Genomic DNA, 57,671 nt, shown 5'->3' with positions numbered 1-57,671 from the left:
TTTTCACAATATACTCAAGCAACGACAAAAATGTATTCTCCTTACAGGTAATAGCAATGAATAATGAGAAGGGCTATACCTTACTAGAAGCGATGTTTCAATTAATTGTGTTTACGCTTATTTCTCATCTTTTTGTCCTAATTATGCTGTGGTATGCTGAAATGACCTCAACTATGCAATCGGATGAACAGGCGAAATGGGAGCTGTTTGTGTATGATTTCAATAAAGGTCTAAAGGATATTTTAGCGTTCTCCGTACGAGAGGATCAAAAAAGAATATCTTTTCAGACTAGGGAAACAGTCCACTATATTGATTGCTATCGTACTATTATTCGTGAACAAGTAAATGGAGGACATGTTCCCATGCTAAATGGCATCCATAAATGTCACTTTACCTATAGCGAAAATAGGCTGACTGTGTCGGTGGAAATGCCTAGTGGTATGAAAAAGGAGCGAACCTTCTATGTGCCAATTATTGAAAAATGACAGAGGGGCTATATTTTTAATCGCAATTGCATTATTATTTCTTGTAACTACTTTTCTTCTTGCGTATTGTATGTCATATGAAATGCAATTTCGAACTTATGACGGGCTCGAAAAATTGAATGTTAAAGCTACGATAAATTTATTGGGACAAATTTTGTCAGACAGTGTAGAATCGTAGTTATAAGAAGGTGATTCGAATTGCGAAAAATATATTTGGTTGGTTTTATGGGCAGTGGAAAAAGTGCTTTAGGAAGACGTTTAAGCTTTTTATTAAAGATGCCATATTATGATATGGATCATGAAATAGTGAGACAGCAAGGAATGTCCATCCCGCAGATATTTGAAAAGTACGGAGAGGCCCATTTCCGAAAAATAGAAACAGAATTTTTGAAAAGTTTCCGTGACGAGGCTTGTATTATTTCTACGGGCGGTGGAGTTGCGATCAATGCTGAAAATCGAAAAATTATGAGGCGTAGTGGCTTAGTATTTTTTTTAGATGCTTCGTTTGAGGATATTTATAAACGAGTTCAGCATGATCCCAATAGACCAATCGTACAAAGTTCGACTAAAGAGGAGCTAGAAAATCTGTATCATTACAGGAGAAAGTTTTATCGTGATGCAGGGCATATTCAGGTCTTGACAGAGGGCAGAACCATTCGTCAAATTTTAGAGTATTTAGTGTTTCAAGTAAAAAGGCTTAAAAACGAACGATAAATAATTAACAGCCGTTTAATGTTCGTCTTTTATTATCTTTTAAAAAATGATTGCCTTTTCAATGCATTTAATGTTAGGATATAGACAAATAAGTAACTAAATGTTCATTGAATACTAAATAGTACCAAGATGTATCTTGGGCGGATGATTGTACGGGGAGAGAGCGTGGTTAGACGCCACCGAAGGAGCAAGTAGCAATGGCTATGAATCTCTCAGGTAAAAGGACTCGTATAAGACGCAACTCTGGAGAGAGCTGTAGTATAACAATAGCAGCCACCAAAGGGGAAAGCCGACTAATTGGCAGTATCAACCATGCGAGTTAGTCTGGTGTAACTTTCAGGTGCAAGGACAGAGAATCCCGAAAAGGGGTTCGTCTGTCTTTTTTTATGTCTATAGGTACTCTGTAAAAGCTTTACATTGCCGAGCCATGACTGTACCAATACAAAAAGCAGACGAACTACTACCAGTAAAAATGTAACTAACAATAAGGGGGCAAAAAAGAATGACGAATGAATTAAAACGTACACCTCTATTTGAAGAATACGCGAAATACGGTGCTAAGACGGTTGACTTCGGTGGATGGGAATTACCAGTTCAATTCTCTTCTATTAAAGATGAACATGATGCAGTACGTAATCGTGCGGGATTATTTGATGTATCCCATATGGGTGAAATTTTAGTAACAGGTCCCGATGCATTAAATTTTTTACAAAATCTTTTATCCAATGATGTTTCAAAAATAGCTACTGGCCAAGCACAATACACAGCTATGTGCTATGAGAACGGCGGTGTAGTCGATGATTTACTAACGTATAAGTTAGCTGATGACCACTATTTATTGTGTGTGAATGCAGCTAATATCGAAAAAGATTACGATTGGATGCTGGAAAACCAACATCAATATGATGTGACAATTGACAATCAATCAGATGCCTATGCACAAATTGCCCTACAAGGACCTTTAGCAGAGGAAGTTCTTCAATCCTTAACTTCAACTGATGTTAGTGCTATTAAATTTTTCCGATTCCAAGAGAATGTAGAAGTCACAGGACATAAAGTACTAGTTTCACGTAGTGGATACACAGGAGAAGATGGCTTCGAATTATATGGAGCACCCGAAGACATTAAAGCATTATGGGGTAAAATTTTAGATGCTGGTCAAGACAAAGGTGTTGTCCCTGCAGGTCTAGGCTGTCGAGATACACTACGTTTTGAAGCGGGTCTGCCACTTTACGGTCAAGAATTATCAGCAACCATCTCTCCTCTTGAAGCAGGTATCGGCTTTGCTGTGAAATTAAATAAAGAAGATTTTATTGGTCATGATGCATTAGTAGCTCAGAAGGAAAATGGTCTTCCACGCAAACTAGTCGGCATTGAAATGATTGATAAAGGGATTCCACGCCATGGCTATAAGGTGTTTAAGGATGGTAAGGAAATTGGTGAAGTTACAACAGGAACACAGCTTCCTTCCTCAAAACGTAATGTTGGTCACGCGTTAATTGACAGTCAATTCGCAACAATCGGAAATGAAATGGAAATTGAAATCCGTGGAAAGCAACTAAAAGTAGTTACAGTTGAAACACCGTTTTATAAGCGTTCAAAATAATAGTTGAAAAGAGGGACCTACATTTATGAAACATCGTTATTTACCAATGACGGAGCAAGACCAAAAAGAAATGTTAGACGTAATCGGTGTATCCTCAGTTGATGAATTATTCGAGGATATTCCAGAGAAAGTACGTTTTAAAGGCCTTTATGACATCAAAGCAGCGAAATCGGAATCTGCTTTATTGAAAGAGTTAACAGCACTTGCTGCTAAAAATAAAGACACAAATGCGAATGTATCATTTTTAGGTGCTGGCGTTTATAACCACTATAAGCCAGTAATCGTGGATCATGTTATTTCTCGTTCAGAGTTCTATACAGCTTATACACCCTATCAACCTGAAATCTCACAAGGTGAGCTTCAAGCTATTTTTGAATTCCAAACAATGATTGCAGAGCTTACTGGTATGGATCTTGCCAACTCTTCTATGTATGATGGCGGTACAGCATTGGCTGAGGCAGGGATGTTGGCAGCAGGTCATACACGTCGTAAGAAAATTTTAGTATCTGAAACGGTACACCCAGAATATCGTGATGTTGTGGCTACATATGCCTACGGTCAATCTATTGAAATCGTAACAATTCCACATAAAGATGGTGTGACAGATATTGCAGCTTTAAAAGAGCTGATTGATGACAACACAGCAGCAGTTATTGCTCAATATCCAAACTTTTTTGGCCAAGTTGAGGATATTCAAGTAATCGGGGATATCGCGCATGAAGCAAAAAGCTTATTCGTTGTGTCGTCTAACCCACTTGCCCTAGGTATTTTAACTCCTCCAGGCAAACTAGGTGCTGATATATGTGTAGGTGATGCACAAGTTTTCGGTATCTCTGAAGCATTTGGTGGTCCACACTGTGGTTTCTTTGCAGTCACAACTAAATTAATGCGTAAGGTACCAGGACGTCTTGTTGGTGAAACAGTCGATGGTGAAGGTCGTCGTGGTTATGTATTAACCCTTCAAGCGCGTGAACAACATATCCGTCGCGATAAAGCAACCTCTAATATCTGTTCGAACCAAGCGCTTCTTGCACTTGCAGCTTCTGTAGCGATGACAGCTCTAGGGAAACAAGGTATTCGAGAGATGGCTACACAAAATATTGCGAAAACACGTTATGCAAAAAATGCCTTTGAAGCAGCAGGCTTTACAGTTGCATTCCAAGGTGCACATTTTAATGAAATCGTAGTGAAAACAAATAAATGTGTGAAGGAAATCAATAAAGGCTTGATTGAAAAAGGTATTATCGGTGGATATCCTTTAGGTCAAAATTATGACTCTCTTAAACATCATGTGCTAATCGCAGTGACTGAATTACGCACAAAAGAAGAAATTGATGCACTAGTTGCAGAAATGGGGGCTCTTCATGCATAACGAAAATCAAACACTCATTTTTGAAATTTCAAAAGAAGGCCGCGTTGGCTATAGCTTAGAAGCGCTTGATGTACCTGAAGTAGATTTAGCAGATGTATTACCTGCCAATCTAGTACGTTCAGAGGCAGCGGAATTACCTGAAGTATCTGAGCTTGATATCATGCGTCACTACACAGCACTTTCTCGTAGAAACCATGGAGTAGACTCTGGCTTCTACCCACTTGGCTCTTGTACGATGAAATATAATCCAAAAATTAATGAAGCGGTTGCTCGTTTTTCTGGCTTTGCCAATGTTCACCCACTGCAGGATGAATCAACAGCACAGGGTGCTATGGAGCTCCTTTATGATCTACAAACGTCGTTAGTGGAAATTACTGGGATGGATGAAGTGACATTACAGCCAGCAGCAGGCGCGCATGGAGAGTGGACAGCATTAATGATGATTCGTGCTTTCCATGAAGCAAATGGAGAAGGTCATCGTAACAAAGTTATCGTCCCTGACTCTGCTCACGGAACTAACCCAGCTTCAGCAACAGTAGCAGGCTTTGAAACAATCACTGTTAAATCCGATGATAATGGCTTAGTTGATATCGAAGACCTTCGTAAAGTCGTTGGTGCTGATACAGCTGCATTAATGCTAACAAACCCGAATACGCTTGGGTTATTTGAAGAAAACATTATCGAAATGGCAGAGCTTATTCACTCTGTAGGCGGGAAAGTTTACTATGATGGCGCAAACTTAAATGCTGTTATGAGTAAAGCACGTCCTGGCGATATGGGCTTTGACTGTGTGCACTTAAATCTGCATAAAACATTTACAGGTCCACACGGTGGTGGTGGTCCAGGTTCAGGTCCAGTAGGCGTAAAGGCAGATTTAATTCCATTTCTACCAAAGCCAGTCCTTGTAAGAACGGAAGAAGGAGCATACCATTTCGATTACAACCGTCCACAATCTATCGGACGAGTAAAACCATACTATGGTAACTTTGGTATCAATGTGCGTGCTTATACGTACATCCGTACAATGGGTCCAGATGGCCTAAAAGCTGTTACGGAATATGCTGTATTAAACGCCAACTATATGATGCGTCGTTTAGAGCCATTCTACGATCTTCCATATAACCGACATTGTAAACATGAATTTGTTTTATCTGGTCATCGCCAAAAGAAATTGGGCGTTCGTACACTAGATATCGCAAAACGTCTGTTAGACTTTGGCTACCATCCACCAACAACATACTTCCCATTAAATGTGGAAGAAGCGTTAATGATTGAGCCAACAGAAACAGAATCAAAAGAAACATTAGATGCATTCTGCGATGTGATGATTCAAATTGCGAAAGAAGCAGAAGAAAATCCATCCATCGTTCAAGAAGCACCACATACAACAGTCGTATCTCGTCTTGATGAAACACGCGCTGCTCGTACACCAGTGCTGCGCTATCAAAAAGCTTAATATTGTAAAACCGCTCACTTTTTTGGTGAGCGGTTTTTATATGAATATTTTAAGTAATGATAATATTTACATAAAAATCAATTAATTGTTATAATTCCCTTGAGATGGTTTGTGAAAGGAGGAGATTAAAATGCAAACGACATCGTCTGAATTGAGTTTACCAACGAATAGTCTATTAAATAATACATACAGAGTCAAACACCTTCTTGCAACGAGTAAATTATCATTTGTTTATATAGCTGAATACATAAGCACTGGAGAAGAAATTATTATAAAAGAGTTTTACCCTTTAGAGATTGCTTTACGAGATTTGGATAACAAATCAGTAATCAATCGTTTACCCTCTACAAAGGAAAAATTTCAGGAATTAAAGGAGAGATTTCTAAGTGAAGCTTGCATGCTCCAGCAATTGAACCATCAACATATTGTTAAGTATAGACAGCATTTTTTTGAAAATGGCTCCGTTTATCTTGTTACAGATTATTATGAAGGAGTTCTATTGGAGCAATATATACAAAGATATGCATTGAGTGAGAGACATCTTCTCTATAAAGAAATATTTTTACCTTTAATAGATGCAATTACTTATTTACATAATAAGGGGATCATACATCGTGATATTAAACCTAGTAATATTATGATTGATGCCAAGGGACAGCCCCATTTATTAGATTTTGGATCTGCCGTATACTATAGAACCTTAACAAAATATCCGATATTTACTAGTCCAGGCTATTCGCCCCTTGAACAGTATTCCATAAAAGGAGAGCAAGGAATCTATACCGATATTTATAGCTTGATGGCAACCTTATACTATGCATTAACTAATAAAATACCAGTAGATGTTTCACAGAGGTTAATTGAGGATAAAATTGCGAATGTGAGAAAATATAATCCGAAAGTAAGTATTTTTATGTCATTCACTATTATGTGGGGGCTGCAAATAGAAACTAAAAAAAGGTGTTCCTCCCTAAAATTTATTAAAAATATGATTGCTATTGAATACAAGTTCAAATGCAAAAAGAACTATTTTGAGATTTTTGATTCCAAATGACCAAATTTACTATTCGCTTCATACTATTTATCCATTTTTACTATATTGAGTATTTATCATAAAACAGCTTATGGCCTAAGGTAAAACAGACCATAAGTTGTTTTTTTTATAAAAAAATATTATAAAAGCCATAAATTGTATAAAAATATCATATTTATTGCCATGTAATATTTTTACTAAAGATACTTATAAATGTTTTTCGTGACAATATATTCTATAGAAAATATTGACATTGATTTTAGATATTGTATAGTTACCAATGTGATACATTAATCATTAGTAAAGTTTGTAAGAAAGATGCATAAAGTTGGACAGAGATTCTTATAAATTAATTTCAATTTCACTACATAGCTTTGTATTATGTTGGTATATTTTAACCAATTTGTTTTATTATTCTATATTACTATGTGTAGAACAGTGATAATTAGTACATAAAACAATAGTATTTGATGTGGTTTTGTAATATCCAACCCTGTACTCATTATGCTCGTATGTTCTAATTACTTACTAATGCTTATGCCTACTCGAATTCGTTTTAAAAGGAGGGATGGCTGTAGAATTATGCAGCCAAATGAATGGAGATTATTAGTCAAACAAACAGAACAATGCTCTTTGAAGAAATAAATCCTGAGAAATTGGATTTAATTACGCTCGTTGGAGACGTCAAAGACATTGATAGTCTAAGCGATGAAAAAATTAAAGAAATTAATCAAAGTCTTCTTGTAAAAAGTTTCGATGAATTTTTAGATAAGTTTTCTCCCACGGTTTACTCATTTTACAATGCCGCAAATCAAAAAGTCATGTATACCTTAAAAAAACCAGAAGGAATCCAAGATGATTGTATATCTGAAATAGCAATTGACCAAAATAATGATTTTTTAAAAATGCTATTTACGCTCATTGATACAAAAAGAAGTCAGGGCATTACCAATGTAGATTTTAAATTTGAAAATTTACTTGATATGATCTCGCCTAAAAAAGTCATGGATGACATTCGCCAAGTGCGTAAAGAGATTCATTACCTGTATGGTGAATACGATAAGCTAGATGAAGGTGATCCTAAGAAATTAGATACAGGTGACAAGCTTAATCTTATGTTTGAAGTAGCAAGTAGAAACTACAACAATGTGATGGCGATGTTACCATTAGCAATCGAAGATATTAAAACAAGATTATTATTGGGTGCTAGTCAAGATGAGGGAGAATCTGAAAAGCTACAAATAGGTACTCTTACAATTGGTGACAATGGTGAATTGAAAATCATTGAGGCACCACAAACAAATAGCGCTGAATTAATGGTCATTGAGGAAAATAGTAATTATGGCTTAAGTACTGTATTTGAGGAAGATTACGAAGCGATAACTGAATCACCATCTTCTTATGTAAAAGATTTAGTAGTCAGAACGTTTTCGCCGCTTCCAGCGATTAAAGCTGAATTCGATGTAGAAACGGAAGTTCAAAACTACAATACATATCTTGAATTCTATAAGGATGCAAAGGATGAATTTGTTAAAACCGTTAAACCTTTAGTTGAAAAATTATTAGGTATCAAAATGTATTTTGATCAATATGCAACTAAAAACAAGGGTATGCAACCTTCATTAATTGTCACTAACACTAAGTTAGATATGCTGGTAAAAAGTAATAACCTACCAAGATTACGTACTTACTTAAACACTGTGAACTCGAAAAATGACTTTACAGATACAGTATGGTATGGAATAGTACCAGCCCTTGAACTTGAAGCATCTGGAAAAATGAAAGTAAGTCGATCTAGGTTCAAAGGAAACGATAAAGTGGCTAAGCAAGAGGGGAACACGATGGAATCGTTATCCATTCTCTTGGACACGATAAAAGATTATAAGGTGCAAATTTTCTTTAACTTTATGGCTGAAGAAGAAACAACCTTTAATGGGATTGCAACAGCTGGTATTGATCGTCTTATCGATAAATGCTCTGTACTGGTTAGAAAGGATTATAGTGAGTTTGCTATACCATGTTTACCAAACTTCACGATAATTCCGAAAGATAAATCAGGAGTCGTTATAGATACGCGTATGCATACTACTGAAAATGGAGCACGTTTATCGAAGGAGAAAGAAGATATCCTAAAGCTATGGATTGAAGGCGTTTATGTGGATGCTAGCTATGTTGCAGCAGGTATCGTATCTGCCTACCAATGTCCAGAGTATTTAAAGGAATCATTTAAAAATGTTAAACGAAATTATCCAGGAGTTCGATTCGATATTGAAGCGGGAGATAATTCACTAAGAGCAGTAACAACTATGGCAAAAGAGATTTCCGGTTTTACGAATAATATTAAGGATGCTATTAATAGCAGAAGCTTTGGTTTTGTATTCTCTTCTGAAAATGCTCAACTACAGGATAAAGATATTAGACGTATTACTGTCTATAAAGCAAGAAGTCTTGCAATGGAAGAAGATGGGTTTGATTCAATCTACAAAACTCAAGTTAGTACGTATATTGAAAGAATCCTTCGTTTCCAATCAGGGGACTTTAAACATGAAAATATTGTTCGTTTCTTTAGTAATAATCCAAGCAGTCAAAAAAGTAAGTGGCTCAATGATAAAGGCCATGTAAACTCTATTATCCATGATGGAGACGATATCGGCTACATCATTGATGAGAAAACAAGTCTTTGTCAGATTGATCTTGTGTTTAATGGGAATGTCAAAAACCTTGAAGTCACGATTACTAAAGGAACAAGCGCTGTTAAAGCCTAACAATTTATTTATTTCAATCATTAAAAATTTACGTAGTATGTTTAAGATTTATGAATCATAAGTCTTTTAACATAAATATGAATCGACTAACATCATTCAGATGAAAAATTACATATTTCATAAAGCTTGTTTTAAAACACTGCCCTGTGAAATGAGATAGCTATGCTTAAACTTCATTCATCGGAAAAGATGGGAGTCATTCAACCAAAATTAGGAGGAACTAAAAATGGGTTTTGTATTAAAAGTAGAAGGATCTGAAGCAATTGAATTAGGGTTAGAAAGCATTATGACTGTCGAATATGAGACAGATACACCGAATGATTCTAACGCTCGCTCTACAGATGTTGGGGCAACTTTAAAAGTGAAAGGTAAAATTTTAACTGCCACTGATGGTGATAATTCTGATGATACGATGAAATTAGGATTATGGTCATTAGTACCAGCTGAAAAAGCTGATTGCTACCGCAAAGTGACACTTGAAGTGATCTCAGCTGATCAAGTAGTTAGAAAAATTCATTTCCCAAATGCTTTCGTTGTGGACTATACAGAAAGATATGGTGACACTGAAGGTATTGGTGAATTCTTCTTATTCATTAAACAAAAGAAAGACAAAACAGACTTGGCAAAAATCGAGGGCGGCTACGCTGTCTAAGGTTGTTGCTTGATAAAACTCTTCTAATTATCTAAGGAACTTATTTAGTTCCTTAGATAATTTTTAATAATCCTAAATTGGGGTTGAAATGATGAAAACACATTATGAAATTTTAGGTGTTAGCAGAAACGCTACACAAGATCAAATAAAGCTTGCTTATCGGAAGCTATCCAAAAAGCACCATCCAGATGTAAGCGGAGGAAACAAAGATTCAGAAGATATTTTCTTAAAAGCTACAGAGGCCTATAAAGTACTGAAAGATCCAGCATTGAGAGAATCTTATGATGCCCGCCTCGATGATCTAGGGACAAGCTGGCAAACTGAGCAAAAGGATGAAAGACATTCAAACGGACATCAATCTTCAGAGAAAAAACCAGATTTTAATATAAATAATATTGAAAAAAACTTTGAACACTTTTTTGGCTTTAATCCGAAAACAAAAGAAATGTCCTCAACCCTACATAAAAATGCGAAGAAAAATCCCCTTGATACTACGGATTTATTTGAGCGCTTTTTTAACAAATAATCAAATGGCATAAAGTGAGGAAGTGTGAATACATGTATGATCAATATTCAACTGAAGCTTACAGTGAAAATGCAAGAAAAAAAATGTTTATAAAAATTATCGATATTATTATTGTCACCATTGCCTTCTTTTTCATTTTATACGTGTTTGTTATGAATCAGGAGGTTCTTTTAAAATTTGTTATTGGCACAGTAATGGTCATCCTTGCTATTATTTACGGTTCTCTCAAATACGAGGCAAACGCAATCACTCAGACTATGACAAACAAGGACATTTCTAAGCTTGTTCTCCTAAATGCAAGTGGGATGGAAGTGGATGAATGGGAACTTGGTAATCAAATTTCATTACTTATAGGAAAAAGTTCAGCTGAATATAAGGCAGATATTGATTTAAGTGGAACAGAATATGAATCTCTTGTTAATTATGAACATGCAGTACTCAACTGTGTAGCTGGTATTTGGTATGTAGAGGATATTGATTCTGTTAATGGTGTAGGCCTAAAAAAGGCGCATAAGCGAGTGAAAAATAGACTAAAACAAGAGATTCCATACCCACTAGGTAATGGAGATACGATATACATAGCAAATACACGAATTTTGGTGAAATAGAGAAAAAATTCGTAACATAGATGGGGGATTTAGCAATGAGTTTAATTAGATGTACAAATGGTCACATGTTTAGTTCAAGGAGACACCGTAATATTTGCCCATACTGTAACGTCATGGTGGAGCAGGAGCAAAGACAAAATAGTCCATCCACACCTGTCATTGAAGCAGATGATAAAACCTTGCCTTACTTAGGAGAAATGGATGGAATTGATCCTGTTACAGGATGGTTAGTTTGTATTGAAGGGCCTCAAATGGGGAGAGATTATCGCATCTTATCGGAAAAGAATTTTATCGGTAGAGCAGAAGACATGCATATTCGTATTGCTGGAGACAATTCAATCTCTAAGCGTAATCATGCAGTCATTGTATATGATCCTAAAAAACGTAACTTTTACTTGCTACCCGGAGATGCATCAGGACTAGCCTATCTAAATAATGAAGCGGTTTATACACCAACTGAATTGGCAGCCTATGATGTTATTCAGTTAGGGAGAAGTATGTTCTTATTTATTCCGCTTTGTGGTGTCCACTTTGAATGGGAAAACAATCAAAGTGAGGAATGATGACGAATGGATCATAAGCTAGTACCTTACATAATTGCATTAGTTTTTATTGTCGTACTTATTTTTTTACTCATCATACGAGGCATGCTTGCTCAAAAAATGGAAAAAGGGAAAATTTACGTTGGAAATGGTCAAACAATAGGAAGACGTGATGAACAGGATGATTATTTCTCAACCGCTGAGACGACGCAAGGCACAATCGCGGTACTTGCAGATGGGATTAGTGGGTTAGCCAATGGTCGCATGGCCAGTACAATCGCAGTGACAACATTTATAGAGGAATTTAAAAAGCTTAGTAGCCTCAATCATCTACAGGACTTTTTAAAGAAAGCAGCTAAAGATAGTAATCATATGATTGTAGAAAACTTGAATGGCTCAAATGGAGGAACAACATTAGTCACCGCCATTATTGATAACGATGGTTATCTACATTGGGGTGCGGTTGGTGATAGTGTTATCACGATTTTTAGAAACGGTGAATTTTTAGCGATTAACCAAAAACATATTTTTGAATCGGTTTTAACGGAACGTTATATTGCGGGTGAAATTTCGCAACTTGAAGTGCAGGAAAATCCTTTGAAAAAACGATTGATAAATTATTTGGGATATGCAGGCTTTAAAAATCTAGATACAGGAAATAATCCTATTCAACTACATAAAGGAGACAAGGTTTGCCTATTTAGTGATGGAATCTATGATGCTTTAACAGAGGTTGAAATGGAAAAAATCCTCTCTCAGCAAGCTCCACCCTATGATTTAGCACAGAATATTATAAAAGCCGTTGAACAAAAACGCCTAAAGAATCAAGACAATGCAACCATCTTGATATTGGAAAAGATATGGTGACGGGGGAATAGAGAAGGAGGAGACTTATGAGAAAGGAAAATTGTGACTTTAAAACTAGTTTTTTATCTGAAGCCGGGTCCTTTCTGCAAAATAAAGATTACTTTGCTTATACAGAACTCGATGATATTGCTTGTTGGGTAGCCATAAAGGGCTTAGATGCGGATCAGGAAATTAGTAGTGCGGAACTTGCTGTAAAGGCAATTTTAGAACGTTTTATGGAAAAACCAACTATGTCGAGAAGAAGTATAAAAAAATACCTCAAGCATGCGCAAAATATACTTCAAGCTCAAAGTTTACGTGTAAGATTGAAGGCTAGTGTTGTCATAGTTGTTTCAGATTACTCAAAGATGATTGTGGCAGTAGCGGGAAATTCACGACTCTACCATTTCCGTAATGGCACCTTAACCTACAAAAGTACAGACCAAAGTTTAGCACAGGAAATTGTGAACAATCGAAATCGCTCCTTAGATATTAGCCAGCATGAAGAAAGAGGGAATTTGCTAAATTATCTGGGTAAGCCAAACAATTTTCAACCATTTGTGTCTAAGAAAATGAAACTCATGGATGGGGATGCCTTATTACTTTGTACTGCAGGATTCTGGGAAGATGTTAGTGAGATTGAGATGGCCGATGCACTTGAAGGTGTAAAGGATTCAGAACAATATACCGATTTATTAGAAGAAATTTTATTAAGTAGACAAAGAAAAGTGGTAGAAAATTATACAGTTGCTGCGATTTTTGTCAATAAAGTGTATCAGGAAACAAATAAAAACAAGATGAAGTATATAAAAATGATTGCTGCTGCATTAGTAGTAGCGTTGGTTGTAGGTGGTAGCACTATTTTCTATCAAGCAAAACAAGCTAAAAAAATTGCTGAGCTGACAGTAGAAATGAAGGACCATGAAAAGAGCGGCAATCAATATTTTCAGGATGGAAATTATGATGAAGCACTCCTTTCATATAGTGAGGGCCGAAATGCGGCAAAGAAATTGAAAGATCCTATACATAGAAATTTGCTAGCTAGAAAATTAAGAGTGACACAACTTATTATCAATGGTGATCAATCATCGGAGACTGGGAAATTTGCTGAGGCGTTGGAACACTATGAAAAAGCGAAAAAAGAAGGAAAACTCATTCATGGATTCGGTAAGGAAGAGGTAGTGCAAAGAATTGACAATATGGATTCCATCGTTGAGATTGTTGACGCCATAAAAGATGCCGATTTTCGCTTTGAGGCTGAGGATTACAATGGTGCTTTAGCAATCTACCAAAAGGCTAGGAAAAAAGCGCTGGCTATTTCATTTACTGGCGAGCCACAAATTAAAACAAAAATAGAAGACACAGAGGAAAAAATAAAAGAATTAGAAAAGGCCCAGAAAGAATTAAAGGCAGAGGGATTAGAAAAAAATGGCGATCAGAGCTATGCCCGTCAGGAATACGCAAAAGCAATAGAATCCTATACGCTTGCACAAGAGATCTATCAGGAAACAGAATTATTGGCAAAGGTTTTAGGACTAGAGAGAAAAATTATGAATGTAAATGATAAATTGAATCCTATTCCACAAGGACAAGCACCGGAAAATGCTGTCCAAAACGACGCAGACTTACCAATTGATGAAGCACCTGATGCAAGTTAGCAATCCAATTCTGGGTTTATGAAAGAAGGAAAGTAAATTGTTAAAAGAGCTCATGTTCGAACGTATACGAAAAATAGAAGATTTAGAGCAACGTCAATTACTAAAGGATATTGTAAGTGGTGTCTTTGTAAATCTCATCGACTATCAAGAGGATATGAACCACAAGCTTGAGGAGCGTATTTTCAATGAAATGGATGATATAGAGAATAAATATGATATCTACGCAACACTGCTTCCAAGGGAGGATGTCGATCCCATCCATGACTGTTTATTTCCGATATGTCCAACAGATATAGAGGAGAAAAAAATCTACACGGATCAGCTTCTTGGGTCCATTAAAAAGGACGAACCAACGACGCTCATGACTTTATTTTTAGCGTGTAATTCGGATGAGATTCAACATTTACTTGCACAGCAAAGATTATTTAGAGGAAGTTTAAAGACGTCAGAGGGACAAGCTGAGATTAAAGTTGCCCTCATAAAGAATAATCGGTATTTAAGGGAAATCGAAAAGCTATACTCTATTTTTCAAATAAATGGCCTTCCTTGGAAAACAATTAATCATCCATTTGTTAATAAATTTCTGGACGTCATCGTTGTAGACTGCCCACCGTTACATGAAGATGTGGAAATAGAAGAAGTGTCGATTGATTTAGAGGAATATGAGCAACACAAACGATTAAACATGGTGCCGCTTTGGAATATTCAACCCCATGTGGTGAAAAATAGTGGTTTTCCCTTCCCTGCTATAGATAGAGTCAATTTTGAGCATGTCTTATCATTACGAAAAACAGGTAATCAACATGGCTATGTCATTGATACGGAAGAGGAAAATGTTAGGTATGTCAAACGTTCAGACCATGAACTGACAATTGTTTCGCCACTAGAGCAATCAGGAGAATGGCGATTACTAAAAATTGCTAAAGTGGAGCAAGAGCAAATTGGCAAATTAAATTTTGCACTAGTTTCAAATAGTCGTAATGACTATTTTATGCACAAGCTTTCTTATAAAAATAATCAAAATGTTTCTACAAAAGGAGAAATTATTCGGCTGATAAATTCCTTTAAGGCAGCAGATATGCTTGAACTAGTGAAAATTGATGTTTTCGAGGAACAAGAAACAATAGGGAGTCGTAACCTTATTCAACCATTTTTAATGGATAGACAAGAAGGAAACAGTTATAAAAAAACAATGCTATTGCAATTCATATCTAAACAAGATAGAGACTTTATTGCGAATGATGTATTAAGCTTCCTGATTGCTGAAATACAAAGACATTTTATGGAATATAAATGTGTGGGTAAATGGCTATGAATTATATTTGGGATTTACTTATAAAAACAGAAGATGAAGGCTTTCAAACCAAGGATATTTACTTTCACCTGGCTCAAATTTATTCACCGTATATGGAGCTTAGTCCACAGCTATTAAATTCACAGGTAGTAGAGCAGCATGTTGAAGTAAATCCTTATTATCGTTATTTTCAAATCTTTAAAGACCTGTTTCATCCTGATCATACATCAGATAAAGAGTTTAGAGACTGCCTATTAGATATAACCTTACACTTTTTAGCTGAGATTGATCGCATGCAAGGTATGAATAAAAAAGAATTTTATATTCGCTTTATCCTGAGGGATATTCAGGCAAATGTATTTGGAAATCGGGTCCGCGATAATATCAAGCTTTTTTCAAAAAAAGAACAAGAAATTGTTGCATTAAACATGCTTAGACTCTATCAAACAGGCGAGGAAATATACCTGATCAAAGATACACTGAAAAATATTTTTAAAAATTGTTTCATTTACGTTAAGTCAGAGGAAAAAGCTGAGTTACTTCTTTACATTCAGCAAAGAAAGACTGAAAAAAATAGTAAAATGGTTCAGCTCATTCAAGAGATTTTTCTACCAGTTGGCTACCATATGGAAGTTTATTGGCAATATCACTTTGGCATTATGGGAGTAGAAGAGACCATGAAGCTAGATCGAATAGCTCTTTATTAAAGAGAGCAAGGGAGGGCTATAGGTGACGACCAAATACTCGTATAAATTGAATATGAATAAGCGTTATTCAGAAAAAAAATATATGACCTATACACGTGTAGAGTTAATGGAAATGACGACCTTTCAGCTTAGAAATATTTGTTATAAGGAAAAGCTCATAACAGGTTTAATTAACACGCTGGCAAGGGACGAATTAATTGAAAAGATTTTAAGATATCGTGGGGCTGAGGAACATCTTCTCATAAAAGAGAACCAAGATGGGGGCTTTGAAAGAGTAGAAGAGGCTTTGCGAAAATATTTAAAGACGCCGCTTTCTGATAATGGGGGTATTAAAATCCCCGCCAAAATGAATATCTATAAAGGTATGAAAATAGATAAACCCGATCAATATTTAGTTGAAACAGGCGGGTTTCTAGTGGAATCCAATGTATTGCTTGTGAATGAGCAGCTAGAGTTATGTGGAATCTTAAATATTGTCAAGGATGATGAAAGACCACAAAGTTATTATTTAACTGCCGATCAAGCACTTGGCATACGTGAGACAAAAAATAAAAATTATAGCTTTATTTTTTTACGGAAGCAAGATTCTGAGTATATGTATAAAACGTACTATCAGGAAATTCCGCTACCACCAACAAATTTACATTATTACAAAGTACCGATACCAGATTTAGAGATGAAGCAATTAGAGACGACAAATGCTATCCTTGCGATTGATTTTGGTACAACAAATACAACAGCCGGTGTTTTTTTGGATAGTGATTATGTCTCATCTCCTTGTAGCCATGACCTTTTAAACAAGAGAATTGAGCTTAATAGCATTAATTTTGTCCAATTCCCAGACGCACTCCATCAAAATGAATGGATTGAAGTAGTGCCCACAGTGCTTTCAGTAGCAGATTGCTCAAACACCGAGCATGTCAGCTATCATTTTGGCTATGAAGCGCTTAAAGTGATGAAAAAAAATAGTTATACATCTTTGGCTACTAAATTTCAGGGAATCAAGCGTTGGGTTAGTAATTATGCAAAATTAGAAGAAGTGATGGATGCGAATGGCAATACAGCACTTATCCCGCGTAGTCAAATCATCAGAGAATTTTTACTTTATATCATACGCATGGCTGAGCATCAATTTAAGTGTCGATTTAAACATTTGCATATTTCAAGTCCTGTCAAGCTGAAAACACAATTTTTAGATATGTTTCAAGCCATATTACCTGAATATCAAATTGAAACAGAGCATGCTCTCGATGAAGGGATGTCTGTTCTATATAACACGATCGCCAATCAAATCGAGAATCAAAGCTTTATGGATAGTAAAGAATACAAAGCACTTGTCATTGATTGTGGTGGGGGAACGACAGACCTCTCTTCCTGTAAATTTCGCATAGAGGACGGCCACATTTCCTACAAAATTGATATTCATACAACCTATGAAAATGGTGATACCAATTTTGGAGGTAATAATATTACATACCGCATTTTCCAATTTATGAAAATTGTTTTTGCGAACTATTATAGCCGAGGGAAAAATGCGTATGACATTGATGCGTTAATTGATATCCCCGGAAAGGATATTTATCGATATGTAGATGATTATGGCGTAGAGGCAGTCTACAAGCAATTCGAAGAAGCATTTGAAGATGCTGAATCTATCATTCCTACACGCTTTAAGGAATATGAAAATCGGACACGTGATGAGTATCTAAGAGTTCGCAATAATCATTATTTTTTATGGGAAATGGCAGAGGAAATGAAGAAGGAATTTTTCCGAAAAACGGGTATTTTGAGAAGCCGTTTTTATTCAGAAAACGATACACAGCAGGATAGTGATTTGAATATCACAACAGTAGATCGCTGGTGCTTATCGTTATTAGAACATCATCAATTTAAAGATGTTTACGACTATCCAAATGTTTTTTTCAATATTAAAGAAATCAATCATCTTATAAAAGCAGATATTTATGATATTGTACGTGAATTTTTAGAGGAGTTTTATGAAAGTGGCATGCTTGGTGAATACTCCATTATTAAGCTGACTGGACAATCCTGTAAAATTGATGCCTTCCGAGAGGCTTTAAAGGAGTTTGTGCCAGGCCGTAGCATTGAATTTAGGCAAAAGGCTGAAAATGTAGGGAAAGTGCCAGAATTAAAGCTTGCCTGCTTAAGAGGAGCGTTGCGCTACTTAAATGCGAAAAAAATTGGCATGATTGAAACTACTGTTACGAATGATGCTCCTATAGTACCCTATTCCGTTAGCGCATTTACACATAACCGGCAAGAAAAACTTCTTATCAGTAGCTTAGAACGATTGAATCAAATTCATGGAACTATTTCACGCCCATGGGGAGTCACAGAGGTCGAATTTTTCCTAACTGGAAGTGATCATCAGACAACCCAAAAGTACACCTATTTCAATAGGCAGGAAAATTTTGTACCCGTGCTTTATGAGAGTATTGTGTCGTTCTATTCCAATAAAATTCCACAGGACGAGACTGATTCAATAGCCAATGGTGAAGTGAAATTTTTCGTCTTCGCAGGAGAGGATCATTGGGGCTTCCATGTAGTACCAGTGGCTAGGAAAGAGGAGCAGCTGTTTATTGGCAGCAAGGAATTCTTTGCCTTTGAAACGGATCTATCAGAGTTAGATTTCTTTGATGGTTTAAAGTAAGTAGGCATCTGCTAAAAAATAAAAGAGGAGAATAACAGATGTTTACAAATCAATATCCACATTTTCAAAAAGGAAGAATTTTAAAGCTGGAAATGCTAGAGAACCTGCGAGATTTCCCGAGAGAGTTTTTAGATCTATACTTCGAGGAATACTCGAACGGCATTATAGCAGGTTGTCATATTCATGTAACAGATACAAGCATTATTCTAACCAAGGGCATCCTGAAACATAATAAAAGACTCTATATGCTACATAGTAGCTATGAGCTGCCTTATGAGGCAACGGGAAATGAAACGATAGTAAAGGTGCGTTTTGCTGAAGAAGTAAATCATTTGGATTTCACGCAATTTACAACGACTATTGTTCTTGATAGCTCCATGTATCTTGCCCCCAATGAATTGGAAATAGTGCGTTTTAAATTAAAGGTGGGAGCAAAGCTACGATCAGAGCCCATAGATTTTTCGGATTATACCACTGAATACAATACCGTTAATTATCTTCACTGTGAATATGCTGGAGTACAAAGAAGTACCTATCATCCTAAGGTTTTACAATGTTTTGCAAAGGAATTATTAAAAAATCGTCCAAGCAATGCTTACGACATAACATTTGCCCTAGCGTGTTTAAATGAAGAACGAGTACAGCGAGATGTCATTGAAATGTACATTAGTAATCGGTTAGAGCTAGAGTTTCAACCGTTTTCCAATAGTCAAATTCACAAATATTTGTATCGTATATTAATTGAATCCAAAAATGGTGGTCGTGGAACTGGGGCTAGTCAAATGCCTAGTCCAAGTCGACCAAAGCGAATGATCGTTGATTAGTTGAAAAGTTGTCAGTGAAAAAACGTTGAAGAAGCGGAAGGTGAGTGGGATGAAATTTTTAGATGAAAAGATTATTGCATTAAGAAACGAAATGAGAGATCAGGAACGACATGAGTTAGCCCAGCAGCAAGCGGCATTACAAGTGGAACAGGAGCCTGAACAAGACGAACAGGACAATCTACAAGAAGTCGATATTTACCAAAATATTATCACCATTGATGATGAGGAAGTCCAGGTGATAGAGCAACCATTATTGGACGGCAAAATGATTATACGAATGCCAAAGCTATTTTCTATTATGTCTGCTGAACTAGCGTCCTTAAAGTACCCATCAGAGCGTAGACCAAATCTAATTTATACAGATACCTCCTCATCAATCAATCTTGCCTTCAATCTGACACCACATCGCTTAAACGAGGACGGAGTCGCTGCATTTCAAGAAAATATGATGGACATCCTTGAACAAGCTCAGCCTTCAGCAGATTGGTTGGATACAGATGTTCAGAAGATCGATGGCAAAACGGTAGGCTTTTTAGAGGTCATTACACCTGCCATTGATGGAGAAATTTTTAATTTAATGTTCTTTGCCTCTGTCGAAGGGCGAGCACTTATTGGAACGTTTAATTGTATGGAGGATGATCTTGACACTTGGCGCCCTATCGCGAGAGCTATGATGGAGTCCTTACAATTCACTTCAAGTGAAGGGAAAGGAGGGACAGTTCTATGAGTGGTGCAGTGACGACTTATCATCATATAAAAATATCGCCATTCGAGCTTGTCAGCATTCAAGAGCTAAGCCTTACAAAAAAAATGAACGAACATGCTATGTTACGTTTTACTGGGATTGTGCCTGAAGAGGCGAGAGATACATATGTCGAAATGACAGAGGCACAATCTGCCATTGAAGTAAACCAGCTTAACCATCTCGGTGTCCCTTCTCCCTTATTTAAAGGTGTTATTTTAAATGTGAAGGTTAGCTCAGTGCGTGGCATCTATTATATAGAGGTCGTAGCGGCTTCTAGTACCCATCAGCTAGATATTAAAAAGAAAAATCGCTCCTATCAGGATAAGGAAATGACCTATAAGGCTTTATTCAAACTGTTAAATCCTGTTTATCCTGGTCTTGATGTTATTGATGAAGCTACAAAAGGTGCTAAATTAGAAAAGTTTACTCTTCAATATTACGAAACAGATTGGGAATTTTTAAAAAGACTAGCCTCTCGTTTTAATACGGGGCTCGTGCCTGCTGCTACCTTTGACAAGCCAAAGTTCCATTTTGGTGTTCCAGCTGGAAGTGCTCAAGGAAAGCTAGAAGATTATCATTACACGACCAGAAAAAAAATAGCAGACTATCTACTATATACAGAGAATGGTAATGAAGGAATGGGCGAGCATGACTTCCTTTACTATGAGGTGGAAAGTGACAAGGTACTTCAGATAGGAGACCACGTTACATTTAATAAGCAAACACTGTATATATATGAAGCATATACAACTATGAAGGATGGCTTGCTGAAACATTACTATACACTGTCAACGAAAAATGGCATGAAAAAAAGTGAGCTATTTAACACGGATATTTCCGGCTTGTCCTTAGAAGGAAAAGTGTTAGAAGTCGCAAAGGATCATATTAAGGTACATTTAGCTATTGATGACAAGCAGGATAAGGGAAAGGCACATTGGTTCCTTTACTCAACGGGCTATACAGCTGAGGGACATAGTGGCTGGTATTGTATGCCGGAAATCAATGATTTTGTCCACATCTATTTTCCTTCTCACCGTGAGGAAGAGGGGATTGCTAGTACCTCAATACGAAAAAACTTGGATACAACGGCCACTAATAAACTAGACGATCCTTCGACGAAATATTATCGGACAGCCTTTGGTAAAGAGATTAAATTAAGTCCAACAGAAATTCTCATTACCGCACAGGATGGCGATATTTTTATTCGTTTAAATGAAGCAAACGGTATCGAAATTTATAGCAAAAAAGAGATTAAGCTTATATCTGAGGCAGATATTACGGTGAATGCTAGCAAAAAAATCCTTATGTCTGCAGAGGAAGAAATTTCATTACAATGTAAAGAAAGTAAAATTACTATGAATGGCAGTGTGCAAATTTTTGGAAAAGAAGTAAAAGCCAATTAAAGATGAACAAAAGAGAAAGAAGGAGTCACAAATGCAGGCACAGGAAATTCTACAGCATTTTTATGACACAGAAGTAGAAAAAAGAAGATTGAACTATCTTTTGCTGCTCGAGGATTTTTTCCAAGCCTCCAAAGACAAGCTAGCCGAGGAATTTAGGTCGTCCTTTCAAAAGGTATGTCAGCAACTAGCCCAGCAGCAATCGCTTCACCAGAAAGGACCAATTGCCCATATTACATTTTCGATGCTACGCACAGAGCTATTGGAGAGAAATCCGCACTATTTAGTAGAGGCTACGGACGACGAATGGTTTTTTGACCTACAACCTCTTTTAACTACCTATGATGCTAGCTGGGTGCATCATTATTTAGAGCAATACATCCAAGAGCTAAGTTTGTATAGCAAAACCTTTATGGGGGCAATTACGCAAGCAGATATTGATCGCATTAGACTCCAGGATGCCAATCATTTTCACCAATATTTAATAAGTCTTGCTAGATATGCGCTACCCGACATCATCAGATGTCCAGAATATTTAGCACTGGAGCGGGATGTGGCTGTCGAAATCCGTATAGGTGAGTTTATGGATATGAACGAAGTAGTTTATAGCGAGGACTTTTCATCGAAGGATAGTGATGAAATAAAGGCTTGGTTAGAAGAAAAGCTAGAGGATGCATATCCATATGAGGTATTTAATCAATTACGCTTAGCTGACGGAACGTATGAGGGCTTGGATATGCGCTATGCCTTTTTTCAGAAAACCAATTTAACCAACTGTCGTATGCGTGAATGTCTGTTGATAGGCGCCAATTTTAGGGAAAGTCAGCTAATGGACACTGATTTGAGCTTCAGTGCCATTCATGAGGCGGATTTTAGCAATAGTCAGTTACAGGGAGCCAATTTTCAACAAGTACAGGGAGCCAGTGGTTTGCTAGATCGCCAGAAATGGGAAACACCAGGCTATTTACCGCTTCGTTTTACAAATGCGAATTTAGAAGGCGCTAATTTTGAGCTAGCAAATTTACGAGGGGCCAACTTTATGGGAGCAAATGTAAGGAATACGAATTTTACAGGGGCAAATTTAGAAAAGGCCATGTTTTCTAAGGAGGCTCAGCAATATTTAAAGCTAGATCCATTCCAATCAGCAAGTGTCATTTGGAAGTAGACATGGTGAAAAAGGAGAAGAAAAATGAACTATTTTATTCTATCTCAGGATGAACGCATCTCAAATGCTGTCGAGCCTGTTGGTATAGCCCAAGTGATAAAAAAAGAGCTACTAACAATTGAAAGAATGGAGGAATTAGAGGAGCTCGAACGCCAATTTCCTGTATTAGAGAAAGGCGAGATGGTATATACAGATTTGATTGAAAAGCCAATCATGCTCCTTTCTGATGCTGTTAAACAATTAGTGGAAAAATATGAACCACAAATGCCATTCAAAGCGGTTGTTCTCATGGATATACCTAAAGTAATGCAAACGTTATATTGGCTAGTTATTCCACCAAAAGTTCCTTGTCTCTCTGCTCAAACTGAATTTCATCTGGATGGAACGTTAAAAAAATTAGTAATAGACGAGCATTTAGCAGCCCCTTATCCGATCTTTCAAATTGAGGGAATTAAAGAACATTATATAGTAGTTAATATTGAATTAGCCGAGAGCATTCTTCGCCGAGATTTTAGGGGAATACGATTACGGAAAATACAAACTGAAGGAAGATGGAACGATATTCTGGCAGTAGGAAAATAGGTTGAAAAGGGCAAGAAGCGAAAAGGAAATAATTATTTTCTAATCATCGTCAACGATGTTTAGTAAAAGTTACAACAGCTTACGTATAGAAAGGATGGTTTTTCGATGTCAGAAGAATTGCAGACAAAGGGTGGCGACCAACGGAGCTATGTAGTAGCTGGTGCCAAATTATCCTGCTCGCAAGGTGATCAAACAAGTATATTAAAAATGCCAGTCAGCCATGGGGTTTATACGAAAAATAAGGCACAGATGAATACGATGGATTATAAGCCTCATGTCAATATTCAACCATTTGGCTTATGCCAAACATTAGCGAATCCAATAGTTGCGGCGGCCACTGCTGACAATAATGGTGTTTTAAAGCCGATGCCCTGTACACCAGTCATCACGATGCCTTGGATTAATGGCAAGAATGATCAACTAATTGAAAATCATCCAGCGTTAATTAGTCAATCTATTAATATGTGTATGTATTGTGGAACGATAAAAGTAGAAGATGATGGACAAGAATAATCCATTGTCCCTTGAGGAAAGAAGGGAATTCATGTGAACACATACGAGGAAGTAATCGGATACGGTGAGCTTGAACTCGTATCCCCCTATGAAGTCCAGACGTTGCATCATCTTATGTTGACTCAAACAGTGAATGACCACGCAAGGTTAACTATAAAGGGGTTCATCCCTGCTGAAAAGAAAGACAGTTGTATGCGACATGCTAGTACGTCAGATCGAATAGAGCTATTTCAAAAAAATAAAGGGCAACGAATACGCACACTTTTTAAAGGTCAGGTTACAGAAATGGCTGTACGTATGGTGAGGGGAGTATATCAAATTGAACTAGAGGCTGTATCATCTACGTTCACCCTAGACTGTAAACAAAAATACCGTTCCTTTCAGCATAATAAAATGACTTATCAGGCACTGTTAAAAAAGGTTTTGAAAGACTACTCAGGTGCAGATGTCATTGATACTGTGTCGAAGGCTACTCCTCTCAAGCAGTTTATATTACAATATAAAGAGACGGATTGGCAATTTTTACAACGTATGGCGTCCCATTTTCGGACGGTGCTAATCCCTGCAGTGGATGCGGATAAGCCGAAGTTCTGGTTTGGGTTACCTGAAGGACGAATGGAAAAGCTATCAGTGGCAAATTATGAAATTTTAAAGGATCGCTCTAAGTTTTTACATAGTAAGCATAATGACATCGATCAGCCAATAGAGGAGCGGGATACCGTCGCCTATGTGATCGAGTCTAAAAAGACTTTGAAGCTAGGTGATCGTGTGCAGCTCCAAGGTAAGGAGCTGGTGGTAGCCAAATCCATCGCCCAAATGAAGCAAGGCATTCTTACCTATGAGTATCATTTGCTGTTCAAAAAAGGCATACGTCAAGACAGACGAAGTATTCCGTTTCTATCAGGTACTGCAATTGAAGGAAAGGTGTTAGAGGTCAAAAAGGATCAGGTACGACTCCATCTCAGCATGGATGAGGCGCAAAAAAAGGAAGAAGCTACCTGGTTCCCATTGGCTACGCCATATACAGCAGAAGGACACAGTGGTTTTTACAGTCCTCCAGAGGTGGGCGATCATGTTCATCTTGCCTTCCCGACACATCGCGAGGAAGCTGCGATTGTTCGCCACAGTGTACGAAAAGGTGGCGAGGCCAACCCAAAAACGGCTGATCCGAAAACGTCTTATTGGGGTACGCCAAAAGGGAAGGACATGAAGCTAGATCCACAATCCGTGACATTTACGGCCAAGGAGGGTGCTGTTTTTCTGCAGCTTCATCAGGACAGCGGCATTACCGTGCATAGTAAGCCCTCCCTGCTAGTCAAAGCGAATGACACGATCACCTTCGCAGGGAAGCGAGTGTCCATGAGTGCAGCCGAATCCATGCGATTTACCTGCGGCTCCAGTAGTATAGTGTTTGACGGCATTACGGATATCCAGGGACAGGCGGTCACGATGGAAGGGTCCATCAAAGCCCCTGTGTCAGTCGCTTCACAGGAAGAAGAAGCAGACCTCGATTCCGCCTTAGACATGATGGGGATGATCCCTGTTGGTGGGGGTGATGCCTAATGGGTCTATTAGGATTAGCAGGAAGCTTACTGGGAATGATTCCGAAAGTAGGCTCCCCAGGCGGAGCGAAAAAAGGAAAGAGCGGAGGATCGAAAGGGAAGAGCTCCAAGAAATCCTCCAAAAAGAAAAGCTCCACTAAGAAAAAACAAAAGAAATCGAGTAAAAAGAAGAAAAAGAAAAAACGCAAGAAGAAAAAGAAAAAGTGGGGGAAATTCTTTACCAAGGCCCGTAAGCTAAAAAATAGTTTATCCAAGAGTAAATTGGTGAAACGGGCGAAGAAGGCCATTAAAAAAGCGATTCTGACCACGAAAAAGGTTGTGAAAAAAGCAAAGGCGGCTGTGACAAAAGCCAAGCAACAGGTAAAGGCCGCTGTCAAACAAACGAAGCAGGTAGTGAAGGAAAAGGTACTACCAGTGGTGAAAAAAGCTGCTCAAGCAACCACCAAGGCAGTGAAAAATGCTGTAAAACCTAAAAATCTGTTGAATACGCTACAAGTAGGATTAGATCTTGTAGGATTAATCCCAGGTTTCGGCGAAATAGCGGATGGCGTGAATGGCATTATTTATCTGGCTAGAGGTGACAAGGTCAATGCGGCCCTTTCCTTTGGCGCGATGATTCCGTTTGCGGGCTGGGTGGCAACAGGCGGAAAATTAGTAAATAAAGGTGCCGGAGTAGTTAAGAGTGTCGCTGAAGGTGTTCAAAACGTGCTGAAAGGTCCAGTAGGAAGTGTAGTAGACCAAGTCAAAAAGCAAGTAGTGAACGTGAAAACCCAGATACAATCCAAAGTAGCCGAAGTCAAACAGCAACTGCGTCAGATGGTACAATCACAGCAGCAGAATTTTGCATTAGCAGGTGGAGACGTTAGACACATAGAGGATACAGGAACAGTTGGAAGAAACACACCAACTCCAAGTCCGAAGCCGTCTAATACCCAACCATCACAAAATGGCTCGAATAAAAAGCCTGCTGAGGATAAGGGTACGGATAAAAATACAACTAGGGTATTAAAACAAGACGAAGCTATAGATGTGGCAAGGAAGAAGCTTGCGCAAGAACGAGCAGAACTTCTTAATGGTAAATATATAGATCCAAATACAAATGATATCCATATTCCACATGTTATAACTGCTGCTGTTGATATGAAAACTGGAAAAACTTATACTGGTTATAATGGTGTTGGTACAGATTTAAGAACGGGAAATCCTAGATTCAATCCGACAGCATCGGATTTACACGATGATACTAAAAAGTTGGTGGAAAAAACTAAACAGAGAGCGATGGAAAAAGAAGGTAAAGATAGTTTTGAGAGATGGGAAGTAGAAAACTGTGCAGAAATTCAAGCAGTAAATCAAGCTTTTAAGGAAGGAGCAAAGCTTGAAGATATTATCTTGAGCACCATCTCTACGAAAAATGGTAAATACAAGGAAATGTGTGGGAATTGTAAAGTGACATTTGAGGAGTTTATTGTTGATATACCTTTTGGTAAAAAGTGAGGTTTTTAGAATGGAAAAACTATCAATAAAAACAAAAAAAATATTAAAACAATCAGGGTGGACACCAGAGCGAAAAAAAGATATTAGTTCACAAGTGAAATATTTAGAAGATAAAGGATATATAGTTTTCGATTGTGTAAAAGAGGCACTAGAGCAATTTGGTGAATTAAAGTGTATCTACGAATATAATGGAAAATTGGATGATTTTGTGATAGATCCGGAGGAAGGGCTGGGGGATTTAGACAGAAGACATTATAAAAGATATGAAGTTATAATAGGTGAGGATTTGGTTGTAATTGGTACTGCTTTTAGAGATAATGCAGTATTGTATATGTCTAAAGCAGGGGAAGTTTACGCAGTACGAGATGATTACTATATTTGGAAAATTGGTTGCGGAATATATGAAGCTCTCAACAATTTATGTGAAGGGAGAGAGTTAAAAGTAATACATGAAGAGCATTTAGAAAATTAAGGTGATAAGTATTACCTAGCGCTGAATGAAACCGTTAATTACACATAACTCATGTAATACACTTATGAAGATTTCGTCCTTTCATTTTTTCATTTGTACGCATATTAATGCGTGAATTTTTCACCTGAATAACGGTATTCCATTACAAAAAGCAGGTCGATTGTGGTTAGATAACTCCATGATAGACCTGTTTTTGTTATCTTCGTTTTTTTGAAGATTTTTCAAGAAAAGGGATGTATACTATCCAAGCATGAAAAATTACTGGAATGATGCAAAAACAAAGTTGGTTCAATTTATATTAATCAAAATTATTATGCATGGGTACCAATGGATGCAAATGTTGGAGAGATGTATGAAGTTATTGTTAAAGATGAAAAGTAAATTTATCAAGAACAGTAGGAACCATCTGAAATTGATAAAAAATATGTTACTACACAATAAGAGTACGTTAAATTGAATGAATGATAATATGGTGGTAGCTGGGAAAGACAACTGCCACCATTTTTTTAGATCAGTCTGGTTTTATATTTTAGGGGACGGTTAAAGACAGCCCATAAAGGGCTTAGATATCTATCTTAGGCTGTATTAATATACTAAACTTCAATTAACTGAAACTTTTAGTTTTTAAAGGCTTATTATTTGAATCAACAGTCTATGAAGGTAAGCATACACACAAGATTGGTTGCAATGAAAGCTATAGAAGACTGCTATAATTAGTAACTCGATTCATATTTACATACGAGAATGACAAAGCACTTGGCGATAAACAAGGATATAAATAGTTTTTTTAATTGTGTACAGTTAAAGATATCCTTGAATTTGAATTAATAACTCATGAAGGCTGGACCATCAAGGAGTACTATGTAAACAGTTGTCTAGGAAGAAAAGTGTGAGAATTAGGCGAGATGACATTTTACATGCAGGAGGTAGTTTTGTATGGAATAGTGACTAAATAAACGATAATGACAAAGCTCGTGGCGATGAACAAGAATATAAATAGATTTTAATTGTGTACAGTTAAAGATATCCTTGAATTTGAATTAATAACTCATGAAGGCTAGGCCATCAAGAAGTGCTATTTTAACGCTAATGTAATAAGAGAGAGAATAGGCGAGATGACATTTTACTTACAAGGGACCACTTATGGATGTCATAGGGACGAAACACACGAGATTAAACAAGCTAAAGTGTTTAAACGTTACACTTGCCATGTGGTAAAAAGATGTCATACTGTCAATATTAAACTAACTTACAAAACTTGCGAATATTAATAAACTTAGAAAATTTATAAACTTAAAGCACTTGATTGTCTATAACAGGCGACAAGTGCTTTTATGCATGTTTAAGTACGTAAATTGAAAAGATAACCATTTAAGAGCATCAATAAAAGTGTTCAAAATGCGAATAAAGGTCTCTTAGGCAGTGTAAAAGAAAAAGTCAAAAAGCAAGTAGTGAACGTGAAAACCCAGATACAATCCAAAGTAGCCGAAGTCAAACAGCAACTGCATCAGATGCTGCAACCACCACAGCGGTATGAGTTAGCAGGAGCAGGTGGAGACGCTAGATACATAGAGGATACAGGAACAGTTGGAAGAAACACAACAACTCCAAGTCCGAAACCGTCTAATACCCAACCATCACAAAATGGCTCGAATAAAAAGCCTGATGAAGCAGCTAAGGGTACAGGACAAGCTACAGTAGTAAGGTCAACTGAACAATCACTAAATAGAGTTGATCAAATTAGGCAAAAATTTAATGTTGGTTCAAAAAGAAATATTGCTTTTGCGGAGTGAAATCAATGGGAAAAAGGGTGAATTAATTGGAGTTAGTGGTAATGCAGATAGAGTAGGGACAGTAGGTGTACCAGATAAGCGAATTTTTGATATAATTACCACAGGGCATAACCCAAGAACTCTAGATTCGGAAGTTAAGATTTTGGAGGATTTGTCTTCAAGCTTTTCAAAAGATGCTTCTGGAAAAGTTTATTTGTTTTCTGAATTGCCATTCTGTATTTCTTGCGCAGGTGTAATAAAACAGTTTAAACAAAGGTTTCCTAATATAGATGTAATAATAGATCATGGACCTGGAGGGAAATAGCAATATGGATAAAAATAGTATCGTGAATTTATTGGTAGGATTGCAAATAGCCACTGTTGAGGAAATTCAGGGGTGTAATGAAAATGAAATCAAAGAATTGGAGAAGGAAATTGGACACAGTTTTCCAACTATGTATCGCACATTTTTGTTAGAAGTGGGACATTGTGCAGGGTTGTTATTTCAAGGCACAGATATTTTCTTCGGAAGTTTAAAGAGATTAACGGAAGAAGCAAATGAGTTGCTAGAAGAAAACCAAGAATCTTTCAAATTACCAGAGGATGCTTTTGTATTTTCAATGCATCAAGGTTATGAATTTAATTATTTTAGATTTAGTGAGGGAGAGAATCCACCAGTATACCAATATATAGAGGGGGAGGGGGATCCCAAGATAGCTTGGGATAGTTTCAGCCGTTTTCTTTCAGATGGAATAAATATTACATCCGAATTTATCAAGGGATAGAAGTTGTGTGATTACCCTATTTTTTATCGGGTGCTGATTAACAAAAATTACAATAAAAAATGGATTTACACTATAACAGTAAGATTGTAAAGAAAGAAGATATTCCTAGACATTATCAATATTAGAAAAAAAGCAGTCTTTTGATTTTAATTCCTAAAAGATAGAATAAGTTGTGAAAGTTTAGTACGGTAGAAATGAAGAAAGTAAAATTGGTATTTCTATTCTTATCATAAGGTTAAAAAGATTTCCATCAACCCAAACAGCTCATATAACCATTTTTAATGGTTATATGAGCTGTTTATTTTTGTATTGTGGCAAAAGTCTACACCTTCAAATGCAACAAGTTGTTTTTACCTATAAATGGAACATTTGTAATTTATTAGCTGTCAGGCACAAGCAATTGAGAGTAAGGAATTAGGGGGAAATGCTCGATCTGGAAGCGGAGTAGAAGTACAAAGTATATATCTGTTTACACTAAAAGCCAATGATAATATCATTCTTTCGGCGAAAAGCATTTCCATGAGTGCAACAGAATCCATGCGCTTGATATGTAGCACCAGCAGTCTCGTTCTTGACGGTATCACCGATATGCAGGGACAGATTGTCACAATGGAAGGCTCGAACAAAGCACCAGTATCCGTATCTAATACATCGGGAGAAGAATGCTGACCTTGAATCCGCACTAGATGTCATAAGCATGATTCCTACTGGTGGGGGTGGTGCTTAATGGCAAAGGAGGGAAAAGGTTTTTTTGGAGCAATATGCAGTTTGTTTGCCAGTATCCCTGTTGTTAAGAGTGTTAAAAAGGCAAGCAAGTCTAGAAAAACGAAAAGCAAAAAGGCGAAAAGTAAATTAAAATTAAAGAATCTCTTCAAAATCTTAAAAAGAAGCGTAAGAAAAAGAAAGGCAAAGTTTATGCGAAAGCCCATAAATTCATAAAATTTGCGAAAAAGAAGTTTGTAAAATGGTATAAATGAACCATAAAAAAGGCTGTCCTTTATGCGAAAAAGACTGTTCAAAAAGCCAAACAGTATTATCAGAAGGCAAAAAACCAAGCAAAGAAAGCCGCCGTGAAATGGAACAAAGTGTTAGACTCACCGTATGATTTTGCAAACTATTTTACATTAGGAGCATTAGATGTATAGTGTCTGGAGCAAAGGACAGACAAGGGAAAATATGGGGTTCACTTTCTGATTTTGTAAATTACGCAACCTTTGGCTTTACCGGAATGGTTAATGGGGCAGTAAACCCAAAAGACCCTTTATCAAAGGAACATTTGTTAGATAGTTTTGGTGTTGTAACCTCAGTATTTGGAGTAAAAGGAACTACTTCTAAAACACCTAGCGGCGGTCAAACAAAACCAGCACCAAACCTTGCGCCAAAACCAAATCAAAATCCTAAAAAACAAGATGAGACTAAGGGTACGGGAAAAGCTGGTCAGAAAGTCAGTGAATCTAATTCTAAAGTAATTGAAGAACTTGAAGGTCCTATTCTAGATGGAAAACGAGTTGGAAGTGGGGAAAAGGTTGATAAAGTAAAACCAGTTTGGGGAAGAGATGAAAAAGGGAAACCTATTATAGAAAAAGAGTTCCCTTATGCACCAAAGGAACAAGGTTTTTCTGATGTTGTTGATAATTATTCAAGATTTTCGGAGAAGTTTCCACTGGTAGGAGGGGATAAGATTGAAAGGGAATTATACCAAATAACAGGGAGTAATAATGGCAATTTTGAATGGATTGTTGAGCCAAATGGTGACGTGAGTCACAGGAGATTCATTGAAGATGGTGTTATAACAGGTAAGCCAAATCAAGTTCCAAAAAAGTAGTAGGTGAATAATATGAACTTAAAATATTTAAAAAATAGATATATTAAGTATGACTGGAAAACTATTTTTGTAGGTGTCCAAGAAAATTATTTTAGTAAAGACGTTATTTCTGACTATGCGGTAGAGTTGATGGAGAATGGTGATGAAAGTGGATTTGTTAGTGAACTTGCATGGGGAGTATCTAGTGAAGATTTAGATAAAGTTATGTTAGAAATAAAAACAAATTATTTCCCTCAATTAGATGAAGAAAGCACAATATTAGGAGAGGAGAATAGAAAACTCAGATTTGTTTGTTTATCTGAAATAAAAGAAAGATGTAAAGAAGATAATAAATTATTAAATAAAATTGCAGAGTTTTATGGAAATCATCACTACCCAGAAGATATGGCAGGTTTTGTTAATTATATGAATGCTTGTATAGCTTTCCACCCCTGCCAATTTATCTGCCGCTTGAATACCAGCAAGAATAGCTTCCTCCATCACCTTAGTTGCTAAATGTCCCAAATAATCTAGCGCAAATGTCTGCTCTCCTGTACCTAGCACAAAAATAGTGTCGCCATCAAGCATCGTATGGACAGGATAAATCGTTCGGGCGAGTGCATTTTGTGTAAGCTGGGCAATCTTTTTTGCTTCTGCCTTTGTTAATTTTGCATTCAACGCTATTACGCCAATGGTTGTATTTGTGCCAGCAAGTGCCTCTGATTGTGCATGCTGTTCGAGATAGGCACAGCAATCCAGCCACTGTCCTGTTTGAGGATTTCTCGCTCCCGCTAAAATTTGCCGTGTATGAGGATGTTTGACATCTCCCACTGCATTAAGTTCCAACTACGAAAGAAGCTATGGTAAATAGGTTTGAAAAATTTTTAAAATTAGAGAGTGTGAGATTTAGTTAGTTATTTTACTTGATTCTAAGGTTAGAGAAAGAAGAACTTAAAAGAACAAGAGAAAAAGCAAACTATGGGCATTTTTAGCTGAAAAAGTGGTCAAGGGCTAACCAAAGTATTAGCTAATTTGTAGATTTCTCACGCATGGACAAAAGCACCATACGAAGAAAAAGAAGTTTTAGATATCTTTGTATTGATAACAATGCTACTTTTGGTCTGCAAAATTAAAGCCCAAATATAATATCAGTTTTTGGAGTTATGTAGATGAATGGATTGTAATTGGCTTTGAAATGTAACTAGATAAAGGTACAATAAATAAAATAAAGATTAAAGAGTAGACCAAATGAACAATAATTGTTTGAGAATTGAGATTTCATGAAGGCAGAACCATCAAGAGATGCTTTTTAAATTACTAATGGCGCGAATAGGCGAGATGACATTTTACTTAAAAGGATTACTCATGGGATGCCATAAGCAAGAAACACACGAGATTAAACAAGCTAAAGGGTTTAAACGTTACACTTGCCATGTAGTAAAAAAAGATATCATATTGTCAATATCAAAATAACTTATAAAACTTGCAAATATTAATAAACTTAGAAAATTAATAAACTTAAAGCACTTGTCTTAATAGGCGACAAGTGCTTTTTTGCATGTTTAAATACGTAAATTGAAAAGAATACGATTATTTAATTAGTGTACTAAGTGTTAAATTTTATACAAGTACAGGCATACAATTATATGTTGGAGTGAAGAAATATAAAGTGAAAAAAGGTTTATAATGGTAGATAGTGGTTTTAGGTAAATAGCGGATAGCCAGTTTAGCGGCATTACCGTGCATAGTAAGCCCTCCCTGCTAGTCAAAGCGAATGACACGATCACCTTCGCAGGGAAGCGAGTGTCCATGAGTGCAGCCGAATCCATGCGATTCACCTGCGGCTCCAGTAGTATAGTGTTTGACGGCATTACGGATATCCAGGGACAGGCGGTCACGATGGAAGGGTCCATCAAAGCCCCTGTGTCAGTCGCTTCACAGGAAGAAGAAGCAGACCTCGATTCCGCCTTAGACATGATGGGGATGATCCCTGTTGGTGGGGGTGATGCCTAATGGGTCTATTAGGATTAGCAGGAAGCTTACTGGGGATGATTCCAAAAGTAGGCTCCCCAAGTGGCAAGAAAAAAGGAAAGAGCGGAGGATCGAAAGGGAAGAGCTCCAAGAAATCCTCCAAAAAGAAAAGCTCCACTAAGAAAAAACAAAAGAAATCGAGTAAAAAGAAGAAAAAGAAAAAACGCAAGAAGAAAAAGAAAAAGAAAAAGTGGGGGAAATTCTTTACCAAGGCCCGTAAGCTCTATAATAAAGTAAGTAAAAGTAAAATAGCGAAGCAATTTAAAAAAGTAGTAAAAAGTGCTGTATTAGCAACTAAAAAAGCTTATAAACAAACTGTAAGTAAAACCAAGGAAGTTTATAAACAAACTGCAGCGAAAACAAAAGAGGTCTACCAGCAAACAAAACAAATCGTAAAAGAAGTTAAACAAACAACGAAGGAAATAGCCATTAAAACGAAATCAACTGCCAAAACGGTTGCGAAGGAAATCAAAAATCCAGTTGTTAAGTCATTCAATAGCTTCAAGGAAATTGGTAAAGATTTCAAAGACGGTTTAGATACTAGAAAAGATAAAGCACTTAACTCCCCATATGATTTTGCAAATTATCTTACACTAGGTGCAGTAGATGGCATTTGGTCGGGTGCAAAAAGTAGAAAAGATAAGATGTTCAATTCACCATCTGATTTTTTAAATTATGCAACATCAGGCTTGACGGACATGGTAAAAGGTTCGGTGAACCCGAAAGACCCACTATCGAAAGAGCATTGGTTAGATAGTTTTGGCGTAGCCACGTCAGTGTTGGGAGTTAAAGGGGTATCTAGTACAAAACCGACTGGAGTAACAAGTGGTAAGACTAATAGCAGCAGTTCGAGTAGTAAGGGGACTGTTGAAAATAGTTTACCTAATCGGACAATAGATAGTTTATATGATAAAACTCAAAATGTTAGAAGCGATATTAACAGAGAAATAGAAAAAATAAGAAATTCCGATGATTACAAAAATCTCTCAAAAACACAGAAAAACAAGCTTGATAGAAAATTAGATAAATTAACTTATGGAAACGTTGCTGTAGCAGAAGTAACCATTCCTGGTGTTAAAAAGGAATTTCAAGCGCATAGTCAAATCCATTCCTCTGATAGCATGGGTAGTAACTTAGGAGATTTTACTTTTTCAAAAGAAACAAAGTCGTTTAAAACCTATGTTGAAGATAGATTTCCTCGTCTTAATGATACTGAGGCTAAAATACTTGAAGATATTTCTTCTCAGATAAAAGATCCTAATGTTCCTGGTAAAATAGATTTATATACAGAATTGCCTGTCAAAGTTGTACAAATTTAATTATGGAATTTAGACGTAAGTTCCCCAATATTGAGCTTAATGTTTATTCCGAAAATATGAGATAAGGACTGATAATATGAGCATAACAAGCTATGAAAGAATAAAAAATTCTATAATGTTGGACTTTGAGGAATATATTGAAGAAGAGGGATTAAATGTTGCGCAGGTTTCAGCGAAAATTTTAGAAGAAGATTGGGGAAGAGTAAATGTTAGTTTATTTACTAAAACATTATATATTGTTTCTATTAGAGAGTTTGAAATATAAAGAAATTGCTGATTTTATATATTCTAAACTGGATAGTTATCTGGAAAACATTAAATTTGAAGAACATATAGATAAAAAGGATATCGAAAAGCTGTTACAAGACACTCAAATTTGTAAAAAGTTAATTGATAATAAAGATGAATATAAAATCAGGAACACATGCGATTCTACTAAAGCAGGAGTAGACTACATCTTAAGATTGAAAGTTGATTAATTTTAGTGCTGAATAGGTGGTTGCTACGATCAAATTTTGTAGGGGCTACCCAGTGCCGTTAATAAACTTAGAAAATTTATAAACTTAAAGCACTTGATTGTCTATAACAGGCGACAAGTGCTTTTTTTGCATGTTTAAATACGTAAATTTAAAAAATTACCATTTAAGAGCATCAGTAAAATGCGAATAAAGGTCTCTTAGGCAGTGTAAAAGAAAAAGTCAAAAAGCAACTGCGTCAGCAGCTACGATCACCTCAGCAATTGGAGTTGGAACATTGGAAGAAACACAACAACTTCAAGTCCGAAACCATCTAGACCCAACCATCACAAAATGGCTCGAATAACAAGCCTGATGAAGCGAATAAGGGGACGGGTAATCTTTCATATGCGCAAAAAGTAGATAAATATCAAGAAAGGATCCAGGCTATCCGTGATAATTTACCATCAAAATATAAGAAATATGGTAACGTTGCAGTAGCAGATGTTAATATTTCTGGACTTAAGTCAGAATTTAAAGCGCATAGTAGAATTCATAAAGAATATGAAGGTGGTTTTTCATATGTCATTGGTGAAGGTAAATTTCCAGCTAAGTCAGTTAACCATACAGGAGAAACATATGCGCCAAATGTGTTCTTAAGAGCTCATGATACTGAACGTAAAATCCTTGAAGATATATCAAGGCAATTAGGCGATGATAGGACTGTAAAGGGAACAATTGATTTATTTACGGAGTTACCTGCTTGTGGAAGTTGTACAGATATAATTTTGCAGTTTCAAATTAAATGTATACTCGGAAGAATTTAAAGATTAGAAGGGAATGTATAAAATCAAGTTGAGTAGTTATGAAGAGCTTAATCAATATGTCATAGAAGATTTTGATGAATTTTTAAATGAAGGTTTATCTATTTCACCAGTAACTGAAAAACTTCTTGAAGAATACTATAGGGGGATAGTGAAAAGTAAGGTTGAGAAATTAGTTATATATTTAAGAATTGCACTTTTGAGTATTGAAAGAAATTATCTTTGTGAAGATATTAAAGCTGAGTTAATGAGTATGATAAATGAACTCGAATCAATACCTACTAAAGAGGAAGTAGGTTCTGAAAATACAAAACAAATTTTATTAGACATCGAAAGATTTAAAAAGAAATCTAAGGATGTTAATAAAAATTTATAGTATAGTAAGGAAAAATTAGAATTAGTTGAGGTAATAAACAATGCGGTGCCTTCTTATACCAACGTGTCCATGTTTTTATTTGAGTGTCATGACGAATATTAAGTTCCTCTAATATCTACTTTCTAGGAATACCCGGTGCAAAAGTAGCAGGCAAAGCCGTAGTAAGTACTGTAACACCTAACGGATACGGGAACAATTGGGAAAAACAAGCCATCGCCGAATCCTTTACTTCGGCTACTTTTGTTTGGAATTTATTTCAGAAGAAAAAACGAGTACCATTTATCGTCAGCAAAATTGACGTGGAACCAGCTTTTGGATTCTTGAAGGCTAATTTGGGTTCACTCGATTTTCTGTACGAGGAAAATCAAGGGTAGAAAAAGAAATGGGCCTCGCATTACTGGCCGTGAATTTAAGAAAGGTCACAGCCAGTAGGTATGGAGACAACATAAAAAATAGATAAACCCTAATTTGAATTCATTCAAATTAGGATTTATCATTTATTGAAGCTAGTTATGTCCCAGCCTCTTTTTCGTGTGTATATTTAAAAATTTGAAATATACACTTTTTGCACCGTCATCTAGCTTTAATCAGCTTGATTTTTATGATAATTTTTACGATTAAGCTCAGAAAGATCTTTTATAGAAATTAATGAATAGTCATCTCTAATTTTCACTTCAAAAAAGTAATAATTTTTAGTTACTACATCTTTAACTTCTATTTCAAACAACGCCATTCCTCTTCGGTAATTGTTTTCTTCAGATTTTAAATCTTCTCTACCAATGCCATAGTTAGTTTCCATATAGTTTTCCACATAGCTGTATACTATAGCGTTTCGAGATTTAGAATTAAAATAATTGTAACTACCAAAAATAACTACTATACAAAATAATAGATTAAAGATAATTATCTTTTTTTTCATTTTCCTCTCCTTCCGCCATATCAAGACTATATTTATTAATAATTACAATTTGTCAAACTATAAAAATTCGATTTTAGTGTCTTTACCTACCAATTTAACAATAAAGAAATTTTATAATAATACAATTAATTATGAATTGAAAAACTTACCATTGTTATAATTCCAGAGTGAACGTTATAGTTTATATCAGTTACAGTACTATTAGTACCTAACGATTGAACTCTTAACATTGTACTTGTTGAAGCGTAGATATATCCAAGTCCAGGTGTCCAGTGTTAATCATATTCATAACTTGCATTAGGCTCCCATTTAGAAAACCATTTATCAAACTTTACTGCAACAGGTCTATTATTATCTATTTCAGTCTTATATGAGAAAAAATTATTAAAACTACTTGTTGTAGCTGCATATCCTCTTGCAATCACTTCATTTTCTAGACCTGAACGCATCCCATTTACACTCATACTATAGAAAGTGCCTCCATGATTAGCATACATGCTATTAATAAATGCCCCTTTAGTTGAATATCCACTGTTCCAAACTTGTAATTTTGATTTACCTTTTGAATCATGCCAGTATTGTAAAATAACGGCTATAGTAGTTGGACCACATGCAGAAGTTTGGTAACTTGATTTAACATCTTTATCATATTGAGAAAATTTAGGAGATGACAATAATTTCGAACCGTATCCATCACCCGTAGAAGCTTTAGGATTCATTAATTGAATGTCTAAATCATGTATAATTTCATCTGTGGATAGATATTCATCTTCCGATTTAATATAGTCTATAATTTGATTTGTATCATCAGGACTAACTATACTAAAACCACCAAAATAGTAGTAATTGTCATCCCCTAATTTAAAGACATCTCTATTACCTTCTCCACCTAAAAGAACGGTTGAATTTTCTTTTGAATTGGAAATAATAGCGAAATATCTTGACCACTTAAACTTTCTATACCATAATATTTTGCTATGTTTATTCCATTAATATCAAAAACTTCTCTTTCCGACGTAATATTGAAGTCCGACACCTCTAAAAAATATCCGATTTTCATATAATCATTCAATACAATATTCGATTCAGACGAAACTACTGACTGATTTTGTTCTTCAACATTGGTATCCTTATTTTCTTCAGCATTTGCAGTAGATACTGTTAAAATTGAAAATAATAGTACAACAAAAAATATTCCCATATACCTCTTGGAATTATGAAACATTTTGAGCCCTACACCTTATAGATTTTTTTTAAAACCTTAACTAAAATCGAATTTAATAGTTATAATCTTAATATTACTTTTTTTACATTAAAAGTAAATTAAGCGTTTATTGTATTTACGTTCTCTTCTTTCTTCAATCATAATCTCCATTCCAACTAAAATAGACTTAAATTTAAAATACAACTCATAGCTTGAAGTACTTGAATTATTAGAAAAGACGTATTTGGAGTGCAAAATAACGCTTCAATCAGATGCAATTTATCGATTAAAGCGACAGAAATAGGAGGGATACTAGTGAAAATTAATAGTGTTAATTTTCCAACCTCATTACTACAAGTAAAAAATATATCAAGGAGTGCTATTTTAATACTAATGTAATAACGGCAAGAATAAGCGCCATGAAACTTTACTTTCAAGGACCAATGTGGATTTACGATGAAAATGGAGAGTTAGTTAATAATAATATTGCTAGTGAACATATAAATAGCCATCGATTGTTAAAGCATTAGATGCAATTCAAGAAACGCTATAATGTAGAGAAAAAGGAGCCACATCCTTCTATTCCTGGTGTAAACGATGTGAACTATAAGATAGCAAAACAAGAACGTGGCGTATTTACAAATAAATTCAAAGCAGCAACTCATAAAAAGACAGCTACGATGAAATGTGTTTACTGATGAACAAATGTATAAATATGGTCAAGAGGCAATGGATAACGGTACTGAATATTTAACAGAGGTGGGCAATAGGTAATACAAGGCACATCAAATAGATTAAAATTTGAAGTGTGGAAAAATTCAACTACAGGAGAAATAGAAAGAGTAAACCTAGTGTTTTAATAGGAAATATAGTAATTTGGAGGGAGGTAATCATTTAGATTAATTTATGAATTATTCACAAAACTAAAATTGTATTAGAGAGCATGATGTTCACACCTTATATCTTCTTACATTGAAAATAGTATAATACATTTTTTATTTTCCTCAATCAATCTCTCAGAAAATACCCTCTCATTCTCTTTTCCACACTTCGATAAAAGCCTCATGTTTATAGAGCAGAAAATAATTGAGCATCTTAGGGAAAAGTACACTGCTATCATAATAATATTGAGGTCATTTCTCACAAGGCGATTTGTCAAAGTTGTAATGATATTATTGGTCAATTTCAAAGGATTTTCCAAACATTAATATTACGAGAGTACAAATATTAGATGAGTAGAATATGGAGGAGATTTAGTATGAGCTTTAATAAAAGTAGTAATATAGAGGATTTCTTGGCATCCTTAGAGAACGACTCTTATCCAATGAAACCCTGCAGTAAGGATGATATATTAAAATTAGTAAAATTATCTCCAACTCGAACACTTCCTAAAACTTATTTGGATTTTATGAATAAAGCTGGTGATGGAATTAAATTTTTAGTTGGTACGGATTATTCCATGAAGTATATTTTTGATTTAAAAGAGTGGGCTATTGAGCTTTTGGAGGAAAATAACTCCATAAAAATACTCACAGATAATCAGTTTATATTTATGATGAACCAAGGATATATGTTCTGGTTTTTTAATCTAAATGATGGGGACAATCCAGAGGTATATTGTTATGATGAAAGTGTAGAATTAGATGATTTTAATAAGGTCAGTGATACTCTATTAGATTTTTTAATTTCCCTATACCATTGATAGAAATATATAAACTTAAAGCACTTGATTGTCTATAACAGGCGACAAGTGCTTTTTCATATTTAAATACGTAAATTGAAAAGCTCGCTTATTTAATTAGTGTACTAAGTGTTAAATTTTATACAAGTATTAGCATACAAGGGGAAGAACAGGCAATGGAAATAGAGGTTTCGATAGATAAGTTCATTATAGATTATAAGGATGTACCAGATTCAGCATTTTTACGTGTTTATATGGTCGGAGTGCAGAAATATCAAGTGAAAATGAAGATTTATAGTGGAACATATAGCTATGAGCTACACATGCGGAAAAGTGACGACGTATACATTCATATGTATTTTAAAAACTTTAGAGAAACATAAGGTCACTTATATACCCTAAGGATTGAGACAAGGCCAAAGAATTACTCACATTTCAGAGAAATAATAGATATGATAGGAATACAAGCAAGCCGAGTAGAATTTGTAAGCTGTGATGTAGCGTATGATATACAAACAGGCTTAGAAAATTTAGTGGTGATACCGACAGACGCATGGAGGAATATGACACACATTGATACCAATACGATATTTTGGTAGAAGCGACCAGCGTAAAAGGAGTAGTTACTGTAGAATTATGACAAAAGACTAGAGTTAGAAAGGAATAAAGGAATTTATTTAGCACATGAATTAAGTCGAATAGAAGTAGTGTATAAGGTAATAGAGCAAGTATTTGCTTAAAGACCTAATTAAACATCTGCCGAAATAGAATGGATATTATTTTGCGGCGATAGTCATAGATTGGGAAGAATTGAAGAAAAGATATCAAGAACGGAGGCATTACTATCAAGTTAGGACAGAAGATGGGGGAAATTCGCATCTGCAATTATAGTCTACTTTATAGTATGTTAGGTAGAGAAGGGGGACATGTAATCCTATGGTAGATGCAAAGATGAAAGAACGATTGTTTGCCACTTTATATGGTGGGATAGTTGGTGATTTGATGGGCGTACCTGTCGAGTTTAAGAAGCGGGGGACTTTCCGTGTAGAAGATGTGATAGGGTATGGAACTTACAATCAACCACCAGGAACATGGTCAGATGATACTTCTTTAACGCTATGTTTAGTCGAGAACATGATTGAAAAAGGCGATACAGGAAGCTTAATGGATAAGTTTGTACGATATATGGAGCAAGGCTATTTGACACCTTTTGGGGAAATGTTTGATATTGGCATCACGACTGCTGAAGCTGTGTCAAGCTATAAAAAGGGAGTTGTGCCTGAGCAATGTGGAAAAACGGGCGAGTTTGATAATGGCAACGGAACGCTGATGAGGATTGCACCTTTAGTGTTTGTATTGATGAATGAAGGTGATTTTAACAAAAGAAAAGCGTTGGTCCAGGAATATACCATGATCACGCATGGTCATCCACGTTCAATAGTAGGGTCTATCATTTATATTGAGTTATTATTAAGTTTATATCGAAATAATTCACTGGAGCTTGCATTAAATGAGGTATATAACTTGCTGCTAAATAATTTACAGCGTGAATTGCATACAGAGTTAAATGCCTACAGTAGAATCTTTGATGAGAACTTTTTACGTATCTCTGAAGATGAAATTTATTCTAGCGGTTATATTGTCCACTCACTTGAGGCAGCCATATGGAGTGTTGGTCATGCAGCTACCTTCAAAGAAGCTATTTTAAAGGCAGTCAATTTAGGAGAAGATACGGATACTATAGCGGCAATAACGGGTGCTTTAGCGGGTATGTGCTATCATATGGAGGGAATTCCAGCTGATTGGTTGAACGCAATTGTAAAAAAACAAGAGATTGATGATTTAATCGAAGCTTTTTATGAGTTTTGTTTGGTAAAGAATTGAAGAATCTTCAAAGAGGAGGTGACAAAATGTCTCCTTTACATAATATTGTTACTGGCAATCCTCCAGCAAGTGAGCATGATATTCTGCTAATAGAACAGACGATGGCTATTCATCTTCCACAAGAATATAAAAATGTTCTGAAAGAGGCCAATGGTTTTGCACTTACGAATGGTGTTTTAATATATGGTACCGAGGAAATAATGGAAAGAAATGAGACTTGGGAAGTGAGTGAATATGCAAAAGGCTATGTTGCCATAGGGGATGATGGTGGCGGAATGGTCTTTTTAATGGCGTTAGAGAAAGAAGCTTGTCAGGTTTTTGTTGTGGATGTTGGCGATATGAACCCGCAGCATGCTATATTGGTCTCTTCCCAATTAAACAGGTGGCTACAAGAAGGTTAATACGGATTGAAAAAGTATAAAATGAAGAAGCTTGTTCCTAGCATTAGGAGCAAGCTTTTTCTATGTCAAACTATGGAGAACTAAGCAAATTCATTACATATTCTATTATATTATTGTATTTTTTAGAAAATTATGTTGAATTGTAGGTGAATGATGGTATAATCAATTTATAGTTACAAATATGGTTAATAATTCCTTTGTGTAGAGGTTTTATTGGATAATAATAGTAACTATAAAAAACTAATGAAATGGAGCGATTTTATGATTAACATGGTTCAATATTTAGAGCAAAATCCGTCGTTGGTAACATTGTTAAAAGAAAAGAAAGCTTCTCTTGTTGGTGTAACAGAACTGGAACAAAAGGCAATTTTGGATTCGTTTGATGAAGATGTATGTTTAGAAAGTACAATTTGGTATTAAATTTTAATTATAAAAAATGGTTTTGGTTTGCTGTAAGTACATATTTGGTAATTGGGCTTTATTTACTAAATGTTACATACAGCAAGCCTATTTTAAGTATGGATGTTCAAAACGAGAATGGACAATGGATTTTAATAGAGCCATATTATAAAGAATGGGCTGAAAAACATAAAATAAAAAAAGGCGATATTATTTTAGAAGTTGATGGAAAACAGATTGATAGTCTCCGTGATTTAAAGTACGAACCTGTAATTCGTGCCGCTAGAGAATTGACAATAATGAAAGATAATGGGGCTGTTATAAACCTAAATATTAAGTTATATGATATACCTGAACAATTTTTTTATGTTTTAATAGTTCCTTTTTGTTATTTCCTTCTTACGTTATTTATCACTTTATATTTGTATTATAAACAAAAAAATACAATTCTCTTAAATTTATTGATTCTTTTTATCTTAACGGTTTCCTTAGCTTATGTTAGTAGTGGAGCATCTGCTAGGTTAAATCTTTTAGGAATAATAATCAATCGAAGCAGTATGCTACTTTGTTTAGTTATACTATTACACTTTTTAAAAATATATTTTGAGTTTATGGATTTAAAATGGTTGTTTACTAAAAAAATTAATTTGTTTTATACGATTCCCATTGCAGGTGTGGTATTAAGTGTCTTTAGCAATCTGTATCCCTCTACTCATTTTGAAAATTCGTTCATTATTTTAAGCCTTTTTTTCTTTTTATTGCTGGTGATTCTAGGAATAATAATACTAGGATACATCAAATATAAAACGCCCCAGTTAAAAATATTGTTAAGTAGTATTATCATTCCATTTTTGCCGTTTTTATTTCTTTATGCACTACCTGAAATACTATTTCATAAACAATTATTAGAAGCTTATATATGTTCTTTATTTCTCATGCTCATTCCTTTAAGCTTCTTGTTCACACAACTTACAGAACGTATATTTGATATGGAGTACTTTATATCGAGAATACGCTATTACTTTAATTTCTCATTTGCTTTTACCATTTGGCTTTTGGGTGGTTTGTATTTATTGACGGATTTATCGATTACACGTATGACGGAGCTATTCTTTTTTACGTTTCTTTCCTTAATGGCGTTGTTTTACATTAAGGAGCGGGTTGATTATCGTAAGCGAAAGATTTTGTTTTCTACGAAAGGTGACTATATCCATCGCTTATATACGACCGTCGATAGTATAGGCAGAGTTGTGAAGATCGAGGATTTATTGGAGAAGTTTGTCCAGGAAGTTGTGCTCCAGCTTGAGATGGAGAGCGTTTATGTTCTCACGTATGATTTTCAAACACACCAAGTTACATTAACGAACAAATCCAAGGAATACAATCAACATCAAATTGATGAGGTTTTACTTGAGCGATTAGTTTTAGGGGATATTAAAAAGACAGATCATTTCTATATAGCCTTTATTCATCAAGATGCAAATTATAAAAGAATCCTTGTGGTGGATCATAATAAATCTATTTATCTGAAGGATGAGGAATTGCTATGGCTGGAATTGTTGCTGTTATATTTAAATAACTTTATTGAAAATACTAAAATGGTCGAGGACCTCTTAGATCAGTTAAAGCATATGAAAGAGGCAGATAATCGTCAGCTGCCCTGGCTCAATAAATTACTTTGGCTCCGTTTTGAGGAGGAGAAGTATCAGTTAGCCCAAGAGCTTCATGATACGATATTACAGGAGCAGCTTCATATTGCCAGAGAAATGGATGTCCTGATGCACATGAAGGATTCAGAAAATATACCCATTAAACTGAGGAAGCTCCACGAGCATATGATTACCTCTCTGAATGATTTACGAGGATACTGTGAAAATTTAAAGCCCCCTTTGTTAGATACATTGGGCTTAAATGCTGCACTTGAGAAGCTGATTCAAAAAATTCAAAAACGGGCTAATTTTGTATTGTTATATACTATAGATCGACTTTACTTAGAGGATGAGCGTTTAAATTTAATGATTTATCGACTGTTTCAAGAATTATTAAACAATGCGTTAAAACATTCCTATGCCAATACCGTTACCATCTATTTACTAAGCACGGAAGAAGGCTTTGAAGTTTTGTATAGTGATGATGGGGTAGGGTGTAATTTAGATGACATTATGCTGGCCGAATCAATGGGCATTCAAGGTATGCAAGAGAGGGTTCAGGCTTTTAATGGGAAATTCACATTAAACAGTAAGGTAGGAGAAGGGATGATGATTCGTATATGCGTAAGTGAAACTCAACAGCCGTATCCTTATGCGTATAGTACGCTGAACCGCCCTACTTATATGATTCGAGGATAAGTAGATGAACAGAAGGCATATATCCAATACAATTTTCACCTTTTAATCTCTTCATGTTTTTTTATGAATGTGGATTAGAAGGCTTTTGTTTTTTGAGTATAAACTAATATCAAAATATTGTTATTGTAGAGATAAGAATACAGGAGAATATACACTTTTTTGAATTCTTTCCCCTGAATAAAGGAAATCAGGGAGATGTGGCCGATATAATTCAATAGAAGGATTGAGGAGGTCAACTAATTTGAATAAAAAATTATTTTTAACAGCAGCAGCACTACCCGTAGCGCTTATTGTACCGGCTGTTGCAAGTGCAGAGGAAACGGTGACGGTCACGGGGCAGAATATTGTCAATGAAACATTAACGGTTCATCAATTACCCAATAATGCTATAGTTAATGCCTACCAATGGTATTATCTAGAAAAGGTGGCTAGTGAAGACGGTTCAAAAACGTCCACGAATAAACCGATTGCAGGAGCTACTTCTGCTTCGCTAAAGGTGCCAGTAGAAGCAGCGGGTAAAACTATTTTTGTGGAAGCCACTACAACTGAGGGAAAAAAATATCAAAGTGAACCAAGAACCATTAATGCGTTGAATCTTGCTATTACAACGCCAACGTTAGAGGGTTTTTCAACTTCAGATTTTGTTGCACCTGGCGAAACGGTGAAAGTAGCAGGTATTACTGTTACGGATAAGGCAGGAGCGACATTAACAAGTGGTCAAATTACATATAGTTATCAATGGTTTTATCAGCTAGGTGAGGGTGAAAATTCCTTTACTATTATTGAGGGAGCTTCAGGTAGCACCTATACCATACCGAAAGATGCGATAGAAAAGGGCATCAAAGATATTATTGTTAAAGTCAAAGCTCAGGTAGGCACTTCTTTTGTGGAATCTCCACGTTCTGAAGTGATTTCTATATCAAAAGAACCAACAGATACATTAACAAATGATATTAAGAATCTATTAGTGAATGATAACAAATACAATGTTACTGATATAAAGTCTTTCGAAGAAAAAATTAAGGCATTAGAAAGTAAGTATCAGGCTTTATCAGAGCCAGCTAAAGGAAATGTGTCGAATTACGCTGTCCTCAAACGAGCACTTGCAGATGTGGACCTTATCAATAAGTTAAATGAAAAAGTGGACAAGGTGGGGGGAATTAACGACAAAGATTTACCTACCTACATTAAGGAGATTGAAGCGGCATACGATAAGTTCGATTTATTACAGCGTAGCTTAGATGTCAATGATGCTTTATATACGAGCATTAAGAACCTTCTAAATGAGCCAAATGATCTTGAGGAAATTAAAGAAGTCAGAAGACTTAATCTGGCCATCGTTAATTTATTAACCTACACAAATGGTATTGCCCAATATGTCCCTTCTGATAAGGATTCCTTGCAAGGTGTCGTGAATACGATTGAGGCAGATATCGCCAAATTATCCCAAAATTATCGTGGCGCTATTCAAAACCTAACGATTCTTAATGAGGCTAAAGCAGATATTAAAAAAGTGGAGCAATTTATTAAATCATTTGATAAATTATCATCCAATAATACGCCGAACAAGCAGGTCACGGTTGCCAAGTCTATTCGTTCCAACTATGAAAAATTAACGTATAAGCAATTAAAATTGGTGCCAGACAAGTACGGACAGCTTTTAGCGACAGCAGAGAGTGCGGAAGAAAGTCAAATTGCCACATTAAACAATGATATAGATAGCTATATTGGGGATGATATTTATCCAATAAACCCATCTGCTAGTTCTTGGCAAAGTCATGTTAATAATGTGGCTCGTATGGTAAAAGAATATAAGAGCTTAACAAAAGCATCAGCAGCACAAATAGAGGGATATGACAGTCTTATTACTTTACAAAAGGATTTAAAAACGGCTGAAAAAGTCATAAAAGATATGGATGCTTATCAAAAGCTTTCTGGCGTAACGGGTGTAACTGAAAGTAAATTGAATTCAAGCTATACGAATACATTAAAAGCTTATAATAAACTGACGTCTTTACAGCAATCGCTTGTCTATAATGCTGAAGAGTTTTTACTAAATACGCCAAAAGTTTCAGTGGATGGGAAAGTACCTGCTGATAAAGCTGCGGCAGAGGCATTGAAAGCTGATATCGCCAAATTTGCGGATGTCACTAAATTTACATTCAATCAATTAGAAAAAGCTGTTGATACGGCGGCGCAGTCCTATAAAAAGCTGTCATCTGGTGCAAGAAAATATGTAACCAATAACTATTTACTAACAGGTGCTCAGAAGGATATTACAGGTGTCAAATCTTTCTATAAAAAAATTCAAGCCGCTAAAGAAGAAACAGATGCAGCTAAACAAGCTAAAAAAATAGAGTCTGTGCAAAAAGCGTATGCTAAATTACCTGCTAATCAACAGCATTTAGCAAAAGAGCAATACGAAGCATTGTTAAAGAATCAAATTATTGATGAAAATGCACCAAATATAAAGCAATTGAATGATGAAATAGCTATGATTGTTGCCAATGATCAATATTTAGTGTCAATAGATAAAATTAATACACTTTCTAAGCAATACAGTAGCTTAAGCTCAAGTGATAAAAAGCTAATTACCAATTATGATATTTTAAAAGCGGCGATCGCAGATGTGAAAAAAGTAGAGTCCTTTATGAAGACCTATGATAAATCGTTTAGCGCTAACCCAAGTACTGTTATCAAGGCTTTTGAAAAGCTTACGTCTAAGCAAGTGAGCCTTATTCATTCAGATATCCAAAAATTAATTAGCGAAAAGCAACAAGGTCAACAACAAACGAATGAAAATGCTTTGACATTAATTGAATCAATCAATTCTCTCCTCGTCAATGGTGAGTATATAGTTGATCTAGAGGGTAAAGTAAAAGAAATTCGTACGGCATATGATGCATTGAGCGCTAGTGATAAAAAGATCATCAAAAACTATTCGAAGCTTACGCAAGCCGAAACTGATTTGAAGAAGGTTGCCGATGTCCATGCATTATACAAAGAGGATGGCGACGAGGCGGCTCGTAAGGCCTGGCAATCAGCTTATGGGAAGCTTTCCAAAAAATTAGAATTACTTTATAAAAACATGTATCCACAGGATATGAAATAAGGTAAGCCCCGAGAAATTCGGGGTTTTTCTTTATAAATTTTTTTATTTGTCTAGTAAATTGGTTGTCCGCTATACTATGAACAGAAGAGTAAAGAAATTTTTTACATAACCATTGTAGTTTCACAAAGAAGGTAGGAACAATAGATGTATAAAATAGGTGTTGTGGGTCCTGTCAAATCCGTCAATAGAATTATCGCTTTAGCCAGAGAGATTGAACAGGATATGGAATTTATTCCGTATATTTATTCTATTGCGACAGAGACAAAGCATCTTGTGGAGACATATAACCAAGATGTGGATTTCTGGCTGTTTTCTGGCTACATCCCTTATAAGATAGCGTGTCAAACAACAGTTTCGCACGATAAATTGGCACATATCATTTTTTCGGAGGCGGCTATTTACAGAGGATTTTTAGAGCAATCCTATCGACAAAAGAAGTTTATTGAAAATGTTAGTATCGACCTTATCCCTTCTCCCTCACAAATGGCTTCAGAGGGTTTAGCGGAGATCCAAAAAAATGTGAATAACATGTATTTAAAGGAATTTGATGTAGCGATTGATCCAAAAGAGTTGTTTGATTTCCACTATACTCTTTGGCAGGAGGGAAAGATTGATTTTGCTATCACTTGCTATCCTTCCGTTGATGAGGAGCTGAAAGGTCGAGGGGTTCCTTCCTATTGGGTATCTCCTACAAAAACAGAGATTTACCATACAGTCCAGCTGTTTACCGAAAAAATCAAAACATCCTACTATAAAGAAACCCAAATTGGTGCTGTGATGCTTGAAATCAAGGACTTCGATTCCTTAAAGGAACGTATGAAGCAAGGGTATCGTATTCAATATTTAGAGCTACGTACCAAGGAACATCTACTGCAACTTTGTGAACAAATTGACGGTTCCCTCATTGAAGAAGGGAATGGAAAATATACAATTTTTAGTACAAGGGGAGCCATTGAAGGGCAAATTAAATTTCTACAGGAAAAAATGTATCAACTATCAATTGAAATGGAGGCCAAAGTAACAGCAGGTATTGGTTTTGCGCAAACCGTATTCAATGCGGAGCTACATGCTCATCGTGGGCTTAGACAGACCAAAGAAAATGAGGCCGTCGATATTGTGATGATTCAGGATGATGGTACGATTATTGAGTCGGTTGGACATATAGAAGAACTGTCTTATTCTTACCGAGCAGAAGACCCTGATATTTTAGAAAAGCTAAAAAAGGGTAATATTAGTATTAAAACGTATATGAAAATCCATGCGCTTGTGCAGAAAATGCGCTGGAAACATTTTACGACAAAGGATTTAGCGACACAGCTTCAAATGAGTGAAAGAAACGCACAGCGTATTGTTGCTGATTTATGTAGTGTGGATTTAGCAAGAATTTGTGGTGAAGAGTTACAGCATACGCGTGGTAGACCAATAAAAATGTATCAGCTTGTCTAGAAACTAAAAAGATGCTCCAAACCAGCCCATGGTTTGGGCATTTTTTTTTTTCTCAAATTTTAGGATTGAAAACAAAGGTCAGTTCATGAGTTGTGAGCTTTTTGAGGAAATCATTCATAGTGAAGGATGCGATTATCTATTAGAAATTTTCAAAAAAATATTGTATTTTTTGACTACTTTGATTATTATACGAATATATAACGAAAATGTCGGTATATAAAAGGGGTTTTGATTTTACTAGATTTACAAGGGGGCAAGAATCTTAAAGAGTAATCGTAGCGGTGATGCAATCACTGCCATAAAAAGGGATCATGGGAGGGATATAAATGACAACAAATGACGTAACGAAAAAATCTAGAAATGTCATCCTTGCACTATTATTTTTAGGCTGGTCTTTAGGGAACTTAGATCGCTATATTATGAACTACGCGGTCGTTTCAATTACAGGTGATTTGCAATTGGATGCATCTTCGACGGGTATCATTTTAAGCGCTTTCTTTTTAGGGTATGCCATTATGCAAATACCAGGAGGCTGGCTAGCTGATAAATTTGGCGCAAAACGAATCTTACTAATGGCAGTCATCATGTGGTCTATTTTTACGGGACTAACGGCTATTGCCTGGTCTTTAACAGCAATGATTGTTATTCGTTTCTTATTCGGCATTGGCGAGGGTGGATTCCAGCCGTCTAGCTCTAAAATTATTGCCACGATTTTTCCGAAAGAAGAAAGAGGAAGAGCGATGTCGATTATGCTTACCTCTGGTGGGATTGTTTCGCTAATTGTACCACTGTTAGCCGCGTATTTATTAGGAACAATTGGCTGGCGTATGATGTTTATCATTATCGGGGCTATTGGAGCCATTATTGCTTATTTATATTGGAAATACATTCAGCTACCAAAAGCTGAAACAGCAGATGCTGCTGAGACAGGTAGTCCGACAGTCAAGGTAAGCTTTAAAGAACTATTGAAAACACCGCTGATGTGGAATTTGATTATTGCTTATTTCTGTATTTATGCGGTGAACTGGGGATTAGTATCGTGGATTCCAACGTATCTTCAAAAAAATCGTGGACTAGATTTAATGTCCATTGGTTGGGCACAAACGATTCCTGCCATTACAACAATTATTGGGGTGTATGGTAGTGGCTATATCATCGATAAGCTTCCAAAAGGAATGGAAAAGGTGTTAGGCTCCATTTCCTGTGCAGTGATCGGTATTTTACTGTATTTAATGTTTACTGCGAAAACGGTGACATTATTTATTGGCTATCAAACAGTTGTTTCTATTTTTATCGCATTTGTCATCACGCTACTACCCGTAATCGTTTTAAAGAAATTGCCTTCGTCTATAACAGGCTCAGCGATGGGGATTGCGAATACAGGCGGACAGCTAGCGGGGTTTGTTACGCCCATGGCTATTGGTTTTATGGTCGATGCCTTTAATGGTTCCTTTGATGCAGCCTTTTGGATGCTGATTGGATTCGCACTCATTTGTATTGTGTCGCTTGTGACGCTAAACGATCAAAAGGGAGCATTATTGAAAGCATAAAGAACAAATTGGAGGGACAATTATGAGATTTCAAGAGAAAATTTCTACATTGATTGAGGCAAAGAAGGAAGCGAGTGTGGCCTTAAGCGATGCGATTTGGGCAGTACCGGAGCTTCATTTTCAAGAGAAACAATCGATGCAATATATGAAAGAGGCACTAGAAAAAGAGGGTTTTCAAACTGAGGTTGGCGTGGCTGGTCTTGATACGGCGCTGGTCGGAACATTTGGCTCAGGAAAGCCAGTTATCGCCTTTTTAGGGGAATACGACGCACTCCCAGGCTTGAGCCAAAAGGGTGGTGTTACCAATCATGAGCCTCTAGAGAATGGCGGAAGCGGTCATGGCTGTGGCCATAATTTGTTAGGAACAGGAGCATTTGCAGCAGCTGTTGCAGTAAAGGATTATTTAGAGCAACATCAGCAATCTGCAACCATCCGTTTCTACGGTTGCCCTGCCGAAGAAAATGGATCTGGTAAAGCTTATATGGCGAAAGCTGGCTTATTCGATGATGTAGATATCGCCATTTCCTGGCATCCTGGTACTTTTTCAACGGTGATGACTTGTAGCTCTCTTGCAAACTATGCCGTTACATTTAAGTTTACAGGTAAAAGTGCTCATGCAGCAGCTGCTCCTCATCTTGGAAGAAGTGCTTTAGATGCTGTTGAGCTTATGAACGTTGGGGTAAACTACTTACGAGAGCATATCATTCCAGAAGCACGAGTGCATTATGCTATTACAAACTCTGGTGGTTCATCTCCGAATGTTGTTCAACCATATGCCGAAGTTACCTACTTAGTGCGAGCACCTAAAAAGCAACAAGTGCAAGAAATCTATCAGCGCGTTGAAAATATTGCAAAGGGTGCAACGCTTATGACAGGCACTTCCCTAGAAATTGATTTCGAAGGTGCTGCTTCTAATTTAATAACAAATAAGACACTTTATGATGTCATGTATCAACAAATACTTGAAATTGGCATGCCAGACTATACAATAGAAGATGAACAGTATGCTCAGGCTATTTTCCATACGTTTTCTCCTGAAGTACAAGCCTCATCATTGGTCGGTCTACATAAAGGCGATGTACAACAATTACAAGGAAAAGTTATTGCTGATCATATTCCTCGTATACTCCCTGAATTTATTATGGGTGGCTCTACTGATGTGGGAGATGTCAGCTGGAATGTGCCAACTGTTCAATGTACAACAGTATGTATGGCATTAGGAACACCATTGCATACTTGGCAAGTTGTTTCTCAAGGTGTCACGCCAATCGCCCATAAAGGTATGCTACAAGCTGCTAAAATTATGGCGTGTACAGCGATTGAGTTATTGGCTAATCCAGTACTAATTGAAGAAGCTAAAAAGGAATGGCAAGAACGTCTTGATGGGGAGACGTATAAATCGTTAATTCCGGAGGGGACAATGCCTCCAAAGCTATAAAAGAATAGCAAAAATATGGATAGAGTCTTCATAGGAGAACTATGAAGACTCTGTTTTTGCACATTTTGAAAGGAGTCCACAGTAATGACAACACAACCTAGTCACGATCAGCTTGTGGCACAATGGGTAACACAGTTTCGCTCTGCTGCTAAAGAAGGACAGTGCGCTAACTATATCCCTGCATTAGCTAAAAAAGACCCGAATCAATTAGCTATAGCTATTATCGGAACTGAAGGGCACGAAATGAAAGCCGGGGATACGACTGAACTATTTACGCTTCAGAGTGTTTCTAAAGTAATCACCTTTATATTGGCCTGTATGGACAGAGGATTGCCATATGTATTAGAAAGGGTAGATGTTGAGCCGACAGGGGATACATTCAACTCCATTATTCGTTTAGAAAGTCATCAACCAGGAAAGCCCTTTAATCCAATGATTAATGCTGGGGCGATTACTGTTTCCTCTATGATGATGGGAAATTCACCACAAGAGAAAATTGACAAAATCCTGCATTTTTTAGAGCAAATCATAGGCAAACCTTTAAGTATTAATGAGGAAGTGTTTCAATCAGAGTGGCAAACAGCGAACCGTAATCGAGCACTAGCCTACTACCTCAAGGATTCTGGTTTCTTAGACTGCCCAGTAGAAGCGGCTCTTGAGGTTTACTTAAAGCAATGTGCGATTGAAGTCAATGTATCCGATTTAGCGATGATTGGTTTAGTTATTGCCAATGATGGCTATCATCCGCTATTAAAGAAAAAGTTATTTCCTAAACAAGTGGCGAAATTAGCAAAGGCTTTAATGGTGACATGCGGTATGTACAATGCTTCAGGAAAATTTGCAGCATTTATTGGACTTCCTGCTAAAAGTGGTGTCTCCGGTGCCATTCTTACAGCTGTGCCTGGCCATGCAGGACTAGATTCACCCTTTCCTGCTGGCTGCGGGATAGGTATTTATGGACCAGCCATTGATCCAATCGGGAATAGTGTCGCAGGTGTCCAATTACTGAAACATTTAGCGACAGAATGGGATATGACCATTTTTTAAAAAGTAGAAGATGACTTCAGAGCTTAGTCTGAAGTCATCTTTTTTTCATTTTATATAGAATAAATAAGGCAATAAACCAAATAGGTGTTAGTAGCAGAGCTGTACGTGTTGCCTCGGAAATAAACATCACAATTAATAGAAAAGTAAAAAACGCAAGCACTACATAGTTGATAAAAGGTGTCAGCGGTGCTTTAAAGCTTGAGGCCTCATGAAGGGCACGATTTTTCCGTTTATAGATAATGTGAGAAATGATGATAATACTCCACACCCATATGAAGCAAATCGCACTAATAGTCGTAACGATACTAAAGGCATTCTCTGGCATTAGCTTACTTAACAGCGCCCCCACAGAGACAACAATTGCGGAAATAACTAGCGCGTTACTGGGAACACTATTTTTATTGAGCTTAGCAAAAGCAGGTGATGCTTGTTTATTTTTACCAAGATTAAAGAGCATGCGACTTGTTGAAAATAAACCACTATTACCAGCAGATGCGGCTGAAGTAAGCACGACAAAATTAATAATACCTGCAGCAATTGGAATACCTGCTAACGTAAATACTTGGACAAATGGGCTGCTTGCGGCAGACATTTCATACCATGGGTTGATACATAGGATGACAAATAGTGCCCCTACATAAAAGAGTAAAATTCGAAACGGTATTTTATTAATAGCTGAAGGAATGTTTTTTTGTGGGTTTGCAGTCTCGGCTGCCGATACGCCTACTAATTCCACACCGACGAAAGCGAAAACGACCATCTGAAAGGCCATTAAAAAGCCATATACGCCATTTGGAAACAGGCCGCCGTGAACCCAAAGATTATCTACTGAAACTGTTCCAGAGCTTGTTTGAAAGCCTGTCACTAACATAATAAGCCCAAGGATAATGAGTGCCACAATGGTAATCACTTTAATGATTGCAAACCAAAATTCTAACTCCCCAAATAGTTTGACCGTCAATAAATTCAGTAGTAGCAATAATACTAAACAACCGATAGCGGGAACCCATTGGGGAATATTAAACCAATACTGTGTATAGACTCCTACAGCAATAATATCTGCCATCGCTGTCATGATCCAACAGAACCAGTATGTCCAGCCTGTTACATATCCTGCCCATGGTCCTATGTATTCGGAGGCAAAATCCGTAAATGATGTATATCCTGAATTCGATAATAATAGTTCGCCCAATGCACGCATAACAAAAAAGAGTGCCGTTCCGACAATTAAATAGGCAAGAATGATGGAAGGCCCTGCTAACGCAATGGCTTTCCCGGAGCCTAGAAATAAACCGGTTCCTATTGTTCCACCAATGGCAATAAGCTGCACATGACGATTTTTTAATTCACGTTTTAATTGTTGCTGTTCCACGTTAATCCCCCCAAAGATGCATAAAAAATGATGACTGGAAAAATAAAAAGAGACTAGTTGTGACACTAGTCTCGGAAAAACGTCAGAATAACAAATACCATTTGACCACGGATGCTTCATCAAATCATCTTAATCTTTGTGTGGCATCGCTTAAAAAAGCTGTTATTACTCCTCTGTCCTTTTGCCTGAGATAGTGAACCCTTCGGCGACGCAAATGCGCTCTCTCCAGAACTGCTCCTGCTATAGTTTGATCCATAGCATTCATAGCTAATTAATTTTTATACTTAATATTATTTTAAGATATTATATATCCTAGCAGTGCTATTCCAATTATTCAACTATAAATTTATATTATTTTCAGAAAAATAGAAGAATGCAGTGCATACATGAAAAATACTAACGAAAATTAGTATTTTTGGACATACAAAATTTCTCCTATTATGTGAAAATGAATAAATTTGAAAGGCTTCTGGGAAGAATGATGAAGACCTTCAAAGTAGGTTCAAATAAGGTGGGACGAGGAAGCGGATGGCATAGTATGAACAAGCACCATAAATAGACACTTAAAATTTTGCAATAGATATAATATAGTAGAAACTCTGAATTTTTTGTATAAAAAGAAGTCGTCTCCTAGTTCTTTGAGACGACTTTTTTAGGGAAATATTAATATTTTTTGGTTTTTATTTTACCTGTCCAAGTTTTGAAACCGCCTTGAAGTTGGTAAATTTGGTTGTACCCACGTTTTTTAAGAAATAGTGCAGCACGTGAGCTACGGCCTGTATTTTGACAGTATAAATATACTGGTAAATCTGGGCGAATTTCTTTATAACGTTGACGTAGTGTTGTGGAAGGAACGTTTCGTGCTCCAAGAATGTGACCAGCATCAAATTCTTTTTGTTCACGAACATCGATTAGCTGTGCTTTACGATAGCCTTCAATAAATTGTTCTTGTGTTAAGTTGGTTACAGCTTTTTTGAGTCGTAGTGCATTAATACCGATGTATGCAATTATGACTACTAAAACGACACCGATTGTGATAAGTATGTCCAAGATTTTCTTACCCCTTTCTATCTTCTTTATTATTATAAAAGATGCGCTAGCGATAGTCCAATGAGTTTGATAAAATTAACTAGATTGTGGCGAATTCGTCTATCTCGCTTCAAAAGCAACAACTTGAACGGTAACGTAATCTTCGTTAAGGTTGAACCACAGGTGGGGCCTGAGGTACTTTTATAAATTGTAGGAGATGAACAAATGACAACTTGGTATTTTTTAAATTCAGGGAAATGTAGTCCGTCTTTTAATATGGCACTAGATGAAGCATTACTTGATTGGCATAGTGAGGGGTTAATTCCACCAGTCATTCGTTTTTATGAGTGGGAACCAGCAACACTATCAATTGGTTATTTTCAGCAGGCCAAAAAGGATATAAATTTAGACGCTGTACGAGAACAAGGCTTAGGCTTTGTACGTCGACCTACTGGTGGACGAGCTGTGCTGCATGAGCATGAGCTTACATATAGTGTCATCGTAACAGAAAGCTATCCAGATATGCCAGAGTCCGTGACAGAGGCGTACCGTGTGCTAAGTGAGGGAATCTTGCAAGGTTTCCACAACTTAGGAATGGATGCCTATTTTAGTGTCCCGGATACAGAGGAAAAAAGAGCAGACTTAAAGAGTCCAAAAAGTGCTGTATGCTTTGATGCTCCAAGCTGGTACGAGCTGGTAGTCGAAGGGAAAAAAATAGCTGGAAGTGCGCAAACACGTCAAAAAGGCGTTATATTGCAGCATGGTGCCATTTTATTAGATTTA

53 protein-coding genes, 2 pseudogenes and 2 riboswitches (2 of these 57 running past the window's edge) are annotated in these 57,671 nt (G+C 36.3%); of the genes and pseudogenes, 49 read left to right on the top strand and 6 right to left on the bottom strand.

Going from position 1 to position 57,671, the window contains the following annotated elements:
• The 32 genes and pseudogenes from A2J09_RS10640 to A2J09_RS23015 form a co-directional block, all read left to right on the top strand.
• Nucleotides 1-64 carry the final stretch of a hypothetical protein gene (locus A2J09_RS10640; protein ID WP_012295157.1) on the top strand. 254 nt of this gene lie to the left of the window's left edge, so only the last 64 of its 318 coding nucleotides appear in the window; its start codon lies off the left edge, out of view; its stop codon occupies nt 62-64.
• Complete coding sequence (gene comGF / locus A2J09_RS10635) at nt 57-485, top strand: competence type IV pilus minor pilin ComGF (protein WP_012295156.1); 429 nt, start codon at nt 57-59, stop codon at nt 483-485. Before A2J09_RS10640 ends, comGF begins: the two co-directional genes overlap by 8 nt.
• A 198-nt stretch (nt 486-683) precedes the next feature.
• On the top strand, nt 684-1,199 hold the full coding sequence (locus A2J09_RS10625; protein WP_031416947.1) for a shikimate kinase: 516 nt from the start codon (nt 684-686) through the stop codon (nt 1,197-1,199).
• 144 nt (nt 1,200-1,343) lie between these two features.
• Nucleotides 1,344-1,437, top strand: a riboswitch (glycine riboswitch).
• 264 nt (nt 1,438-1,701) lie between these two features.
• Entirely contained in the window at nt 1,702-2,805 is a 1,104-nt protein-coding gene (gene gcvT, locus A2J09_RS10620) for a glycine cleavage system aminomethyltransferase GcvT (protein ID WP_012295154.1), read from the top strand.
• A 25-nt stretch (nt 2,806-2,830) separates the two neighbouring features.
• The gene (gene gcvPA / locus A2J09_RS10615; protein ID WP_012295153.1) at nt 2,831-4,177 is read left to right on the top strand and encodes an aminomethyl-transferring glycine dehydrogenase subunit GcvPA; all 1,347 of its coding nucleotides are present in this window, start codon (nt 2,831-2,833) and stop codon (nt 4,175-4,177) included.
• Nucleotides 4,170-5,633, top strand: a complete 1,464-nt coding sequence (gene gcvPB / locus A2J09_RS10610) for an aminomethyl-transferring glycine dehydrogenase subunit GcvPB (protein ID WP_012295152.1) — start codon at nt 4,170-4,172, stop codon at nt 5,631-5,633. The genes gcvPA and gcvPB overlap by 8 nt, the downstream gene beginning before the upstream one ends.
• Nucleotides 5,634-5,763: 130 nt before the next feature.
• Nucleotides 5,764-6,687: a serine/threonine protein kinase gene (locus A2J09_RS10605; RefSeq protein WP_012295151.1), complete on the top strand. Its 924-nt coding sequence runs from the start codon at nt 5,764-5,766 to the stop codon at nt 6,685-6,687.
• A gap of 575 nt (nt 6,688-7,262) precedes the next feature.
• Complete coding sequence (locus A2J09_RS10600; protein WP_012295150.1) at nt 7,263-9,431, top strand: hypothetical protein; 2,169 nt, start codon at nt 7,263-7,265, stop codon at nt 9,429-9,431.
• A gap of 226 nt (nt 9,432-9,657) precedes the next feature.
• Nucleotides 9,658-10,083 (top strand): hypothetical protein, encoded by a 426-nt coding sequence (locus tag A2J09_RS10595; protein ID WP_012295149.1) that lies wholly within the window; start codon nt 9,658-9,660, stop codon nt 10,081-10,083.
• Between the two features lie 91 nt (nt 10,084-10,174).
• Nucleotides 10,175-10,609 carry a J domain-containing protein gene (locus A2J09_RS10590; RefSeq protein WP_036162110.1) on the top strand — a complete coding sequence of 145 codons (435 nt, stop codon included), beginning with the start codon at nt 10,175-10,177 and terminating at the stop codon, nt 10,607-10,609.
• Between the two features lie 32 nt (nt 10,610-10,641).
• A complete protein-coding gene (locus A2J09_RS10585; protein WP_012295147.1) occupies nt 10,642-11,217 on the top strand; it encodes an FHA domain-containing protein in 576 nt (191 codons plus the stop codon).
• A gap of 35 nt (nt 11,218-11,252) precedes the next feature.
• On the top strand, nt 11,253-11,780 hold the full coding sequence (locus A2J09_RS10580; RefSeq protein WP_031416938.1) for an FHA domain-containing protein: 528 nt from the start codon (nt 11,253-11,255) through the stop codon (nt 11,778-11,780).
• 6 nt (nt 11,781-11,786) lie between these two features.
• On the top strand, nt 11,787-12,626 hold the full coding sequence (locus A2J09_RS10575; protein WP_012295145.1) for a PP2C family protein-serine/threonine phosphatase: 840 nt from the start codon (nt 11,787-11,789) through the stop codon (nt 12,624-12,626).
• Between the two features lie 26 nt (nt 12,627-12,652).
• Nucleotides 12,653-14,263 (top strand): serine/threonine protein phosphatase, encoded by a 1,611-nt coding sequence (locus A2J09_RS10570; protein WP_227256826.1) that lies wholly within the window; start codon nt 12,653-12,655, stop codon nt 14,261-14,263.
• Nucleotides 14,264-14,300: 37 nt separating this feature from the next.
• A complete protein-coding gene (locus tag A2J09_RS10565; RefSeq protein ID WP_139015343.1) occupies nt 14,301-15,578 on the top strand; it encodes a normocyte-binding protein in 1,278 nt (425 codons plus the stop codon).
• The gene (locus A2J09_RS10560) at nt 15,569-16,264 is read left to right on the top strand and encodes a hypothetical protein (RefSeq protein WP_012295142.1); all 696 of its coding nucleotides are present in this window, start codon (nt 15,569-15,571) and stop codon (nt 16,262-16,264) included. The genes A2J09_RS10565 and A2J09_RS10560 overlap by 10 nt, the downstream gene beginning before the upstream one ends.
• A gap of 52 nt (nt 16,265-16,316) precedes the next feature.
• The gene (locus A2J09_RS10555) at nt 16,317-18,935 is read left to right on the top strand and encodes an acetate and sugar kinases/Hsc70/actin family protein (protein ID WP_012295141.1); all 2,619 of its coding nucleotides are present in this window, start codon (nt 16,317-16,319) and stop codon (nt 18,933-18,935) included.
• Between the two features lie 38 nt (nt 18,936-18,973).
• Nucleotides 18,974-19,759: a hypothetical protein gene (locus A2J09_RS10550; RefSeq protein ID WP_012295140.1), complete on the top strand. Its 786-nt coding sequence runs from the start codon at nt 18,974-18,976 to the stop codon at nt 19,757-19,759.
• Nucleotides 19,760-19,808: 49 nt separating this feature from the next.
• Nucleotides 19,809-20,486: a hypothetical protein gene (locus A2J09_RS10545; RefSeq protein ID WP_206700947.1), complete on the top strand. Its 678-nt coding sequence runs from the start codon at nt 19,809-19,811 to the stop codon at nt 20,484-20,486.
• On the top strand, nt 20,483-21,907 hold the full coding sequence (locus A2J09_RS10540; protein ID WP_012295138.1) for a hypothetical protein: 1,425 nt from the start codon (nt 20,483-20,485) through the stop codon (nt 21,905-21,907). Before A2J09_RS10545 ends, A2J09_RS10540 begins: the two co-directional genes overlap by 4 nt.
• Before the next feature lie 31 nt (nt 21,908-21,938).
• A complete protein-coding gene (locus A2J09_RS10535; RefSeq protein ID WP_012295137.1) occupies nt 21,939-23,069 on the top strand; it encodes a pentapeptide repeat-containing protein in 1,131 nt (376 codons plus the stop codon).
• 24 nt (nt 23,070-23,093) lie between these two features.
• Nucleotides 23,094-23,651 carry a hypothetical protein gene (locus A2J09_RS10530; RefSeq protein ID WP_012295136.1) on the top strand — a complete coding sequence of 186 codons (558 nt, stop codon included), beginning with the start codon at nt 23,094-23,096 and terminating at the stop codon, nt 23,649-23,651.
• Nucleotides 23,652-23,756: 105 nt separating this feature from the next.
• The gene (locus A2J09_RS10525) at nt 23,757-24,164 is read left to right on the top strand and encodes a DUF4280 domain-containing protein (RefSeq protein WP_012295135.1); all 408 of its coding nucleotides are present in this window, start codon (nt 23,757-23,759) and stop codon (nt 24,162-24,164) included.
• A 33-nt stretch (nt 24,165-24,197) separates the two neighbouring features.
• Nucleotides 24,198-25,727, top strand: a complete 1,530-nt coding sequence (locus A2J09_RS10520) for a contractile injection system protein, VgrG/Pvc8 family (RefSeq protein ID WP_012295134.1) — start codon at nt 24,198-24,200, stop codon at nt 25,725-25,727.
• Nucleotides 25,727-27,220: a hypothetical protein gene (locus tag A2J09_RS10515; RefSeq protein ID WP_012295133.1), complete on the top strand. Its 1,494-nt coding sequence runs from the start codon at nt 25,727-25,729 to the stop codon at nt 27,218-27,220. The genes A2J09_RS10520 and A2J09_RS10515 overlap by 1 nt, the downstream gene beginning before the upstream one ends.
• A 10-nt stretch (nt 27,221-27,230) precedes the next feature.
• Nucleotides 27,231-27,692, top strand: a complete 462-nt coding sequence (locus tag A2J09_RS10510) for an SUKH-3 domain-containing protein (RefSeq protein WP_012295132.1) — start codon at nt 27,231-27,233, stop codon at nt 27,690-27,692.
• A 1,457-nt stretch (nt 27,693-29,149) separates the two neighbouring features.
• On the top strand, nt 29,150-29,485 hold the full coding sequence (locus A2J09_RS10500) for a hypothetical protein (RefSeq protein WP_036162104.1): 336 nt from the start codon (nt 29,150-29,152) through the stop codon (nt 29,483-29,485).
• A complete protein-coding gene (locus tag A2J09_RS10495; RefSeq protein WP_080695214.1) occupies nt 29,448-29,789 on the top strand; it encodes a deaminase domain-containing protein in 342 nt (113 codons plus the stop codon). The genes A2J09_RS10500 and A2J09_RS10495 overlap by 38 nt, the downstream gene beginning before the upstream one ends.
• Nucleotides 29,790-29,793: 4 nt before the next feature.
• Entirely contained in the window at nt 29,794-30,249 is a 456-nt protein-coding gene (locus tag A2J09_RS10490; protein WP_036162101.1) for an SMI1/KNR4 family protein, read from the top strand.
• 726 nt (nt 30,250-30,975) lie between these two features.
• The gene (locus A2J09_RS10485; protein WP_036162098.1) at nt 30,976-31,188 is read left to right on the top strand and encodes a hypothetical protein; all 213 of its coding nucleotides are present in this window, start codon (nt 30,976-30,978) and stop codon (nt 31,186-31,188) included.
• Between the two features lie 205 nt (nt 31,189-31,393).
• Entirely contained in the window at nt 31,394-32,074 is a 681-nt protein-coding gene (locus A2J09_RS24240) for a hypothetical protein (RefSeq protein WP_012295128.1), read from the top strand.
• A gap of 12 nt (nt 32,075-32,086) precedes the next feature.
• Nucleotides 32,087-32,482, top strand: a pseudogene (locus A2J09_RS23015) (DUF2247 family protein); the annotation flags it as partial.
• Here the strand turns inward: A2J09_RS23015 and A2J09_RS10475 are convergent.
• Entirely contained in the window at nt 32,411-32,884 is a 474-nt protein-coding gene (locus tag A2J09_RS10475) for a P1 family peptidase (protein WP_012295127.1), read from the bottom strand. The pseudogene A2J09_RS23015 and the gene A2J09_RS10475 sit on opposite strands and share 72 nt — an antisense overlap.
• Nucleotides 32,885-34,065: 1,181 nt before the next feature.
• Between A2J09_RS10475 and A2J09_RS24235 the strand changes: the two genes are divergently transcribed.
• The 5 genes and pseudogenes from A2J09_RS24235 to A2J09_RS24230 all read left to right on the top strand — a co-directional run.
• Nucleotides 34,066-35,403, top strand: coding sequence for a deaminase domain-containing protein (locus A2J09_RS24235; RefSeq protein ID WP_012295125.1), 1,338 nt, complete (start codon nt 34,066-34,068; stop codon nt 35,401-35,403).
• Between the two features lie 76 nt (nt 35,404-35,479).
• On the top strand, nt 35,480-35,668 hold the full coding sequence (locus tag A2J09_RS10460; RefSeq protein ID WP_036162094.1) for a hypothetical protein: 189 nt from the start codon (nt 35,480-35,482) through the stop codon (nt 35,666-35,668).
• A gap of 630 nt (nt 35,669-36,298) precedes the next feature.
• On the top strand, nt 36,299-36,685 hold the full coding sequence (locus tag A2J09_RS24670; protein WP_063389787.1) for a deaminase domain-containing protein: 387 nt from the start codon (nt 36,299-36,301) through the stop codon (nt 36,683-36,685).
• Between the two features lie 13 nt (nt 36,686-36,698).
• The gene (locus tag A2J09_RS10445; protein WP_036162085.1) at nt 36,699-37,058 is read left to right on the top strand and encodes an Imm3 family immunity protein; all 360 of its coding nucleotides are present in this window, start codon (nt 36,699-36,701) and stop codon (nt 37,056-37,058) included.
• Between the two features lie 253 nt (nt 37,059-37,311).
• Nucleotides 37,312-37,518: pseudogene (locus tag A2J09_RS24230) on the top strand (transposase); the annotation flags it as partial.
• 123 nt (nt 37,519-37,641) lie between these two features.
• On the opposite strand, the gene A2J09_RS10440 reads toward A2J09_RS24230, so the two are convergent.
• From A2J09_RS10440 to A2J09_RS10430, 3 genes are all read right to left on the bottom strand, one after another.
• Nucleotides 37,642-37,977 (bottom strand): histidine kinase, encoded by a 336-nt coding sequence (locus A2J09_RS10440; protein WP_036162084.1) that lies wholly within the window; start codon nt 37,975-37,977, stop codon nt 37,642-37,644.
• 275 nt (nt 37,978-38,252) lie between these two features.
• Nucleotides 38,253-38,696 (bottom strand): C39 family peptidase, encoded by a 444-nt coding sequence (locus A2J09_RS10435; protein ID WP_012295121.1) that lies wholly within the window; start codon nt 38,694-38,696, stop codon nt 38,253-38,255.
• Nucleotides 38,697-38,866: 170 nt separating this feature from the next.
• Nucleotides 38,867-39,202, bottom strand: a complete 336-nt coding sequence (locus A2J09_RS10430; RefSeq protein WP_139015341.1) for a hypothetical protein — start codon at nt 39,200-39,202, stop codon at nt 38,867-38,869.
• 1,237 nt (nt 39,203-40,439) lie between these two features.
• On the opposite strand from A2J09_RS10430, the gene A2J09_RS10425 reads away from it, so the two are divergent.
• The 11 genes from A2J09_RS10425 (at nt 40,440) to A2J09_RS10375 (ending at nt 54,487) form a co-directional block, all read left to right on the top strand.
• Nucleotides 40,440-40,883, top strand: coding sequence for an SMI1/KNR4 family protein (locus A2J09_RS10425; protein ID WP_012295118.1), 444 nt, complete (start codon nt 40,440-40,442; stop codon nt 40,881-40,883).
• A 155-nt stretch (nt 40,884-41,038) separates the two neighbouring features.
• Nucleotides 41,039-41,245, top strand: a complete 207-nt coding sequence (locus A2J09_RS10420; RefSeq protein WP_012295117.1) for a hypothetical protein — start codon at nt 41,039-41,041, stop codon at nt 41,243-41,245.
• A gap of 553 nt (nt 41,246-41,798) precedes the next feature.
• Nucleotides 41,799-42,746: an ADP-ribosylglycohydrolase family protein gene (locus A2J09_RS10415; RefSeq protein WP_012295115.1), complete on the top strand. Its 948-nt coding sequence runs from the start codon at nt 41,799-41,801 to the stop codon at nt 42,744-42,746.
• A gap of 26 nt (nt 42,747-42,772) precedes the next feature.
• A complete protein-coding gene (locus A2J09_RS10410) occupies nt 42,773-43,147 on the top strand; it encodes an SMI1/KNR4 family protein (RefSeq protein WP_012295114.1) in 375 nt (124 codons plus the stop codon).
• Nucleotides 43,148-43,408: 261 nt separating this feature from the next.
• Nucleotides 43,409-43,567, top strand: a complete 159-nt coding sequence (gene comX, locus A2J09_RS10405) for a competence pheromone ComX (RefSeq protein ID WP_031417376.1) — start codon at nt 43,409-43,411, stop codon at nt 43,565-43,567.
• Nucleotides 43,558-45,894, top strand: coding sequence for an ATP-binding protein (locus A2J09_RS10400; RefSeq protein WP_012295112.1), 2,337 nt, complete (start codon nt 43,558-43,560; stop codon nt 45,892-45,894). Before comX ends, A2J09_RS10400 begins: the two co-directional genes overlap by 10 nt.
• Nucleotides 45,895-46,135: 241 nt before the next feature.
• Nucleotides 46,136-49,006, top strand: coding sequence for a hypothetical protein (locus A2J09_RS10395; RefSeq protein WP_012295111.1), 2,871 nt, complete (start codon nt 46,136-46,138; stop codon nt 49,004-49,006).
• A gap of 144 nt (nt 49,007-49,150) precedes the next feature.
• On the top strand, nt 49,151-50,452 hold the full coding sequence (locus A2J09_RS10390) for a hypothetical protein (protein ID WP_012295110.1): 1,302 nt from the start codon (nt 49,151-49,153) through the stop codon (nt 50,450-50,452).
• A gap of 326 nt (nt 50,453-50,778) precedes the next feature.
• Nucleotides 50,779-52,002, top strand: a complete 1,224-nt coding sequence (locus tag A2J09_RS10385; protein ID WP_012295109.1) for an MFS transporter — start codon at nt 50,779-50,781, stop codon at nt 52,000-52,002.
• Nucleotides 52,003-52,024: 22 nt separating this feature from the next.
• Nucleotides 52,025-53,440 carry a M20 family metallopeptidase gene (locus tag A2J09_RS10380; RefSeq protein ID WP_012295108.1) on the top strand — a complete coding sequence of 472 codons (1,416 nt, stop codon included), beginning with the start codon at nt 52,025-52,027 and terminating at the stop codon, nt 53,438-53,440.
• An 84-nt stretch (nt 53,441-53,524) separates the two neighbouring features.
• Nucleotides 53,525-54,487, top strand: coding sequence for a glutaminase (locus A2J09_RS10375; RefSeq protein ID WP_036162080.1), 963 nt, complete (start codon nt 53,525-53,527; stop codon nt 54,485-54,487).
• A 34-nt stretch (nt 54,488-54,521) separates the two neighbouring features.
• Here the strand turns inward: A2J09_RS10375 and A2J09_RS10370 are convergent, their stop codons facing one another.
• Together A2J09_RS10370 and A2J09_RS10365 are read right to left on the bottom strand one after the other, a co-directional pair.
• Nucleotides 54,522-55,859: an amino acid permease gene (locus A2J09_RS10370; protein WP_031417385.1), complete on the bottom strand. Its 1,338-nt coding sequence runs from the start codon at nt 55,857-55,859 to the stop codon at nt 54,522-54,524.
• A 163-nt stretch (nt 55,860-56,022) separates the two neighbouring features.
• Nucleotides 56,023-56,098: riboswitch (glycine riboswitch) on the bottom strand.
• Between the two features lie 424 nt (nt 56,099-56,522).
• The gene (locus A2J09_RS10365; protein WP_031417387.1) at nt 56,523-56,909 is read right to left on the bottom strand and encodes a rhodanese-like domain-containing protein; all 387 of its coding nucleotides are present in this window, start codon (nt 56,907-56,909) and stop codon (nt 56,523-56,525) included.
• A 204-nt stretch (nt 56,910-57,113) separates the two neighbouring features.
• Here A2J09_RS10365 and A2J09_RS10360 point away from each other — a divergent pair, with 204 nt between their 5' ends.
• On the top strand, nt 57,114-57,671 hold the 5' portion of the coding sequence (locus A2J09_RS10360) for a lipoate--protein ligase family protein (RefSeq protein WP_031417388.1). The gene runs 273 nt beyond the window's last position; only the first 558 of its 831 coding nucleotides appear in the window; the start codon lies at nt 57,114-57,116; its stop codon lies beyond the right edge, outside the window.

Origin of the sequence: Lysinibacillus sphaericus (genome assembly GCF_001629735.1) — a bacterium.
GTDB lineage: Bacteria > Bacillota > Bacilli > Bacillales_A > Planococcaceae > Lysinibacillus > Lysinibacillus pinottii.
The sequence above is the reverse complement of the archived record's forward strand: the minus strand, read 5'-3'. Positions and strand labels throughout refer to the sequence as shown.

Excerpts from the sequence above, each read along its gene's own strand:
- A2J09_RS10410 (WP_012295114.1), top strand. The coding sequence starts at position 42,773 with ATGTCTCCTTTACATAATATTGTTACTGGCAATCCTCCAGCAAGTGAG.
- A2J09_RS10515 (WP_012295133.1), top strand. The coding sequence starts at position 25,727 with ATGGGTCTATTAGGATTAGCAGGAAGCTTACTGGGAATGATTCCGAAA.
- A2J09_RS10590 (WP_036162110.1), top strand. The coding sequence starts at position 10,175 with ATGAAAACACATTATGAAATTTTAGGTGTTAGCAGAAACGCTACACAA.
- A2J09_RS10575 (WP_012295145.1), top strand. The coding sequence starts at position 11,787 with ATGGATCATAAGCTAGTACCTTACATAATTGCATTAGTTTTTATTGTC.
- A2J09_RS10375 (WP_036162080.1), top strand. The coding sequence starts at position 53,525 with ATGACAACACAACCTAGTCACGATCAGCTTGTGGCACAATGGGTAACA.
- A2J09_RS10460 (WP_036162094.1), top strand. The coding sequence starts at position 35,480 with ATGAGCATAACAAGCTATGAAAGAATAAAAAATTCTATAATGTTGGAC.
- A2J09_RS10385 (WP_012295109.1), top strand. The coding sequence starts at position 50,779 with ATGACAACAAATGACGTAACGAAAAAATCTAGAAATGTCATCCTTGCA.
- comX (WP_031417376.1), top strand. The coding sequence starts at position 43,409 with ATGATTAACATGGTTCAATATTTAGAGCAAAATCCGTCGTTGGTAACA.
- A2J09_RS10510 (WP_012295132.1), top strand. The coding sequence starts at position 27,231 with ATGGAAAAACTATCAATAAAAACAAAAAAAATATTAAAACAATCAGGG.
- A2J09_RS10415 (WP_012295115.1), top strand. The coding sequence starts at position 41,799 with ATGGTAGATGCAAAGATGAAAGAACGATTGTTTGCCACTTTATATGGT.
- gcvPB (WP_012295152.1), top strand. The coding sequence starts at position 4,170 with ATGCATAACGAAAATCAAACACTCATTTTTGAAATTTCAAAAGAAGGC.
- A2J09_RS10495 (WP_080695214.1), top strand. The coding sequence starts at position 29,448 with ATGTTGGTTCAAAAAGAAATATTGCTTTTGCGGAGTGAAATCAATGGG.
- A2J09_RS10600 (WP_012295150.1), top strand. The coding sequence starts at position 7,263 with ATGGAGATTATTAGTCAAACAAACAGAACAATGCTCTTTGAAGAAATA.
- A2J09_RS24235 (WP_012295125.1), top strand. The coding sequence starts at position 34,066 with ATGGGTCTATTAGGATTAGCAGGAAGCTTACTGGGGATGATTCCAAAA.
- A2J09_RS10530 (WP_012295136.1), top strand. The coding sequence starts at position 23,094 with ATGAACTATTTTATTCTATCTCAGGATGAACGCATCTCAAATGCTGTC.
- A2J09_RS10425 (WP_012295118.1), top strand. The coding sequence starts at position 40,440 with ATGAGCTTTAATAAAAGTAGTAATATAGAGGATTTCTTGGCATCCTTA.
- A2J09_RS10605 (WP_012295151.1), top strand. The coding sequence starts at position 5,764 with ATGCAAACGACATCGTCTGAATTGAGTTTACCAACGAATAGTCTATTA.
- A2J09_RS10580 (WP_031416938.1), top strand. The coding sequence starts at position 11,253 with ATGAGTTTAATTAGATGTACAAATGGTCACATGTTTAGTTCAAGGAGA.
- A2J09_RS10490 (WP_036162101.1), top strand. The coding sequence starts at position 29,794 with ATGGATAAAAATAGTATCGTGAATTTATTGGTAGGATTGCAAATAGCC.
- A2J09_RS10420 (WP_012295117.1), top strand. The coding sequence starts at position 41,039 with ATGGAAATAGAGGTTTCGATAGATAAGTTCATTATAGATTATAAGGAT.
- A2J09_RS10555 (WP_012295141.1), top strand. The coding sequence starts at position 16,317 with ATGAATAAGCGTTATTCAGAAAAAAAATATATGACCTATACACGTGTA.
- A2J09_RS10545 (WP_206700947.1), top strand. The coding sequence starts at position 19,809 with ATGAAATTTTTAGATGAAAAGATTATTGCATTAAGAAACGAAATGAGA.
- gcvPA (WP_012295153.1), top strand. The coding sequence starts at position 2,831 with ATGAAACATCGTTATTTACCAATGACGGAGCAAGACCAAAAAGAAATG.
- A2J09_RS10485 (WP_036162098.1), top strand. The coding sequence starts at position 30,976 with ATGGCAAAGGAGGGAAAAGGTTTTTTTGGAGCAATATGCAGTTTGTTT.
- A2J09_RS10540 (WP_012295138.1), top strand. The coding sequence starts at position 20,483 with ATGAGTGGTGCAGTGACGACTTATCATCATATAAAAATATCGCCATTC.
- A2J09_RS10435 (WP_012295121.1), bottom strand. The coding sequence starts at position 38,696 with ATGAATCCTAAAGCTTCTACGGGTGATGGATACGGTTCGAAATTATTG.
- A2J09_RS10440 (WP_036162084.1), bottom strand. The coding sequence starts at position 37,977 with ATGAAAAAAAAGATAATTATCTTTAATCTATTATTTTGTATAGTAGTT.
- A2J09_RS10595 (WP_012295149.1), top strand. The coding sequence starts at position 9,658 with ATGGGTTTTGTATTAAAAGTAGAAGGATCTGAAGCAATTGAATTAGGG.
- A2J09_RS10550 (WP_012295140.1), top strand. The coding sequence starts at position 18,974 with ATGTTTACAAATCAATATCCACATTTTCAAAAAGGAAGAATTTTAAAG.
- A2J09_RS10570 (WP_227256826.1), top strand. The coding sequence starts at position 12,653 with ATGAGAAAGGAAAATTGTGACTTTAAAACTAGTTTTTTATCTGAAGCC.
- A2J09_RS10525 (WP_012295135.1), top strand. The coding sequence starts at position 23,757 with ATGTCAGAAGAATTGCAGACAAAGGGTGGCGACCAACGGAGCTATGTA.
- A2J09_RS10445 (WP_036162085.1), top strand. The coding sequence starts at position 36,699 with ATGTATAAAATCAAGTTGAGTAGTTATGAAGAGCTTAATCAATATGTC.
- A2J09_RS10430 (WP_139015341.1), bottom strand. The coding sequence starts at position 39,202 with ATGTTTCATAATTCCAAGAGGTATATGGGAATATTTTTTGTTGTACTA.
- A2J09_RS10585 (WP_012295147.1), top strand. The coding sequence starts at position 10,642 with ATGTATGATCAATATTCAACTGAAGCTTACAGTGAAAATGCAAGAAAA.
- A2J09_RS10380 (WP_012295108.1), top strand. The coding sequence starts at position 52,025 with ATGAGATTTCAAGAGAAAATTTCTACATTGATTGAGGCAAAGAAGGAA.
- gcvT (WP_012295154.1), top strand. The coding sequence starts at position 1,702 with ATGACGAATGAATTAAAACGTACACCTCTATTTGAAGAATACGCGAAA.
- comGF (WP_012295156.1), top strand. The coding sequence starts at position 57 with ATGAATAATGAGAAGGGCTATACCTTACTAGAAGCGATGTTTCAATTA.
- A2J09_RS10560 (WP_012295142.1), top strand. The coding sequence starts at position 15,569 with ATGGCTATGAATTATATTTGGGATTTACTTATAAAAACAGAAGATGAA.
- A2J09_RS10535 (WP_012295137.1), top strand. The coding sequence starts at position 21,939 with ATGCAGGCACAGGAAATTCTACAGCATTTTTATGACACAGAAGTAGAA.
- A2J09_RS10390 (WP_012295110.1), top strand. The coding sequence starts at position 49,151 with ATGTATAAAATAGGTGTTGTGGGTCCTGTCAAATCCGTCAATAGAATT.